This window comes from Sphingomonas sp. IC-11 (assembly GCF_021043365.1).
Classification (GTDB): Bacteria; Pseudomonadota; Alphaproteobacteria; order Sphingomonadales; family Sphingomonadaceae; genus Sphingomonas.
Genome location: NZ_JAJNDU010000005.1, coordinates 1 through 55,103, shown reverse-complemented (window position 1 = coordinate 55,103; position 55,103 = coordinate 1). Strand labels below are relative to the sequence as shown.

Here is a 55,103-nt window from a genome sequence, read left to right as displayed (position 1 = left end):
TGTGGTGCAATCGATAAAGTTCTCCTCCTTCCAGAGGGAGGGAGTCTACGCGCAGAACGCCCGTAGAGTTACCATCAGATCGGTGGCTGTCGAAGATATTAGAAGTAATGCCTGGAGCCAGGGAGCCGTTCATCTCACAGGTGTCAGCACCGATGCGCTAATCGAGAACAGCACGATCGATGGCGCCGACTATGCCGGCATCATCATTGATACGGATGCAACGTCGGACATAAGCGGCACCCGAATCTTGAACAATCGAGTGCAGCATAGCTGCCGTCGTATCCACGACTGCGGCGCGATCTACGTCAATGACCGAGGACGGGTTAGCCGTAACATTGTGATTGCCGGTAATGTCGTCACGGACTTTGGCCCGCTGTCGTCAGGGGGGCGTGGCATCTATCTTGATGATTGGGCATCGCATGTGGCTGTACGCAACAATTACATATCAGGGCCAGGACACTTTGCGTTCCAGATACACGGCGGTCGTGACAATCGCATCACACATAATATCGTCGACATGGCTCACATCTACACTGCTTTACTGTATCAGGCGGCCGCGGGCAGCACTCGCGCGGCTATGATGGGTAACGTCGTAGCGGATAACATTTTCACGCGTCACGCTGCTCCGGGCCCCGTCTTCAAGGTAACGGACTACACCGGCGCCGGCGGTGTTAGCCTCCGCCGAAATCGCCAGTGCATCGTTAAACAGTGCATCCCCACCTGTCGGGCTAAGCGTGCCCACAGGGGCGAACGGGAGGCGAGTTGCCTTGCCCCGGAAGGTGATTATACCGCGAGCCGCAACGGCGGGGACCCCGGTGACACTTTCCTCACTTTCGATCCTGGTCCTGATGGTTTGTCGCAACCGCCGGGAGACAACACTGGCGGCTATTGACCGCATCAAGCGGCAGCAAGGCAGTACAGCGGTCACGATCGCGGTGTTCGACGACGCGTCAAAGGACGGCACTCCCGAAGCGATCGCGCAACGCTACCCCGACGTTCGGCTGGTCCACGGGGACGGCAACGCGTTCTGGAACGGCGGATTGTACCAATTGTGGTCCGCTGTTCGCGATGCACCAGTCGATGCTTTTCTGTGGCTGAACGACGACACTTTCCTAGATCCCGATGCTTTCGTGCGATTGACAGCTGCGTGGCAGGAGACCGACAGCGCTGACGCGCGTTTGATCCTGGTGGGTGCGACGCGTGAGTCGGACGGCGCCATTTCCTATAGCGGCTATGATGTAGTGCCCACGCCTTTCGCGTTTCGGCTCCAGCGTGTGGCACCCGACGCAACCGAAATGACGCCAGTGGCGACGTTCAACGGCAATGTCGTGCTGGTCGGCCGCGGCGCCGTCGCCGCGCTCGGGCTTAACGATCCCGGCTTCTTTCACAATCTTGGTGACGTCGACTATGGCCTACGCGCGCGGCGCATGGGCGTACCTGTATTCCTGCTGCCTAGCACGTTGGGAGTTTGCGATAGCAACGCGGCCAAGCGCGATCGCGGCTATGGCTCACCGAAACTGGGCGTACACGATCAATGGCGCAAGGTGAATACTCATCACGGCTTGCCGTTTCGCAGTTGGTGGCGATTCACCCGGCGCCACTCGGGCAAATGGTGGCCGCTCCATTTTGCGCTGCCGTACCGCCATCTCCTCCGCTTCTGGAAGCTCCGCTCATCGGCATAGACACGGTGCCGCCCACTCTCAGCTTTTCGGGCGACACGAACGCCGAAGGGCGATACTCGATGGCAAAGCCGCGCCGCTCGCGTCGAGGAGATCATGACAACTCGCCTGGAACAGCTTCTCGATAAACGGATAGGCATTGCGCGGCGCATCGATACGCTGGTGATGCGCACTGTGGCGGCTCGCCTTGGCGTGACGGTGGGCGCGAGTACGACTTGCACCGGACGTGCGGTGCTGCGCCCGGGAGGAGGACGCATTATAATCGGCGAGCGCGTATCTCTCGTCAGCCGTTCCGACGCGACCGCACTGGGCGTGGCACGACCGATAATCCTCCGCTGCCTAACGAACGAGGCAGCCATCGAGATCGGCGACGACACGGGGCTGAGCGGCACCGTCATATGTGCTGCGACCCGGGTGACAATTGGGAAGCGGTGCCTGATCGGAGCAGACGTGACGATCTTCGACACCGATTTTCATCCACACGAGCCGGAAGGACGCCGCTATGCTGCGCCCGACTGGCCGCGGATAAGCGAACGGGTGACGATTGGGGACGATGTGTTCGTCGGAACGGGCGCGTTGGTCCAGAAAGGGGTGACAATTGGTAACGGCGCAATAATCGCGGCGAGATCGGTGGTAACCAAGGACGTTCCGCCCTACTCTGTGGTAGGGGGAAAATCCCGCCAAGATGATTAGGATGATCCGCTAACGGGCGCGCCGTCCGATACAATGCAATCCTTGTTGGTGATACTTCCTATGCTGATCGCAGCGCTGATCTTTCCGGTTCTTTTCCTCGCTGCCTATATTATTCTGTCTATTGCCCAGCCGGACGTCATATACCTTCCTGACACGCTAAACATAGTGACGGTGTTTCTCACTTTGTGGGCCAGCATCCTCATCCGAAACGGCTATGCGAGAGGAGTTTGTTTCTTTTGGTCGATCTGGTTCATGCTAGGGTCGGTTTCACTTTACGCACAGAATCAAGTCCAAGGTGGGCTGAACTATAAGATCGATCCGACAAGTGCCAACCAATATTACCTATATTGCGTTGCCGCTGCGGTAGCGATGATCCTCGTTTTGGAAAAGGTGATCGGCAGACGCGCGCCGGACGCGCCAGTCCGTTTGGTTCGCGGCTCCAACCAGTTGGTTTGGCTTTTGGTACTCGCTTTTCCGCTATTCTATGCTGCGTCTATTTATCTTGCCACTGGTGACATCCCGATATTCTCCGGGCGCAACGTATCGGCCGCCATGTATGAAGTGGATTATGGGCCGTTGCATGGCTTCGGCATCTTCGTGACAATCGCCGCCCTGATGGCGTGGGAGAAAGCGGGTGACCGCGCCAGCATCGCCGGGCGTAGTCCCCTGCGCCTAGCGACCTTGGCACTGGTCGGTTTTCTCTTGCTGGTTGCGGCGATGGATGGCCGGCGCGCTTTGGCGATCTTCGCCCTGTTCGGTATCATTCTGTTCGCAAGCGCAGAACCGGCTCGCCCCGTGGAACGCATCAAGGTTGTATTGATCGCAGCGCTTGCGCTGCTTGGCTATGTTACCGCGGCTACAGTACGTACCGGAAGCGAGGCATCGAAAGCGTTCGCCAGCATCTGGGAGCCGCTGTCGACGATCGGAACCGAATATCGCGACTACGTTTATGGCTTCGTACGGCTCTCACGCGACGACGTGCTCGGGGCGGGTTATGACTGGCTCGGCAGCACCTTGGCGGCGCTTACGCCTAGCGTGTTCCTAAATGCGTTAAGCATCGACAAGGCGGCCACCATACAGACAGACAGCGCGCGCATTCTGATGAACTTCTGGAACGTGAAACTCGGCATCCTCATCGGCTTGCCGGGTGAGCTATGGTTCGCCTACGAATGGGCCGGCGTCGCCGTTTTCGCGTTCTTCGGTGCTGCGGTATATGGCGTTTCCGCCCTTGCGGTCCGAACCAATCACTTCGTCTATCGTGCCATCCTGCTCAGTTTGTTGGGCGTCTGGGCAACCTCGGTTCAGGGCCAATCGACTGTCACGTTCGGCCTGCTGCTACCGCTACTCTATTTCTCGTTTTTCATCCTGTTGATCGAGTTCGTGTCCAACCGCCGCACGCACGTGCCGACAGCCGCGAATGCCGCGCGGCGGCCCCGCTGGTGACCAACGCTTGGCGCGGAGGCGCAACGCATATCCTGCGCAGCCGCGTACTGGCCAGCGCGCTTGACCCACTGGTCACGAGCGGAACCATGTTCCTGGTGCAGGGCGCAGTGCTGCTAACAGTCAGCAAGACGGCGTTCGCCAGCTACAGTCTTGCCTATTCCTATGTTGTGATGGGACAAGCTGTGTTGAGCGCGCTATTCGGCGGACCGCTCATCACACTGCTGAGCGGCTTGCCGGACGAACCGGCTCGGGTCCGAGCCGCGGCAGCAGCGTTGCGGCTGCAACTCGTCTTCGCCGTGATGATGGGGTCGGCTGGCGTTGGATTAGCAACAGCGATCGGCCTTCCTGCAGCGCCGGCTGTTCTGGCTGCACTTAGCATGATTGGGTTGTCATTCCGGGATGCAATGCGCAGCGTACTTGCGTCGCAGCTTCGATTTTCCGCCGCGCTGGCGATCGCCTTGTGGTTCGCTACCATAACTGCGTTGGCGCTTGGCGCCGTTTGGCTGCTCACCGGCCATGTCACGGCTGAAGGGGGGCTGTTGGCGCTTGCGATCGGCGCGCTGGGCACTGTTTCAAAGGCCATCGTCCGGACATTGGCGGAGCACGCACGCTTCCCACCAGCGGCGGGGCGCCAGTTGATGCGGATGGCCATATGGTCCTTACCCGGGGCCACGTTCAGCTGGCTACAGAACAGCTTCTATCTAACGTTGGTCGCGGTGAATCTGTCCTTGGATGCGGCAGGGGAAATCTCTGCGGCCAGGATGATTGCGGTTCCAGTTCTCATCACCGCCTCTGGCCTTCTGCGGCTCTCGCAGGTGCAAGCGACCCGAAAACTATCGAGCGAGGGCCTAAGCAGCGCACTCCGCAGCGCGCGAAGGTTTGCACTAGCTTGCCTTGCTGCAGGTGCTATCGCCGCGGGCGCTTGTTGGAAGGCAGATGCAGCGATCAGTCGAGATTGGCTGCCGCACGCCTATCCGCACCTTCTCCAACTAGCTGGCGCGTGGCTGGCCTTCGCAGCAGCAACCACCGCCCGGGGATTCTTCACGTCGCTGTTCCAAGCCATGGGGCGGTATCGCGAGTTATTTGTTTGCGGAGCGATCATCCTTCCATTCGTGCTTGGCGGTGTCCTGCTCGGTCCCTTGGCGTTCGGGCTAAGCGGCGCAGTGGTACCGATGGCGGCGGGCGAGCTGTTGCTGCTCTTGCTGCTCGCCGCTCGCGCGCGGCGTGGGGACGCTACAGGAACTAGTACTTCCAGGTCTGACTGACCTGATACGGCGCGGTACTCAGGTCGAAAGCGCCTTGAGCACTCCTTCGGCGAAGCAGTCAGCCATCGCCTCAATGGTCAGTCGTTCCGCCATTTGCGCGGCGGCGCCCCGCATCGCAGCGAGCCGAGCGGGATCCGCAAACAAATCGACAACCGCATCAGCATAGGCCTGTTGGTTTTTCCAATCCGGTACGATCACTCCGTTCACGCCATGCTCGACATAGGCTATTTCGGGGCTGTGGTAAGGGAACGACGTTGTGACCGTCGGAAGCGATGCGGCCCCGGCGTCTACGACCGCAAGGCCAACCAGTCCCGGCATCAGAAACAACTGTCCAAGCAGCATCAGTTCCACCTTGTCGGCGCCGAAGCGGGGACCAAGTACCTTGATCCAAGGACGGGTCGCTGCGAGGTCCTGCATCAACGACAACTGCTCGCCGCCGCCTGCGACGATCAACTCAAAATCGTGCACGCGCGCGCGGATTTGGTCGGCGGCGTCCACGAGGAAGGAGAGGCGCTTGTCTTCATAGAGCCCGCCGACAAACACGCCGACATGCTCGCCTTTGATCCCGAGTTCGTCTCGTCGTGCCGCAAGCCGTTCGGGCGTAACCGAGGCGATAAAAGTGCGCACCTCGCTCGTATCAACGGCGTTGTTAAACACTGTTATCCGTTCGGGCGGAAAGCCAAGTGATGCTACGTGGCGGTGTGTCTCATCGGTATAGGCAAACCACCAATTGACCTTGGTCGCCCAGAAGCGCTTCCACCGCTCGGCCCCGCTATTCGGGTCGCGTGACTGGAAGTTGCGGCCGTGACCGAAATACCCCACCTTTTTCGCACGCACCATGGACGCAAGATTTAGCAGGTAGTTGAGGGCGAGGCTGTTTTCCTGTTGCACAATAACGAGATCGCAACTCAGAGCCAGCCGTAGCGCTTGCTGATAAATTAGCCCCCCCGGCAGCACGCTCCGCGGTACCTTGGTGCCCCAAGGGATATCAACCGTGTCCCCCTTCCGAACGTTCTCCTCCGCAGGATCGCAGTAAATCACGGTGTAATCGACACCATGCGCGGAAAGTCGCATGCGCAGCCGCTCGTGAAAGGGCAGCCGGTAATGGTGCGAGGTCGGAAAGATATAGCAGACGCGCTTCACGACGCCGCTCCAGATGCTTGCCCCAGCGATGCCTCGTGAGCGATGATCTGCGCATCGGTGAAGCGTCGACCAACTACGCGTGCGGGATTGCCTGAGACGATGTCGTATGACGCGACATCTAGCGTGACCACGGCGCCGGCAGCCACGATGGCGCCGCGTCCTACGGTGATGCCGCTCAGGATCGTGGCGCCGTAGCCGACCCAAACATCGTCGCCTATCTCGATCGCGTTGCGGGGGTGGGCTGCGAGTGCGGATGTGTCGCCGATCCACGGTGCGCGGCGGACCGATACGCCGATCGCGCGCATGTCATGATCACGCCGGCCGACGATGCCGACATTGTTGGCGATCAGAACACCATTGCCAATTCGCCCGTTGACTTGGATCGAACAGAACTTGCCAACATAAACATCGTCGCCGATCGTCAGCCCGCCAGCGCTGCTGATGTAGCTTAGCATGCCAATGTGGAATCGCGCGCCGATCGCCACCTTGCCGCTGACGAACGCCTGCTGCTTAGCCCGCTTCCAAATTCGCCCGATCACCGGCCGTCCCTGATCACGCGCCTCGACCTAAGCCGCGCCGGCCGACCATCAGCACGAACTTGGGCGCAAGCACCAGATAGCGGCGCCACAGCCGGCGCGGTTCGCTGGCGAGACGATGGAGCCATTCGAGCCCTCGGTGGTGCATCCATTCGGGCGCTCGCTTCACGTCGCCAGCGTAAAAGTCGAAAGCCGCGCCCACGCCGATCAGCGTCGCGCCCGGAATACGATCAACATGGTCGCGCATCCAATATTCCTGCTTCGGTGTGGAAAGCCCCACCCACACGATGCCTGCCCCCGATGCCGTTATTTCGGCAGTATGGGCGGCGTCTTCTTCCGCGCTCATGGCGCCGAACGGGGGCGTGTTCGTTCCAACAACCTTGAGCCCCGGGAAGCGCGCCATCAGCGCCGCCGCCATGCGCTCGGCAACTCCGGGCTTGCCGCCATAGAAATAGTGGCCGATGCCATGCTCAATGCTTGCCGCGCACAGCTCCGCGACCAAGTCGGCACCGCATACGCGGCCGACATGGCCATGCCCACGCCAGCGCGCTAGCCATACGAGCGGCATGCCATCGGGCGTCACCAGCCCCGCGTGATCGTGAATCTCGAGAAGTTCCGTTTCGTCCTGCGCCCGCATGATCCCGTGAACGTCCCGCACACAGATGTAATGCGCCTTCCCAGCCCTGAGCCAAGACAGCACCACGGCGATCGCCTGCGGCATATTGACGGTGCTTACCGGCACACCGAGCACACGCGTCGCAGGCGTGCCTGAGGCCGTCACTGTCTGATTTGCATCAGGAGAGTGGATCACGTCGCACTTCCACCTTGCTTAGCTTCAGCATCATCATGGGAGCCAGTCTGAGGCAAACTTCCAGTCAGGTTCATGGAGAACGAAAGATATTTTATGACCACGTTCGTCACGACTTAACGTTGAGCTTGAACCACTCATAGGCATCTCTGATGCCTTCTTCCAACTTCACGGTGGGCGTCCATCCCATGGCGGTCAGTCGGCTGGAATCCATCAGCTTGCGCATGGTGCCGTCGGGTTTGGACGCGTCGAACACGATCTCGCCCGTGAAGCCGGTCACTTCCGCCACAAGCAGCGCCAGCTCGCGGATGGTCACGTCCTCGCCATAGCCGACGTTGATGTGGCTGAGCATTGGCTGGGTGTTCGCCTCATAGCGCTCCTTGCGCAGATCCAGCACGAACAGCGATGCCTCCGCCATGTCATCGACATGCAGGAACTCGCGCCGCGGCGTGCCGCTACCCCAGATCGCCACTTCCTTCGTCCCGCTCTGAACCGCCTCGTGAAAGCGCCGGATCAGCGCGGGCATGACGTGCGAGTTCTCGGGGTGGAAATTGTCACCCGGGCCATAGAGGTTGGTCGGCATCACGCTGCGATAGTCGGTGCCGTACTGCCGGTTGTAGCTTTCGCACAGCTTGATCCCGGCGATCTTTGCGATCGCATAAGGCTCGTTGGTTGGCTCGAGAATGCCCGTCAGCAGCGCATCCTCACGCATCGGCTGCGCCACGTCGCGCGGATAGATGCACGAGGAGCCCAGAAACAGCAGCTTCTGCACCCCGGCGGAGAACGCCTGATGGATGACGTTGCACTCGATCATCAGGTTTTCGTAGATGAACTCGGCCGGATAGGTGTTGTTGGCGTGGATGCCACCCACCTTGGCCGCTGCCAGCACCACGGCATCGACCCTTTCGGCCGCGAAGAAGGCCCGCACGGCTTCCTGGCTGGCGAGATCAAGCTCGGCGCGGGTGCGCGTCACCACTTCGGCGCCACGCTCGGTCAGCTTGCGGCTGATCGCCCCGCCAACCATGCCGCGATGGCCTGCGACAAAGACGCGCATATCCGGCACTCCTCACGATTCCAGCGAGACGGGGACATTATACCCGTGCTGTTTCAGCAGCGCGTGGCGCTTGGCGACCTTGAGGTCCTCGCCGACCATTTCCTCGCACATGGTCTGAACGGTGATCTCGGGTACCCAGCCCAGCCGCTCCTTGGCCTTGGACGGATCGCCCAGCAAGGTATCGACCTCGGCCGGGCGGAAGTAGCGTGGGTCGATGCGGACGATCACGTCGCCTGTCTTAACCGCCGGCGCATCATCGCCGGTAACGGCATCCACGATGCCGACTTCCTCGACGCCCTCGCCCTCGAACCGGAGCGTGATGCCAAGGTGCTGCGCCGACCAAGTGATGAACTCGCGCACTGAATATTGCGCGCCGGTAGCGATCACGAAGTCCTCGGGCTGATCCTGCTGCAGCATCATCCACTGCATGCGGACATAATCCTTGGCGTGGCCCCAGTCGCGCAGTGAATCGATGTTGCCCATGTAGAGGCAGGGCTCCAGCCCTTGCGCGATATTCGACAGACCACGGGTGATCTTGCGCGTCACGAACGTCTCGCCGCGGCGCGGGCTTTCATGGTTGAAGAGGACGCCATTGCAGGCATACATGCCATAGGCTTCGCGGTAATTGACCGTGATCCAATAGGCGTAAAGCTTAGCCACGGCATAAGGCGATCGCGGATAGAACGGCGTGGTCTCGCGCTGCGGCGTTTCCTGCACCAGACCATAAAGCTCGGACGTGGACGCCTGGTAGAAGCGCGTTTTCTTTTCGAGCCCCAAAAAGCGCACCGCCTCGAGCAGGCGCAACGTGCCGATAGCATCAACATCCGCGGTATATTCGGGCGCCTCGAAGCTGACGGCGACATGGCTCTGCGCGCCAAGATTATAGATTTCGTCGGGCTGTATCTCCTGAACGATGCGGGTCAGGTTGGATGTATCTGACAGATCGCCATAATGCAGCTTCAGGTCGGGCGACTGCGCGTGCGGATCCTGGTAGATGTGATCGATACGCTGCGTGTTAAACAGGGAGGCGCGGCGCTTAATCCCATGAACCTCGTAGCCTTTCTCGAGCAGGAACTCTGCTAAGTAGGAACCATCCTGACCGGTGACACCGGTGATGAGTGCTACTTTCTTTCCGTTCAACTTTCGCCTCCCTGATGAAACCACCGCTTCGGACCCGGGTTCAGCTCAGCCCGAACAGCGTACACGGCGGTGCGTGCGAGGTTTGCGAGTGCCGACCATGGTCTTCTAAGCTTACGTGAAGCCGACCTCAGCCACGCCCAGCACGGAGCAGGAATCGGAGCGCCCTACGACGCAAGATCGCAACCACATCTTCTTGCTGACCCGTGATCTTCCGTAAGTATGCTGCACTTGCACAGTGCCTATAGGGCCTCTACAGGCGGCCGACCAGAGCTTTATCTGTCTTGTCTTAGATCACCCCCTCCCCAAGCCGCTGTAGAGGCGCTTTGACAGCGGGGCCGTGATTGGAAGGATGGGTTGCTGAGGTGGGCCAACTCGCGCGCTTGCTCAACTTGGATAGGGTCACGGTGCGCTCGGTGCTGGACGACTTCAGGGCGAACGCAAGCGATGCCGCGCCTGAGCTCGCTCTCTGAAGCGGGGGGCGACGGTCGTCCTCCGATGCCAGCGTCACGATCAATCTCTGCGCTAGCGGCGCGGCCGGCGCGATCCTTGCCGCGCTTCCTCGACGGGCGGCGATAGCGCCAGAGGCAACTGCCAAGGTCACCGGAGACCGGCGGACGGGGCGTGCCGATCACCTTCTACAGCGATATCTCAAGCCGGTTCAATCGAGCCCCTCGCGATCGACGGACACGCCAAGGAAATTTTTGCAGGCCTCGTGATTGGCGCTGCGCGCCGATATCCCGGATGATGGCGAGGGAGCAACGATCGCGCTCGGGATCGCGGAGGGAATGGCGGTTGTGATCGATGAGGGCAAGGCGAATTGAACATGCGAGCGAAGGTTCCCGAGTTTGGGCCGATTGCCAGTTCGCACCTGTTCATGGCGCAAGGCGTCGCAGCCGCACGTGGGCCGGATGCGCATTATGCCGGACTGATTGACGCGCTGCGGTTCGCGCGCATGCGGGTCGATGAGCAACAAATAGACGAGGTGGCGCAAATGCTCGGGGCTACGCAGCTTGCCGAATGCCCGTCCTTGCCCAGCGCAATGCGTCAGCGCGCAGGAACGCCGCTGGGTCGCGATCTGATCCTTTCGCTAAGCCACATCGCGTTGTGCGGGTCCATTGCAGTTATCGGTCGAGAAGATTGATCGCCAGACGAAGCGTGAATTGCTGCTGAGAATGGCCGCTTCCGGGAAATCGGACCGGGCAGTTCAAGGACTGCCTCTGGGGCGCGTAGCTGCCGGCCGGCAACATCTGAACGAAAGGCTGTTTACGCCACCTCAGCACCCGAAAGCAGCCGGGCCGTAATCCACCAAGTTTGCCTCGGACGCAGACGTTCTCTCGACGACACAGGCGATTTGGTAAACGGCTTCTCAACGTCCGTCGAGCAGAGCGCCGGCGGTCACCCCAAGCGGCGCCGCAAGCTTCTCAACGACGGTGATGGTCGGGTTGCGCGCGCCGCGCTCGATGTCGCTGACGTAGGTGCGGTGGATGCCGGCTTCGTCGGCATACGCCTCCTGGCTCCACCCTTTCTCCAGCCTGAGCCGGCGAATGTTGCCACCAAGACGCGCGCGTATGTCCACGTCTCAGCAGAGACGCGTCTGTCGATCATCGATCTACAGACGATCAGTGACAATGCGGTTGACTGGTGGAGGACGTAGAGTGACAGCCGTGTCACTGATAGTCGACACGAGGGGCAGGGATGAGCCGGTACAAGTCGCAGGTGCGCGAAGTCATCAACCGCAATGCGCTGGTGACGCTTGCACTCGAGAATGGCTTCAACGCCTTCATCCCGGTGTACGATGGCGGAGTCGACTTCATCCTCTATCGTGAGAGCGATGGCGTGACCTGCAAGGTCCAGCTGAAGGGACCCTGGTACATCGATCGCAAGTACGTCGGGCGCGACATCTGGATCGCCTTCCATGTCGATGGCGCGTGGTATGTCGCGCCGCACGATGATCTTGTCCGCTTCGCCGAAACTTATGGGTTCACCAAGACGAAGTCGTGGCTCGAGGGCGGTGCCTATAGCTGCCCTCGTCCATCCAAATCGATGACGCTGGATCTCGCTGCATATCGTTTTGGCGACGTCGAAGCGGAGGTCGCCGCGGGCTAGCGCTTTGTATCTCTGCGGCCGAACATGGGCATGCAAACGACGGACGGGCCCCTCATGCGCTGCCGTTCAGCATATCCCAAGAACTGCGTCACGCTGTCGATCTGGTCGTCGTATTTGCCATCAGGGAATTGTATCAGCTCAAGCCTGAAATCGTCTAACCAGGGGGCAGTGAGTGGAATGAACACGCGTCCTTGCTCCAGCACCGGCGCGACCGTGTGCGCGCGAGTCCGCTTATCCTTTTCCGGCTTGATCCGCTTTGGCAACGGCATGCAAGTCGGCCTATCGAACACCAGTTGCTGAATTAGCTGGATGCCCGCTGCCGCGTCCTCGATCAGAACCTCCGTTGGGCGCCAGCGCACCGCCAACTCCTTCGAGACCTGAATGAGTTCGGGAAAGATCAGCTTTTTTCGGAACAGGTCGACCAGATAGTAGCTACCGTCATGCACGAGCCACGTCGTGCATACGCTGTAGTCGCTGAACTCAGTGTTCTTGGACGCACAATCCCAACTCTGGATGATGCGCGGGCGTTCCAATTCCGGAAGCTCCGTGAACGTCCTGAACCAGCGCCAGTCCAGCACGCCGCCATCGAGCGCTAACGGGTTCTGCTGGTATTGCGCTTCGAAGTTGCGCGACCCCATCGAGAGTTTAAGCTCGTGAAGAACGGCAAGCGGTTCGCGCGCCGGATCGAGTACCTCGCCAGCGCGCCGACGATGGACCTTTGCTCCGAGCGGGATCTCTTCATCTTGGGTCGCAATGGCGGGGATACTGAGCACATCCCACCCGCCCTGTGCCCGGACATGTCCGGCAAGATCGCTGGGGTGCAGGCGCTGCATGACCAGCAGGATGCCGTCCTTGGCCTTGTTGTTGAGGCGCGTGATCAGTGTTCGGTCGAACCAGTCGTTCACGCTGTCGCGCTGGCTCTCCGACATCATCTCGTCGGGCTTTGCCGGGTCGTCGATGATGATGAGATCCGCGCCGTTGCCGGTGAGGGTACCACCAACCGATGTGGAGTCACGAAAGCCGCCGAACGTTGTACGGAAGTAGCTTTCTCGATCCTTTTCAGGACTGATCCGCGTTCCCGGGAACATCCGCTGGTACCAGTCACTCTTCATCACCTGCCGCGTCAGCAGCGAGAAGCGCGAGGCGAGTTCCTGCGAGTAGCTCACGCAGATGATCTTGCGGGTCGGATCGCGGCCGAGCAGCCAGGCAACGAGCGCAACCGAGGCGCAGATCGACTTGAGCGACCGCGGCGGCACTTCGATGACCTGCCGCCGGCGAGCGCCCGAGCCGACCTCGGTCAGCACATGCGTAATGGCGCGCAGATGCCAGTTGGGGATGAACTCGGTCCCGGGCACGACCTCGCGAAAGACGCGGTGAACAAATAAGAACAGATCCTGCCGCATGGCAGCGTCAAGCATGCAAATATCAGTCATGCTGATCTCCCATCAAATCTCGCTTAAGCTGTTCAAAGACGGCCAGGTCGTCGGCTGTCGGCTCTGGCGCATCAGCCGGCCGCCCGGCATCAGCCAGCTGGGCTAAGCCAAGCAGGCGATCGAGTGCTCGTGGATCGCCATCGTTCACCGCTTTCTGCGCCAGGCGCTTCAACGCTGCGACAACGACACTCACTTTGCGCTTACGACCAGCGACGTTGACCGTGACGAGCTCGCTGAGCATTTCTTCCACCAGCGTCTTGAACCCGCGTGCTCCCTTCGGGCGCCCGCGCGGATTGCCCGACTGGCCGCGCTTGAACCGGTGCTGCGTCGGCGGTTTGCCGTAGCCGACCTCATAGCTACGGTCAGCCATGCGACACCGCCCGGTCGGCTGCGACCTCCGCAAAGCTGTGGCCTGAACCGGCCAGCGTCGCGACAACGCCCAGCGCCTGCTCGGCGCGGCGGACGATGACGTCGCGGTACAACGGGTCGAGTTCGATCAGCCGGGCGCGGCGATTTACTGCATCGGCGGCAAGCAACGTCGTGCCCGATCCGCCGAACGGATCGAGCACAAGATCCTCGCGGTTGCTGGCATCGAGGATCGCGTCGCGGATCATGATCAGCGGTTTAACCGTGGGATGCAGCGCGAGGTTCACGTCGCGCTCCTTTCCAAAGCTGTTCATGCCAGCGTATGCCCAGACGTTGGTGCGGTTGCGGCCGTGCTTGCCCAGTTCAATATTGTTGATGTGCGGTGCCGTCCCGTGCTTGAATACCGCTACCAGCTCATGCTGCGAGCGATACAGCGAGCCCATGCCGCCCTGGCTCTTCGTCCAGACGCACAGGTTTTTATACTCGTCATAAGCCACCGATCCTGCCGAGAGCAGCTGCGGCAGGTGTAGCCAATCCATGCAGACGTAGTGCAGCGCCCCGGCTTTGCTGAAGGCGGCACACTGGGCCATGAAAGCGAGCAGGAATTGCCGGAACTCGGCATCGCTCATCTCGCCGGAAGCCACGACGAACTCGCGGTGCTTGTTCTTTCCCTTGCCGCTGACGTGACCGTTGATCTTCACGTTATAAGGCGGATCGCCGATCATCATCGCGACACGCTCGCGGCCGAGCAGGGCAGTGTACGTCTCGCGCAGCGTCGCATCACCGCAGATCAGGCGATGGTCGCCGATCTGCCAGATGTCGCCGAGTTTCGTTACTGCTGACGCCTGAACCTCAGGGACGGGTGGGTCGGCCTGCTCCTTCTTGCTGTCGACCGCGTCGAAGCGGATGTCGAGCTCGGCTGCCTCGAAGCCGGTCAGGCTGATGTCGAAACCGGCGTCTAGCTCCATGATGGTGTCGACTTCCAGCCGCAGCAGCTCGACCGACCAGCGTGTGCCGACCTCGGCCAGGCGGTTGTCGGCAATGCGATAGGCGCGTTTCGCCGCCTCGCTTAGATGGTCCAGAACGATGACCGGGACCTGCTTTAACCCCAGTCGCAGCGCCGCCTCGTAGCGCGCATGCCCGGCGATGATCTCACCGTCTGCGTCGGCCAGGATGGGGTTCACGAGCCGTTGGACTGGATGCTGCGCGCCAAGGAGCGCAGCTGTACATCACTGTGTAGTTTCGCGTTCGTGGGCGAGGGACGAAGATGTTTGAGGAGCCGCTGCTCGATCTTTAGGGGCAACACCGCACTTTGCTTTGATGTCGCTTTCTGCTGTACCTTAGGCATAACACAATCCTTACGATGCCGGACTGGATTTCCCACGTCGGCATCGGACCGCAGGAAACTTAAGACCTTCCGCTAAAAGCGGATGGATCAAACTTTCCTTCAGCAGAACTAGAGTGTTGGATGCGCCTGACACGCTGGTCAAGCGCGAAATTCAAGACCGGCCCGTACAGCGCTGTAGGAGGCGATCTTTTACCAGGATGGCTCGCAAGACGCCTTCAGCGGCTTAAGTCCGAGCCCGAATCAACAGGTATGTGCTTAGGTGATGCGCTCGCCTACGAGCCGCTGGATTGAGCGAAGCGGCGGGTAATGATGGCAGCCGCGCGCGCCAGCACCGCGGTGTCTTCGCCTGCGGCGAGCACCACCGCGACGCGAACGTCGGTTCTGATATCGCCAATGCGGATCACGGCTGCCTCGGCCGTGTCCTCCATGATCATGCCGGCTGCCGTCAGCAGGCGTATGACCAAATCCTCGGCTTCACTCATGACCACCTCCGAGCCGTATCAGGGCTCACGGGGCATTGAAGTCCAGACGCAGCTTTTCAGTCGCAGCGACGCGCACGGTGGAGGGCAGCTATGTTCTCAGATCAGCCGCTCGCGTTCGTTGCTGTCGCTGCAAAGTTCCCTGTTCCGCTGTCTAGGGTAGCGCGCTCACCGACCGCACAATTCCGCGGTTTTCTGATCGCCGACGGCGGCCGAGCGTAAAGGATTTACCCGATAATCCCTGTAAATACCCTGCTAGCAGCGAAAACCGCATTCGGCGTGAGCAACGTTGAACCGTACTGCGCGCGGAGAGAGCGGAGATTGATGGAGCCGGCAGCCGCCTGTTCTCGGCCGGAGAAATTCTCCCTGTACGGAAGCGACCAGAAAGCGCGCGGAAGCGCGCTGCTTTCTGCGGGAAAACACAACTTCCTCAATGTCTTGGGACTGGGTGGCGGAGACGGAGGCCGCCAAGCCACGTTGTTTTCACTGCGAAAAAGGCTTCCTTTGCAACACCGTCATATTGGTGGCCATAAGTTCATGCCTGGTCCGGGGCGGCTCATCGCGGACGAGATTGGACGAACGAAGTAAGCCTCTGCCCTACGCTTGCTTATCGTAATGACATTCACTGCGGCTTGCGTGTTCCCCGGACGGGTCACTGAGCTAGGTGCCCTTAGACGGCTGGAACTGGGCCGCTAGCCGCCAGTCCGCTTTGGGGCTACCACCCCGCGATAGCTGCCGTTAGCGCCAGACTCCTCGAACGGCAGGAAGCGGACCATCCTACACGTTGCTCCAGCATGATAATGGCACCACGATTCCGTCCATGAAGGGTGTCTTCGAGATCAGCGGTGCGTCGCGCTACGATGATCTGATCGCTGAGCGCTACCATTTCCCGCGTATCTACCTGCGCGCCGCCGAGGCTTGCGTCGGCGACTGGATCGTCTACCGTGAAGCTGGCTCGGCTGGTGGCCGGAAGGGCTATGTGGCCGCCGGCCTCGTGCACAGCATCGACCCTGATCCCACCGACCGGACGCTCTTTTACGCCCGCATCAGCGATTTCATCGAGTTCGATCGCGCAGTGCTGCATCGCGATCCGGACGGCCGCTTTCTCGAGCGTATGCTCCGGGAACTGGATAATCCTTCCATCGCCGGTCGAGCGCTGCGCGGCCGATCTATTCGCGCCATCGACGATGCCGACTTTGCCGCCATCGTAAACCGCGGCCTTATCGATACGCTGTCACCCGAACATGCGATCCGGCTTGAGCTCGATCCACAGCACGTCGATGCTCCCACTGCCGCCTTGCTGGCCTCACCGCCTGACGAGCGGCGCGTCGTGCAGCTACTAGTTAACCGGAAGGTGCGCAGCGCCGCCTTCCGAGGCCATGTGCTCGAGGCCTATTACAACCGCTGCGCGGTGACAGGGCTGCGCATGGTGAATGGTGGCGGCAAGGAAGAAGCTCAGGCCGCGCACATCTGGAGCGTCGCCGATGGCGGACCGGATGTCGTACAGAATGGAATTGCCCTGTCCGCGACAGCGCATTGGTTGTTCGACCGCCACCTTATCAGCCTCGACGCCGAATGCCGGCTGCTCGTGTCGCACAACAAGGTGCCGTCCGAACTGATCCGCCTGTTCCCGCAACCAGGCGAGCGCGTCCACCTGCCCGCCGATCCACGGCTGCACCCGCGCCACGACTATGTCGCCCGGCATCGTGCCCGCTTCGCAGGCCTGGACGCTTGAGCAGCTACCTGGATGTCATCGCTGCCTATGATGGTGAAGCCGACGTGCTGGCTCAGCGGTACGAGGCGGTATCGTCCGAGCGGATGCTGGCGGAAGTGCTGCCGGTCATCGACCCGGCCTCGATCGCGGAAAGCAGATGATGCACACGGCCGTTCTTGCCGCATGGTAACGACGGCTCGCCTTCGTGAACCTGTCCAGGAAGGGTTGCGCAGTCGCTCCCCCCTGCCACGTCCGGCGGTATGCTGATCCGAAGCAGCGTGGCTTGGCCCGAGCCGCTGCGCGCGCGCGTCGATGCCCATCGCCGACAGACGGGTATGGACGTGGACGACGTTCTGGCGCAGTTTGATGCGTGGCGGCCCGAGCGCGACCAGCGGCAGCGTGAGCGAACGTCGCTGATCGGGTGATCGCGACCGCGGCGAGGGCAGGTAAGTGCCCGCAGCGGAACAGAAATCCGCCAGTCTGATAATATGTATTATGTAAAGTCGAGGGAATTTTCCTGAGGCTTTCTTTGTTCCCGATCCCTCTGAATGAGGATGCGTTACCTCACACTCCGCTATATCCTGGCTCTGTCTGCATCGCGGACAAGAACGGATGCATCGGCGCGCGTTCACGCTTTAACTATGATTTGGTTCCGGCGCTTCCCTCAAGTTTTGGGTTCGCCTAAACTGGAAGCAGGCCGTGCAGTGGTTAGCCCGTTGAGATCACCGGACGAGCCATCCCGAATGAACGCCTCTCTCGCCATCAGCATGCCCGAGTTGAACATGGCCGAGCGCACCCGGGCGTTCGCATGGGACCGCACGCCCCTGGGTCCGCGCAGCACTTGGCCGGCGGCCCTTCGCATCTCGGTCGATGCCATGCTTGCCTCGCTCCATCCCATGTGCCTGATCTGGGGGTCGGAGCGCATCCTGCTCTACAACGACGGTTATGCCCCCATCCTGGGCAGCCGGCACCCCGACGCGCTTGGTTACCCGACCGCGGAGGTATGGCCCGAACTATGGCCTGACCTGGAGCCGCTGATCGAGGGGGTGTTCCGGGGCGAAAGCGTCGCCTTCCGGGATCAGCCGCTCACCATGACCCGCAACGGGTTCACGGAGGAGACGTGGTACGACTTCGCCTACTCGCCCGTCTGGGACGACGAAGGCGAGGTCGCGGGCCTGATGAACATCACCTCCGACAGCACCGCGCGCGTGAAGGCGAAGCGCGAGCGCGACGCCGCGACCGCCGAGGCGCAGGAAGCGGCGGTGTTCATGCGCAGCGTGCTGGCCGCCTCGACCGACTGCATCAAGGTCGTGGAGCTGGACGGCACGCTCTCCTTCATGAGCGAAGGCGGCATGAAGACGATGGAGGTCAGCGACTTCAACGCCGTCGCCGGATGCCCCTGACCGAACTTCCTCAAGGAAGGCGGACCCGCCTACGCGAAGGAGGCGATCGAGGCAGCCAAGCGGGGCGAAACCACGCACTTCGAGGCGCCGGCCGATACCTACCTCGGCACCGCCAAGCATTGGTCCATCTCGGTATCGCCCATTCCCGGGCTGGATGGGGAGACCGCCCGCATCCTGTCGGTGTCGCGCGACCACACCGCCCTGGAGCAGGTGCGCCAGCAGCAGCAGCTCCTCAATGGCGAGCTGGCGCACCGCATCAAGAACATCCTGACAATGGTGCAGTCGATCGCCAGCCAGACGATGCGCGACGCGCCCTCGCCGGAGGAGGCATCGGCCGACTTCGCTCCCGCCTCGCCTCCTTGGGGCGTGCGACCGACGTGCTGACCGCATCGTCATGGCAGGAGGCTGGGCTGCACGAGGTGCTGGATGCCGGCCTGACGGCGGTCGCCGGGCAACGCGACCGGATAAAGATGGAAGGCCCGCGCATCCGGTTGAACTCCCAAGCCGCTCTGGCGTTGACCTTGGCCCTGCATGAATTGGCGACCAACGCCACCAAGTATGGAGCGTTGAGCAACGAGACGGGCACGGTGATGATCCAGTGGCAAGTGAGGGATGAGGAAGGTGGCCCCCACTTCTCCTTCCTCTGGCAGGAGCAGGGCGGTCCGCCGGTGTCGGCGCCGACCCGCCGGGGGTTCGGCTCCCGCATGATCGAACGCTCGCTACGTGGCTATTTCCGGGGCGATACCACGTTGAGCTACCCGGTATCTAGCGCCGAGTTCCGGATCGAAGCGCCGCTGGCAGGTGCCGGCGAGGCGATCGGCGCATGACCATCGAGCAAGCCGAGCGGGCGCGAGCCATCCTGATCATGGAGGACGAGGCGTTCATCCGCTACGACCTTGTGGACTTCTTCGAGGATCGCGGCTTCGAGGCCGAGAATGCCGACCAGGCGATTGCGCTGCTGGAAGCGAACGCCACGATCTGGATCGTGCTAACCGACGTTGCCATGCCCGGATCGATGGATGGCATGAAGCTCGGCCACTATGTCCGCGACCGCTATCCCCCGACATTGCTGGTGGTGGTGTCCGGCATCGTGAAGGTGCACCCGTCCGAGCTGCCGACGCGGGCGGCGTTCATTCCCAAGCCTTTCGATTTACGATCGATCCTACGCACGATCGACCGTTTAGCGGCGTAATGGAAAGTGAAGGGGCTTGCTGCTGCCTCCATGGCGACAGCGTCCGTGGATATTCCTGGCGCATCCATTCGGTTATGACACCAACCAAGCGGCGGTGGTTCTCCGAGAATGATGCGTTTCTGCGGCTCGTTTCCGGCGAGCAGCTTCACAGGCGTATTTTGGTAGTTTGGAGGAAATGGCGCTTGCACACCAAGCTGAACCCGCAGGTGCCTTCCTGCGCTATCGGGTCATCCCTGCTCGTTGAAAGATGCTCTCGATGCTGCGGGTCAAGGCGCCTGGCCACTGTTTGCTCGATATTGCCAACTCCACGACGATCTCCGGCCAATGTGCCAAGATTGGGGTACGCATTGGGATCGAGCGAGCCGACCGCTTCAGGCTGCCAGACAGCGATCGGCCGCGCGCTTCGTCCGCCAGCTTTGCAGCAGTTCGATCTGTCTCGTGTGCACCTCGTCGATAGATGGCGGCTCGGCCTGACAGATCGCATCGTCCGCAATGATCTGAGGTTCTGATCCGGAAGCCTCATCGCGGCTCGCGTGATCCATGAGTGCGCGCAGCATCTGCCGCCCCCTTACCACGCGGCTCTTGATTGTGCCGACAGGAACCTGCTCGATCGTGGCCGCTTCTTCGTAGCTCAAGCCCTCGATTCCAACGAATTGAATGCACCGCTGCTGCTCGGGCGTCAGGCGTGGCCACAGGCGGCGAACATCGCTCAACGTCACGACCGACTCCTGGTTTGACGCCACCGGAACGTCGTTGAGTTCGGCAGTCTCGCCCACTTGTACCGTGCGTCGACGACGTACATGCGACAGAAACGAATTGCGAAGAATACGGAAGGTCCACGCCTTCATGTTCGTACCGGCTTCAAATGATGCGCGGCTGCGCCACGCCTTCAGCACGGTTTCCTGAACAAGATCCTGTGCAGCATCAGGATTTCTGGCTAGCGATCGTGCATAGCTTGCCAGCATGGGCATCAGGTTGCTCAATGCAGCGCCGAAATCAGCCCAGTCCTCGGCAAGTGGATGTTGTTCGTAGTCCGGCTGTTCCACACGCAAGGCCCTCGTTCGATCTAACCAGGGTGCGGTTTATACACCAGCCGGTTTACTTATAGAGAACACCCCCTCCCCCTGGATTGTTCCGTCGTTCACAGATGAAGCTCGAGGGGCGGTCTCAGCGCGCGCTAGACGGAAGGCAGAAACCGTGAATCCGTCACATCGGGCGATGGCAGGTCAGCGCCTCCGCCTGCTCGCGAACCAGGCCCAGCTTGCGGGCAATACCGCTGACGCCATCAATATCGTGCCGACAACATCATGGTCACGCTGAAGGATCGCGCCGGCGACCAGCATTCCGGCAGACAGGACGTTGGGATCGGCGCGCCGGAGCGAGGCCGGGGGTGAGACTGCGCGTTTGTGCAACTCGATCGGCAGCGCGCCCGACCGTGCGACACGCTCCGCGAAGGTCACCAAATCGGGGGATACCGCGGCCAGCCGGCCAAGGCTTGTCGCCAGCCGCCGTCCGCCCCGCTTGAGTCCGGCCGGGCCGATCCGCTCGCGCAGAAGTTCGCGCGCGATCGGCGCGGCGCGCGCGGCGATGTCGAAGCCGGGATCGAGCCGTCGCACGAACCCTTCGGCGATCAACAGGGTGCGCAGCAGCAGGGCGAGATCGGGCGGCAGCGCCAGCCGGTAGGTTCGCAGCAGCGCGAATACACGGCCGAAGATGTCGGCTAGCTCGATCTGCTGGAGTACCGCCCCGCGGAATCGCCCAGTGAGCGCGTCGAGGTCGCGGGCCAGCGCCTGACGATCGACATCGGTTTCGCCGGACCATTGCAGCAGCACGTCCGTGACCGACCGCGTATCCTCGCTTGCGCTCGCAAGGATGAGCGTGACGACCTCGTTCCTCCGGGCGGGGCTGAGCACGCCGACCGCGCCGAAGTCGATGAACGCGAGCGAGCGATCGGCAAGGACAAAGACGTTGCCGGGATGGGGGTCCGCGTGGAACCGGCCGTTGAAGATGATCATCCGCAGCACGGCATCCGCGTAGCGGCCGGCGACCTCCACGCCCCCCTCCTGCGCCCCGTCGATAATCTCGCGGACTGGCACGCCGTTGAGCCGCTCCTGCACGTTGATCCGGCGCCCGACCTGATCCCAGTAGAAGGCGGGCGTGCGGACGCCGAGCGGCTGCAGGAAGGCCCCGATGCTCTCGCAGGCTGCCGCTTCGGCACTGAGGTCCATTTCCTGCGACAGACTCTCCGCGAAAAACCGGAGCAGGTCGTCAGGTTTGAGGCGCCGTATCTCCGGCGAGTGCCTCGCGGCAAGCCGCGCGATGCGGCGGAGCAGCCGAAGGTCGGCATCGACTCGTTCCGCGATCCCCGGCCGGCGTATCTTGACTACGACTTCGGTTCCGTCGCGAAGGGTGGCGGCATGAACCTGCGCGATCGACGCCGCGGCGATCGGGTCGCGGCCGAAGCTCGCAAACACGTCCTCGATCGGGGAGCCGAGCGCGGCCAGGATCGTCGGCTCCAGCGCCTCGAACGGCAGCGGTGTCACGCGATCCTGCAGCGTTGCCAGCGCACGCACCCATTCCGGCCCTAGCAGGTCTTCACGGGTCGCGAGCACCTGCCCCAGCTTCACCGCGACAGGTCCAAGGTCCCGCAGCAGCGCGACGACCCGCTCGGGCGTACAGACGTCTGCCGGCTGCTCCGAGCGACCTGGCAGCAGACCCAGGCGAGCGGCCAAGCCGTTCAGCCCGTGGCGGCCCATGATCTGGATGAGTTCGGCAAGGCGCGCGCGCTCACCGAGTTGAGGCTCGTCGTCGTTGACGAGCATCACATGGTCCCTTTGTCGACGTGCCGCGGACGGCAGCCGTCGAGAAACAGATCAATCACGCGCAAGATACGTTCGCGAGCTGCATCGTCGTACGCGGGAGGAGACAGCCCGAGCGCCGCGCGGCGCATGGGCGCGACGACGACGAGCGTGACGAACTGCTCGGCAGCGAACACCGGGTCCGCCAGCGACAGCTCGCCCTTGGCATCGGCATGGGCGAGGATGGAGGCCACCCATTGGACAGCCCGCTGATAGCCGAAGTCGTGGATGTTCGCCGCGAGCGCAGGAAAACGCACCGCTTGGGCAATGACGACGCGTTCCATCGAGGCGATCCGAGGCGTCAGGAGCCACTCGAGCAGGCGATCGGCGATGACGCGAAGGCGCGATGCAATGTCGGGTTCGTCGCTGCCGGAGGGTTCGAGCGCGCGCAGCTGCGTATCGATCTCGTCCAGGATGACAGCCTCGAACACGCGAGCCTTGCTGCCGAACCGCGCGTACAGGGTTCGCTTGGAGATGCGCGCCTGTTCGGCGATCATGTCGGCACTGGCGCCGTCGAAACCGTGCTGGAAAAACAGCTCGCGGGCGCTCTTGAGGATATGCGAAGTCAGTCGGAGCGCGTCCTCGGTCGTCGGTCTGCCCATCTTCCCTGGGCGCCGGCTCTTCTTCTCGTCATCGCTCAATCTCGTTCTCCTGGAGCGAGGGTAGCGCGATCCGGACCCGTTGACGAGGATCACGCCGGGACGGTCGGTTCCTCGCCTGCCAGCCCGCTCTCCGACCAGAGTTGTCCTATCGTGTCGCGGTCGATCACTGCCGCGACCCCGGCTTGTAGGTCGGGAGGGACGGTGCACCCACACCCAGCCCTTCCTGATCGAGGCGAACGGCCGTATCTCTGACAGCGCCTGCCTTCTTCCTTGCTGAACGAACGGTTTCACGCAGTTGGGCCTCTTTCACGGTCGCGCTGCGGATCGTGGGTCGAACAGCCTCGACGCGAGCCGTGAGACGCACGGCTCCGCCACGGGCATTCAGCAACGCACGGTTCGCCCTGGCGAGGACGGTTGCGCGGCTTTCTACCACAGCGCTCCCCAACCGTTCGGCGCTTTCGCCGGATCGCTGCAAGGCGTCCCCCAGGGCCACGACACGCCCGCGGGCGCCGGTAAGCGCGTCAGATGCCGCTCCAGCCTTGTCTGCCCAGCCTGCGGAACTCTCCGCGAGCGCCGCCAGCCGATCGCTGGCCCGCTGCTGTTGGGCGGCATCGAGGTTGCGCGACACGGAGTCGACTGTCCGGCTGATCTTGTCCACGAGCGCGACTGGATCCCCTCCCCCGCCAAGAAGCCCACCCTCCTTGGCGGGGATGATGGGAAGCTCACCGACCCTCGTCGCGACGATCGGGGATGCACCGGACTTTGCGCCGTCGAGACTGATGTTGGCCGTCCCTGCCAGTGCGGATCGCGCGATCGTTGCCTTGACACCTGTGACGATGGGGGTTCCCGGTTCGAGGCTGATGGTGACGAGAACCGCTGAGGGATCAGCTCCGTCAAACCGTATGGACGTGACATGGCCCGCCGGGACGCCCGAGAACGTCACTGGTGATCCCTTTTCCAGGCCGGCGACGCTCCCGGTGAAACGGATGAGATACGGGTTTCCGTCTCCACTTCGCGCATCGAAAAGCCAAAGGGTGAAGACGAGAAGCGTGCTCAGCAGAAGGCCGGTGACCGCGAGCACAAGGAATTTGTTGGATCGCGTTTCCATCGCAGGATGCAGACGTTAAGGCGAAGAAGTTTGTAAGTAAACCGTACCGTTTTCCTGTGCTTGGCTTGTGGACGCGGCGGGGAACAGGAATCGTCTGGGCAGGGAGGGGTTTTATGGTTGGAGACTTGAGCTTGCGACCGGGCGACATACCGTGGGGCAATCGGCTGGGCCTTGAGCTCGTTTCGATCGGCGACGGGCTCAGTTCGCTCCGGGTCGATTGGCACGCGGAGCTGGCGGACGAGGAGGAGGCGCTCGCGACCGGTGTGTTGACGAGCCTCATCGATCAGGCCTGCGGCGTTGCCGTGATGTCTCGATTGGGCAGACGGCTGGCGATCTCCACCCTTAACCTGAAGGTGGACCATGTGCGATCCGCCGAGGCGAGATGCCCCGCGACGGCGTGGGCTCACTGCTACGACGCGACCGAGCACCGTGCGTTCGTACGCGCCGAAGTCTGGGATACAGATCCGTCTCACCTGATCGCGACTGCCCAAGGCGTCTTTTCGATCAATCGGGCTGTCGCCCCATGAACGAAGGCGCGATCGGGGCCAGTACCGGGCGGAACGGCTTTGCGAAGCTACTCGGTACCATGATGACGCAAAGCGGTGAAACGTTCACGCTGATCCCCACGGAGGAGCTTGTCGGGAATCCCATTCTGCCCGCCTTGCATGGAGGCGCGATCGCGTCCTTTCTTGAGCTGGCCGCACAGCTTGCTCTCTCCCGCACACTCTCGCCAGGGCAGTCCTGCCGGCTGATCAGCATGAACCTTCAATTTCTCGCCCCGGTCAGACTGGGCGCAGTCAGCACGACGCCGACGCTGGTGCGCGTAGGGCGTCGTGTCGCAGTGGTGCATGCCGAAGGCGTCGAGCGAAACGGAACCGGAAAACTGTGCCTTGCGCAGCTGGAATTCGCCGTCGGACAATCCTCCGGAGACGAGGATCACACCCGACATTCCTGATTGGTTCAGCGGGCCGATCTCCAGAGAGCAAGGATGCTTCTGAGCGCCGTCGCGAAGGCGAGCGGCTCATCCAGCATCAGGTGATGGCGCGCGTTGGGCACCGCGACGATCGGGATCGCGCCGGCTCCCAGTTCGCGCAGATATGCCGCGGAATCCCTGCCGAAGAGCGCGCTGTGCTCGCCGTAGATGATTGCCAGCCGACCGGGCGCCGCGGCGACACGGCGACCCATCGTCATCCATTCGTCCGCCGAGTTGCCGCGCGCGAACACCGCGGGCGAGAACTTCCACGTCCACGCGTCCCCGTCCCGCCGGAGCGAATGATAGGCCATGTAGTCCATCAGGAACGGCTCACCCGCGGGCTGTGGCGGCGCGAGCACGTAGCGCGCGCGTGCGGTCGGGTAATCGGGATACCGGCTGGCGGGCTTGTTCGGGTCGCCCGAGCCGGGGCTGCCGCGTCCGCCACGCCAGTAGGCGGCAAGCGCCTCCGGCCGCATGATCATCAGGTCGCAGATGATCGCGCCCGCGAACCGTTCGGCCGCGATCGTCATCGCGGTCACCGCGACCCCCGCGCCGAAGCTGTGGCCGATGATCACGGGCGGCGCAGCACCGTCGAACAGCCCGGTCGCCTCCGCCACCGCGATCATCTCGCGCCCGCGGCCGTCACCATCGATCCCCACGCGCGCGTCGCTGTCGCCCATGCCCGCAAGATCATAGGCGACCACATGGTAGTCCGCGGCGAGCAACGGCGCGATAAACGCCCAGCAGCGCGCATGGGCAAGAAAGCCGTGCGCCATGAGCACGCCCGGCTTTGCGCGGTCGCCCCAGCGCAGGTAGTGGATCTGCGCGCCCTCTACGGTGACGAAGCCTTCTTCCCGCGGAACGGCCAGCGCATCGACGAACCAGTCCGGCAGGTGCGACCCGTCCTCGGCCCATATCGGGTCGATGTCCGACGATCCGGTAGCCTCGGCGGCGCTCATGCCGACAGCCGGAAACCGCTATAGCCCGCCTCGGCGACCGCATCGCAGATCTCGGCATAGCCGACCACAGACGGATAGTTGAGTAGCTGACGCGGTTTGCCTGGGATGTTCGCTCCCATGTACCAGGAATCGGCCCTGGGAAAGAGCGTCATGGCGGCGATCTCGTCGATGTGGCGCGCCCATGCCGCGTGCGCGTCCGGCTCGGCCTCGAAGCGGGACCACCCGCCCGTGCGCAGATGCTCGAGGAACCGGACGACCCAGTCACCCTGCACCTCCGCGGCAGTCGGACCATTGGAGAAGCCGGACGGGCTCTGCGGGCCGTAGAGGAACACCATGTTAGGGAAGCCCGAAACCGCGTAGCCGAGATGCGTGCGTGCGCCTTCGCCCCACGCGTGCGCCAGCGTCGCCCCGCCGCGCCCGCGAATGTCCATCTGCATCAGCCCTCCCGTCACTGCGTCGAAACCGGTCGCGAGCACCAGGACGTCGTGTCGGCGCTCACCGACGCTCGTGGCTATGCCGTCGGGCAGGATCCGTTCGATCGGCTCTTCCCGCAGGTCGACGAGTTCGACGTTCGGCTGGTTGAAGATGTCGTAATAAGTCTGCTCGAGCGACGGCCGCTTGACCCCGAACGGATGCGGCGGGTCGCTGGGTGCGAGCTTCTCCTGCAACGCTGGGTCGGTGATCCGCTCGCGCACCTTGTCTCGCCAGAAATCGTAGGCCAGCCGGTTGGCGCGCTCGTCCACCAGGATGTCGGCGTAGTTGCCGACCCAATAGTGGAAGCCGCCCGCCGCCCACAGCCGCTCGAACGCCGCGGTGCGCTCCTCGCTTGACACCTCGAGCGCGGACTGGTCGAGCCGCAGGATCTCGAACCCGCCGCTGCTCAGTCGGCGTTGACGGAAGATCTCGGGGTAACCGGGCTTGGCCTGCTCCTGCTCAGCCGCGGTCAATGGGCGCTGGCGCATCGGCAGAGCCAGTATAGGTGTGCGCTGGTAGATCGTCAGCTGCGCAGCCTCGCGTGCCGCCTCCTGAGCGACCTGCACACCGCTCGCGCCGGTCCCGATGATCGCGACGCGCTTGCCGCCAAAGTCGATGCCCTCCTGCGGCCAGTGGGCGGTGTGGTGGGCCGGGCCGGCAAAGCTGTCGAGTCCCGAAAGTGACGGGATGTACGCCTTGGCCGCAAAGCCGGTACACGGTAGCAGATAGCGGGTGGTCAGCCGCTCTCCATCGGCGAGTTCCACTCGCCAGAAGCCGGCATGTTCGTCGAACACGGCGGAGCGCATCCTGACGCCGAGCGTCATTGCAGGCCAGAGGTCGAGAACGTCGCAGGCATGTCGGAAATAGCGACGCAACTCGCGCCAGCCTGGGAAGCGTTCCGACCAGGTCCAGTCGCGCCACACCCGCTCGTCCGAGAACTCGTAGATCGGAACATGCGAATCGACTCGCGCGCCAGGGTAGCAGTTCCAGTACCAGATGCCGCCCGGCTCCGCCGCCGCATCCACCAGCCGAACGTTGAAGCCGTTCTCGCGCAACTTCCCGAGCAGGTAGATCCCGCTGAAGCCCGCGCCGATCACCAGCGCGTCGATGTCGGGCACGCCCGTCATCGCGCAGCGACTGCCGCGACGGCGATGTCGGTCGCCGCCTTGTAATCCGCCTTGCCGTTCGGCGCGCGCAGCGGTCGGTCCGTGACGACGATCGCTTTGGGCGTCTTGTAGCCGGCGAGCGCGGCGCGCACGTGAGCGCGCACCGCCGCCTCGTCTACTGTCGCCCCCGGTGCGGCATGGACCACCGCCGTCACCGCCTGGCCCCATTTCTCGTCGGGCACGCCGACCACAAGCGCGTCCGCGACCGCTGGATGCGTCTTCAGCACCTCCTCCACCTCTTCCGGATAGACCTTCTCACCCGCCGTGTTGATGCACACGCTGCCGCGCCCGAGCAGCGTCAGCGTCCCGTCCGCGGCGACGGTGCACCAGTCGCCAGGCATCGAGTAACGGACGCCGTTGATGGTGCGGAACGTCTTCGCGCTTTTCTCCGGATCCTTGTAGTAGCCGATCGGGATCGCGCCCTTACGCGCGATGAAACCGGGCGTGCCGCTGCCCGGCACGACCGGCCGGTCATGCTCGTCGAACACGTCGCACAGCCCGCCGATGGTGAAGCGTGCGGTCGCCGTCTCGCCCGCCGCGCTGGTGACCGACAGGCCGAACCCCAGCCCTTCCGACGCGCCGAAGCTGTCCATCAGCACGACTTGCGGGATGTGCCGGATCAACCCAGCCTTCACCTCGCGGCTCCACATCACCCCGGATGAAACGATCGTGACGAGGCTGGACGTGTCGTAGCGCCCGGGCGCGGCATCCAGCGCGGCCAGCATCGGCTTGGCGAAGGCGTCGCCGACGATCGCGATCGATTCGACGCGGTCGCGATCGACCGACCGCCACAGCTCGTCGGCATCGAACGATTCACCGCCGAGCGTCACGATGCAGCCGCCGCTCATCAGCGTGCCGATGGACGTGATGAAGCCGGTGCCGTGCATCATCGGGCAGGCGGGCATCGTACGCCGGCCCGGTCCGTCGCGCGCGGTCAGCGCCGCGGTTTCTGCAAGGTCGGCGGGCGTCGGCCCCATCAGCCGCTGCGCGTCGAGTTGCGCCTCGCGCATGTCGGTGTGCCGCCACATCACGCCCTTCGGCATCCCCGTCGTGCCGCCGGTGTAGATGAACAACTCGTCGTCGGGCGAGCGCGCGATGCCGAGCGGCGCGCCGTCGCCCTCCCGCGCGAGCGCCTCGTAGGGCAGCGCGAACGAGGCGCGCTCCGCCTCAGGACCGATCTCCACGAAGGTATGCACCTTGCCGAGCCGGCCGTGCAGCTCCTCGATGCAGGCGCGGAACTCGGCGCTGTAGACCACGACCTCGCTGTCGCTGTCGTCGAAGATGTAGAACACCTCGTCGGGCCGATAGCGGTAGTTGATGTTGACGTGGGTCAGGCGTCCCTTGAAGCACGCCGCCATCAGCTCGCCGTATTCGGGCCGGTTGCGCATATAGAAGGCGACCTTGGCGCCCGGTCCCGCGCCCCGCGCACGCAGCGCCCGCGCGATGTTGTTTGAACGGCGCGCCATCTCGGGCCAGGTGATGACCCGGTCGCCGTGGATCAGCGCGGGGGCGTCGTGGGGCATTACGGGCTCGATCGCGTCGAGGATGTCGCCCAGGTTCCACTGCGTCATGCCTGCTGCTCCTCGTCTCAGGCGGCGCGTTTGCCCCAGCCCTGCAGCGCGGCCGCCTCCGCGCGCACGATCTCCGGCCCGCCGAGCAACTGCCGGTCGAAGCCGATGCGCTTGAACCAGTAATGGAGGCCGAGCAGGTCGGTGAACCCCATCCCGCCGTGGACCTCCGTGCCGGTACGCGCGACGAATCGGCCCACCTCCCCGGTGTGAGACTTGGCATGACATGCCATCAGCAAAGCCTCATCCGGGACCGCGTCGAACGCATGCGCCGCGTACCAGACGAGCGATCGGCACGGCTCCAGCCGCGCCGCCATCTCGGCGCACATGTGCTTGACCGCCTGGAAGCTGCCGATGACGCGCCCGAACTGCTCGCGCTCCCCGGCATAATCGACCGCCCGCGCGATCATCACGTCGCCCGCGCCCACGCTGTCCGCCGCGAGCAGCACGCGGCCCGCGGCGACAAGCCGGTTGGCGGTCCCGCCGTCGTCCTCGCCGAGCGGCTCGGCCGCGACGCCGTCGAGCCGCAACTCTCCCACCGACCGCGTGAGGTCGATCGTGGACAGCGGAAGGCGTTCGAGCCCGTCCGCCTCGCCGGCGACCAGATGCAATTGGCCGCCCTGGTCGGCGATGACAAAGGCATCGGCGTCGGCGCTGTCGAGCACGAACAGCGCGGAGCCGCTGAGCGTGCCGTCCGCGGCCGTGACGCCGCCGCCGTCGCGACGGTTGACGACCTCGGTCAGCCCGACGCCGAAGCGCGCGCTGCCGTCGGCAATGCGCGGCAGCCAGCGCGCCTGCTGCGCCGGCGTGCCGGCAAGCCGCAGCGCAAGCGGGGCGAGGACGCAGCGCGCCACGAACGGCACCGGCGCCACCGCTGCGCCGAGCGCCTCCGCCACTACTAAGGCATCGAGCAGGCCCAGGCCGAGGCCGCCGTGCTCCTCGGGCACCATGATGCCGGAAAGGCCAAGCTCGGACAGCGCCGCCACCACCGCCGCACTGACGGCATGGCCGCCCTCCGCGACCTCGCGGACGTGATCGAGCGGGCAATGTTCGCGCAGCAGCCGATCGACCGCGTCGCGCAGCATCCGCTGCTCGGGGGAAAGACCGAAATCCATCTATGCCGCCCCCGCCTTGGGTGCGCGCGCGTGCTCCAGCTTCGGCTCGCGCGGCATGCCGAGCCCCCGCTCGGCGATGATGTTCTTCTGGATCTGCGCGGTGCCGCCGCCGATGATGAGGCCGAGCTGGAACATGTAGTTCCACTGCCAGCTTCCGCCCGCCCGCTCGCGCCGGCTGCCGCCGTACAGCAGGCCGAGCTCCCCCATGGCGTCGATCGCCAGCGCCGAGATCTGGTGCGCCAGTTCGCACGACTGGAGCTTGACGATCAGCTTGGCGAGGCCGCCGGGTTCGCCCTTCAGCGAATTGGACAGCAGCCGCAGGCCGTTGAACTTCATCGCCGCGACTTCGGCCTGCAGCGCCACCAGCCGGTCGCACAATGCCGCGTTGTCGATCGCGCGCACGCCGTCGATCCGTTCATCGTGCATCAGCTGCACGAGCGCGGCGAGGCGATTCTCCAGCGCCGCCGGGTCGCCCAGCATGCCACGCTCGTAACCGAGCGTGGCGTTGGCCACCATCCAGCCCTGCCCGCGCTGGCCGACGATCTGGTCCACGGGCACGCGCACGTCGGTGAAGAAGGTTTCGTTGAACTCGGCGTGGCCCGTCATCGTGCGCAGCGGGCGCACCTCGATCCCGGGTGTTTTCATGGAGAAGATGAGGTAGCTGATCCCCGCATGCTTGGGCGCGTCCGCTTCCGTCCGCACGAGGCAGAAGATCATGTCCGCCTGATGCGCGGTGCTGGTCCAGATCTTCTGCCCGTTGATGACGAACTCGCCGTTCTCCTCGCGCGCGCTGGTGCGCAGCGCCGCCAGATCAGAGCCCGCGCCCGGTTCCGAATACCCCTGGCACCAGACGATCTCGCCGCGCAGCGTCGGCGCGATCCAGCGGCGCTTCTGCTCCTCCGTGCCGAGCTCGAGCAGCGTCGGAACGAGCATCGAGATGCCCTGGTTCGACAGCCCGCCCGGCACGCCCGCCGCGGCGAACTCCTCGGCGATGATGCGCGAGGTGAGGATGTCGGGTTCGGCGCCGAAGCCGCCATATTCGCGCGGAATGGTGCGCGCGGTGTAGCCGTGTTCGAGCAGCAGCTGCTGCCACGCGACCGCGTCCGCCCCGGCGCGCTGCGCCGCGCCGGGCGCGGCCGGGGCACGGTGGCGGTTCTCGGCGATGAACGCGCGCAGCTCATCGCGGAACGCCTCGTATTCCGGGCCGTAACTCAGGTCCATCGGTTCACGCTCCTGCAGCTGGTGTGAAGACGGGCAGCCGAAACCCGTCGCCGATCGTTTCGAAGGCCAGCGCCACCGGCATGTCGAGCGCGAGCGTGGCAGGGTCGGCGCCGGTCAGCCGGGTCGCCATGCGGACGCCCTCGTCCAGCTCGACCACCGCCGCTACATACGGCACGTCGGCCGCGAAGGCGGGGTGAAGCGCCTGGTGCGTCACCGTCCAGGAAAACAGCCGCCCGCGCCCGCTGCTCGGCTCCCAGGCGAACGACGGCGAGCCGCAGCGCGCGCACATGTAGCGGGGCAGGTGGCGCCACGTCCGGCACTCGCCGCACCGTTGGAAATGGAGCGTGCCGCCCTGGCAGCGCTGCCAGAACTCCTGCTCTACCGGATCCTGCGGGTGCGGCAACGGCTTGGGCGGCGAGACGGCGGGTGCCCGCAGCTTGGGCGCAATGTCGTCGTCGTTCATGCGAACCTCCGCAGGATGGCGATGCTGCCGTCGCCCAGGTCGCCCCAGCCGGTGACGAGCCCCGTCTGTGCTCCCGGCACCTGGCGCTCGCCGCAGTCGTGCCGCAGCTGGCGCACGGCCTCGACGACGTGGTTGAGCCCCCACACGTGCGCCTCGCTCAGCAGCCCGCCATGGGTGTTGAGCGGAAAGCGCCCGCCGAGCTCGATCTGCCCGTCACGCACGAAGTCGAGCGCGCCGCCCGGCTCGCAATAGCCCATCGCCTCCAGCTGGAGCAGCACGACGTAGGTGAAGCAGTCGTAGACCTGGAGGAAATCCATCTCCTCGCGGCGCACACCGGCCATTTCGAAGGCCTTGGGCGCGGCGTAGCTCAGCCCGATCTTGAACGGATCCGGGCGCGAGGGGATATCGTCCGCGGGATAGGGATGCCCCTCGGCGGCGCCTGCGATTGTGACGGGCACATGCGGCATGTCGCGCGCGCGGTCGGTGCGCGAGACGACGACCGCGCACGCGCCGTCGGTCTCGAGGCAGCAGTCGTAGAGCCGGAACGGCTCCGACACCATCCGGGCGTCGTGGTAGGTTTCCCAGTCGAGCGGCCGGCCGTAGGTGAACGCCTTCGGATTGAGTTGCGCATGCCGTCGGCACGCCATCGCCACCGCCCCCATGGCTTCCGGACCGACGCCGTGGAGCTGCGAATGCCGGGTCGCCAGCCAGGCATACATCTGCACCGGCAGGAACACGCCATAGGGCATGTAATACCCGCGGATCGTGTTGGTCAGCGTGTTCATGTTCATCGGCCGCGTGGGCGGAGCGCCCGGCTTGGGCCGCAGCGCGGAGAAGCCGTTCCAGCCGAGCGTGACGAGCACGTGGTCGCACAGCCCCGCCGCGATCGCGATCGCCGCATGCTGGAGCGCGGTCGTCGGACTCGCGCCGCCCATGTGGACGGTCGCGGCGTAGCGCAGCACGTCGTTGCCGAGGTTCGCCGCCAGTTCCTCCGACGTGGTGTAGATGGGCGGCGGCACCATGCCGTCGATGTCGGACGGGCGCAGCCCCGCGTCCGCGATCGCGCGCCGCGACGCCTCCAGCATCATGTCCACCGCGGTGCGCTCGGTGCCCTTGACGTAATCGGTTTCCCCGACGCCGGTGATCGCCGCCTTGTCCGAGAAGGTCATATCTGTCCCTCCTGTACCAGCCGCGACCCTCAGCGGAGGCCCGCCGCGCGGCCGAGCGCGCGCTCGGCATCGGCGACGAGGTCGCGCATCACCTCGGCGGCGGGGCGCACGGCGTGGATCAGCCCCATGCCCTGCCCGGCGAAGCCCGGGATGATGTCCTTGCGCTTCGCACGGATGCCCGACGCCATCACCGGACCGGCGATCATCGACTGGTATGGCATCGGCAGCGGCTCCTTGCCCGCCGCCACCCAGGCGTCGGCCCACTTGCTGCGGATCATGCGGGCAGGCTTGCCCGTGATCGAGCGGCTTACCACGGTATCGGCATCGCCGCTGTCGACGATCGCTTCCTTCTGGAAGTCCTCGATCCCTGCCTCCTCCGTCGCAAGGAACGCGGTGCCGACCCAGGCGCCCTCGGCGCCCAGCATGAAGGCCGCGGCCACACCGCGCCCGTCGGAGATGCCGCCAGCGCCGAGCACCGGCACCCGGTCCCCCACGGCATCGACGACCTGCGGGATGAGCGAGATGGTGCCGATCGGCGAATTATGCCCGCCGCCGTCGTGCCCCTGCGCCACGATCACGTCGATGCCCGACTCCACCACCTGCAGCGCGTGCTTCACCTTGCCGACGACCGCCATGACGACCGTGCCGTTGGCGTGGAGTCGATCCATCCACGGCCCCGGATTGCCGAGCCCCGCCGCGTAGACGGGCACCTTCTCCTCGACGACGACCTCCATCTGGGCCTCGAAGAACTCCTTGGAGAACAGCGCCGCGCCGCCGTTTGCCGCACCCTCCGTGACGGCGCGGCCGGAATCACGCGCGACGATCTCCAGCCCCTCGCGCTCCATGAAGTCGCGCGTGAACGCCTGATAGTCGGCGAGCACCGCGCGCGGGTCCGCCGGCGCGGCCCCGGTTTGCGGCGCCGAGCCGCGCCGCACCGAGGCGGGCAGGAGCGTGTCGACGCCGAACGGCTTGTCGGTCAGCGCGCGCGTTTCGCGGATCCACGCGCGGAGCTGCTCGGGTGAGCACGCTGCCGCGCCGAGCACGCCCAGCCCGCCCGCGTTGGACACCGCCGCCGCCAGTCGCGGGACGCTTGCCCCGCCCATGCCGGCCAGGACGATCGGATAGTCGATGCCGAGCATCCCGCAGATTCGGCTGTTCAGGGCCATTGTCCGTCTCTCCCACATCGTTCTCGTTGCTGATCTACTCCGGCGGCTACGCCTCGAACGCCTGGGTCCAGCGCACCTTCTGATCCATCAGGTCGGGGCTGCGCCGCCCGAGATACTCCGCCGATCCCTCGACGAGCCGTTCCATCTCGCGCCGCGCCGTGACCGCGTCGCGCAGCCGCACCGCATGGACGACGCGCGCGAGGCGACGAACCTGGTTCTCGCGCTCGTGCTCGGAATAGCCGAGCTGGCGCGAAAGGTCGCGGGTCAGCAGATGCAGCGCGGACGTGAGCAACCCGAACAGCGGATTGCCGCTCGCCCATGCCAGAAGGTCGTGGAAGCGCCGGTTGGTTTCCTCGAACAGCATCGATTCCACCTGCTGCTCGAGATCGGCGAAGCAGCTTGCCAGCGCCATCAGATCCGCCGCCGTTGCGCGCCGGGCAGCGTGAGAGGCCGCCCGCGGGGCCAGCGCCTCGCGCAGCTCGATCAGCGCGCGCAGGTCGGTGCCGACGAAGTGCAGTACGAGCGCAAGCGAACTCGTGAAATCGCCAATCTGCGGCCGCGCGACCACCGGCCCGCCGCCTCGACCGGGCTGCAGGTGGAGCACGCCCTGCAGTTCCAGAAAACGCAGCGCCTCACGCAATGTGGCGCGGGCGACTTCGTACCGCGCGAGCATGTCGTGCTCCGGAGGCAGCCGGTCGCCGACCTGGCGTGCGTCGGCCTCGATGTCGTGCACGATCGCCTGCGCCACGCGAAGCGCGCGCTTGCCCCTTGCGAACGAGAGCGCCTCGCCCTGCTCATCCACGTCCGGCATCAATGAATCCTTATCATGGTTTTATGTTGCTCCACTGCTTTATCTTTGTCCAGCGGCAAATTGCTGCCGTCGCCGGCTTGCAAGGCTATTAAAAGGGTATAATGTTAAAGCGCGGGAGGGGAATTGATGACCGACAACGCAGCCTGGATGGAAACCGATGGATATATCGCCATCATCCATCTCAACCGACCCGCGGCGCGCAACGCGCTTGATCCGCAGATGCTGGTGGAACTGGCCGACTGCTGGAGCAGGGTGCGCGACGCCGCCGAGATCCGCGTCGCGGTCGTGACCGGCACCGGCGACGCCTTCTGCTCGGGTGCCGACCTCGGCCGCCTTATCCCGCTCGTCAGCGGCGGGCGACCGCCGGAGGACGAGTGGGATCGCCGCGTGCTCGCTGACCGCGATATTCTCGGCACCGCGCTGCTGCGCACATTTGACGTCGTCAAGCCGGTGATCGCCGCCATCAACGGGCATGCGATCGCAGGCGGCATGGAACTGGTCCAGGGTACAGATCTCAGGATCGCATCGAGCGCCGCGCGCTTCGGCGTGCAGGAGGTCAAATGGGCGATCTTCCCGGGCGGGGGATCGACGGTGCGACTGCCGCGCCAGCTTCCCTTTGCGCGCGCGATGGAATTGCTGCTCACCGGCGATCTGATCGATGCCGGAACCGCGCTCGACTATGGCTTCCTCAACCGCGTCGTTGCGCCGGAGGAGGTGCTGCCTGCGGCGCTCGACTTCGCGCGACGGATCGCCGCCAACGGCCCGATCGCGGTGCAGGCGATCCGCGCGTCGGCGCGCGCCTGTATCGGGCGGCCGGAGAGCGAAGGCATGAACCTCGAGTCGGGCTTCGCCGCGCCGGTGTTCCGAACTGAAGACGCGCGCGAAGGTCCGCGCGCCTTCATGGAAAAGCGTACACCCGTTTTCAAGGGACGTTGAGATGGTTGACGAGGCATCCTCGGGTATCGCGAACGGGCTGGCGGGCGCCGCATTGCAAGGCGCGCTCTCGATCGCGCCGTTCCACGCCTGGCTCGGGCTTCGCGTCGAGGACGTGACAGACGGTGTCCTTCACCTCAGCATGCCGTGGCGCGACGAGATCGTATCGAATCCGCGGATCCCGTCCGTGCATGGCGGCGTGCTCGCCAGCCTGATCGATCTCGCCGGCATGTATGTCCTGCTGACGAGGACGCGTGCGGTCAGCGCCACCGCGTCGCTCCACGTCGATTATCACCGTCCGGCAAGCGGCGGCCCGCTTCACATCCACGCGCGCGTCGTGAAGATAGGACGGACGCTGTCGGTCGCGGACAGCGAGGTGCGCTCGCCCGACGACGTGCTGCTCGCCAGCGGTCGCGGTTCGTATCTCATGCGGGACGGCGGCATCGCGACATGACCGTGCAGAGAATAGGAGAGATCATGAGCATCGAGACCGCGTCGGCGGACGCCAGGCGCACTCCGGCCGAGCCGCGACCGGCCGGCACCATCCTGCTGCTGCGGGATGTGCCCGAATATCAGGTGCTCATGGTGCGACGACACCACCAGATCGATTTCGCCTCGGGAGCGCTGGTGTTCCCGGGAGGCAAGATGCACCCCGGTGACGACGATCCGCGCTGGCGCGATCACGTAACCGGGTGGGACGAAATCGACGCGACCCAGCGCGCGCTGCGCATCGGCGCCATCCGCGAGGCGTTCGAGGAAGCGGGGATCCTGCTGGCCAACTATCCCGACGGCCGCGGCTTCTCCAGTGTATGCGACGCCGAGGCCCGCCGGAAGGTCGATACCGGGGAACTCGCCTTCCTCGATGTCGTCGCCGGATTGGGGGTGAAGCTCTCGCTGACCGCCCTGACCGTTTTCGCCCGCTGGATCACTCCAGAAATGATGCCGAAGCGGTTCGACACCTGGTTCTACGCTGCCCCCGCTCCGGCCGACCAGGTCGCGATCTGCGACGGACATGAAACGGTCGATGCCGAGTGGATCGCGCCAGAGTCGGTCCTGGACCTCGCCCGAAGCGGCGCCCGAACCGTGATCTTCCCCACCTTGATGAACGTGAAGCTGCTGGCCGAGGCCGAGAGCGCAGCGGATTGCCTCGCCCGAGCGGAGGCACGTCCGCTGGTCACCGTGCTCCCGCAGATCGAGACACGGGACGGAGAGCGCGTTCTGACCATTCCGCTCGATGCTGGCTATGGTGAAGTCACACAGAGTTTGACTGAGCTCAGGGCCTGACATCCCAGGTTCCGACTATTGCAGAACCTCCCCATGCCGCTCTGGCAAAACAGAGCGGCCTTTTCTTGGGACTTTGGCCTGACACCTGGAAGTTGCCGAAGGCCGACGTTTCGCGTCGGCTGGCGCCCGGCCAGATCGAGATCAGGATCTGCACATACCGACCGTCACATCTTGGGTGGCGGCGAGACACAATTCGAACGTGGTTTGGCCAGCGTCGGATTAGCTTCCCGACGCGACTCATTCGGGCGTCATATGTGCGACGCCCGGAATGTCTGTAGCGTTACTCTCGAGCTCCGACTATGCTACGGTTCGGTTTACATTTGACGGGACGGCAGGGTGGCTGACGATCGGGCTGAGAACCACGAAAACAAAGTGAGACATGACGACCCGGACGCGAATTTTCACCCAGAATCCAGGTCGGAGGACGGTTCCGAGGAGATGAATGGCGAAAAGAAGCCGTCGCTTCTCGAGCGCTACCCCATCATTCGCTACGTCCTCATCGCCGCGCTTGTCGCCGGCATCATCGCGGCTATCGTTTGGTACATGAATTACCGCGCGAGCGGCCAGTTCCTGCAGTCGACCAACAACGCCTATGTGCGCGCGGACTTCGTGACCGTCTCGCCGAAGGTGGGCGGCTATGTCGAGCGTGTTCTCGTCGCCGACAACCAGCCTGTCCGTCGCGGTCAGCTGCTCGCCGTGCTCGATCCTCGCGACTACCGCGCCAATGTCGAAGAGGCGCAAGCCCAGATCGCCGCAGCCGGCGCCAACATCACCACTGCGCGCCGGACACTTGATGAGCAACAGGCCACGGTCGCCCAGGCGGCCGCCCAGGTCGCGAGCGCCGAGGCTGCCGCCGCAGCGGCAGAGAACGAGGTAAGACGCTACGAACCGCTCACCCGGACAGGGGCGGAATCGCGTGAGCGGCTGGCAAGCCTGGTGCTTCAGCGTGACCGGGCTGCCGCGGAGCTGCGCGCGCAGCGAGCGGCCTACCTCGCCGCCCGTCGCAGTGTTGCAACCCAAGCGGCTCGCATCGGTCAGGCGGAGGCGCAGCGTGGCACCGCGCAGGCGCAGCTTGCGCGCGCCTCGACGGACCTCGGGGCCGTCGAGATCCGCAGCAGCATCGACGGCGTTGTCGCCGACAAGGCCGTCCGGGCTGGGCAATATGTCCAGCCGGCGACCCGGCTGATGTCGGTGGTGCCAGTCGATCAACTCTACATCGAGGCGAACTTCAAGGAAACTCAGGTCGCGCTGATGCGCGTCGGGCAGCCCGTGACCATCAAGGTGGATGCACTGGACGGTGCCGAACTGCGAGGCCGGGTCGCCAGTTTTTCTCCGGGGACGGGCGCGCAGTTTTCACTCATCCCGCCCGAGAACGCGACCGGGAACTTCACCAAGATTGTCCAGCGCGTGCCCGTGCGGATCAGCATCGAGGCGGGTCCGGAGGCGCGGCGGGTGCTGCGTCCCGGACTGTCGGTGGAGGTGACGGTCGACACGATCGGCGCCAAGGGAAGCCGGGAACGAATCAAGCAGGAAACCGAGCGGCTGAAGCGCGGCGAGACGCAGGGCGCGCGCTGATGGCGGCGGAACGCGCCGGCCTGCGCGACTGGCTTGCCGTCGCTGCAGGCACGATCGGGTCGTTCATGGCGCTTCTCGACATCTCGATCGTCAATGCGGCCCTGCCCACAATCCAGGGCGAAATCGGCGCGAGCGGCACCGAGGGCACCTGGGTCGCGACCTCCTATCTCGTGGCGGAGATCGTCATGATCCCGCTAAGCCCCTTCCTGGTGCGCCTGTTCGGTCTGCGCAACTTCCTGCTGGGCGCGGCGATCAGCTTCACCGGCTTTTCCGTCGTGTGCGGCATCTCGACGACGCTGCCGATGATGATCGCTGGCCGTGTGGGCCAGGGCTTTACCGGTGGTGCGCTGATTCCGACTGCCATGACCATCATCGCGACGCGGCTGCCCCCGTCACAGCAGCCGATCGGCACCGCCGCGTTCGGCGGCACCGCGATCCTCGGCCCGGTGCTCGGGCCGATCATCGGTGGTTGGCTCACCGACAATTACAGCTGGCATTATGCCTTCTTCCTCAACGTGCCGGTCTGTGCCGGGCTCGTCCTGCTCCTGCTGTTCGGGCTCAAGCACGAGAAGCTGCGGCTCGACCAGCTGCGCCATGCCGACTGGTTCGGGATCGCGGGGCTCGCGATCGGCTTGGGAGCGCTCACCGTCATGCTGGAGGAGGGACAGCGCGAGATGTGGTTCGAGTCCGCGATGATCGTGAAGCTCGCGATCGCAACGGTGTTCGGCTTTGCGCTCATCACGATCGGACAGGTCCGCTCCGCGCATCCGGTTCTCAAGCTGTCGCTGATCTTCAGCCGGTCGTTCGGCAGCGTCTTCGTCCTCAGCCTTGTCATCGGCGTCGTGCTCTACGGCGTGACCTTCCTGATCCCGCAATTCCTCTCGTCGATGGCGGATTACAGCGCCCTGCAATCGGGCAAGGTGGTCTTCGTCTCCGGCATCCCTGCCCTGATGCTGATGCCGTTCCTGCCGCTCGCGTTCAAATATCTCGATGTCCGGCTGGCTGTCTTCGTCGGGATGACGCTGATCGGCGTCAGTTGCGCCATGGATTGGCACCTCACCGCACAATCGGCGGGGGGCGATCTGAGGGATTCCCAGCTCGTCCGCGGCTTCGGGCAGATCTTCGCCATGATGTTCCTTAACCAGGCCGCGATCAGCGCCGTGGCGCCCGAGGATGCCGGCGACGCGTCCGCGCTGTTCAACGCGGGACGGAACCTTGGCGGATCGATCGGCCTCGCCCTGATGGCGACCCTCCAGGACCGGCAGACTTTCCTGCATTTCAATCGGCTAGGGGAGACGGTGTCGGCCAACGCGGCGACCACGCAGGAGTGGTTCGCGAAGGCCATGTCCATGCCGTCCGGCGAAGCGGGCGCCTATAGGCAGCTTGCCGGGCAGCTCCTCGAGCAAGCTACCGTCATGGCCTATAACGATCTGTTTTTCGCGCTCGGCGTCGCGATTGCGATCACTACCCCGCTGGCGCTGTTCCTCCGCCCGATCTCCTCCGACACGCAGATGGCGATGCACTGATGAAGCGACTTAGCTGGGCCATTCTGCCCGCCCTCCTGACCGGCTGCGTCGTCGGACCCAATTATGGAGGCCCGCCGGGCGTCGCGAGCGGCGAGCGTCCCGGAACGACATTTCGCCGCGCAGATCAGGTAGTCACGTCACCGCAAGCCCCTGTTGCGCGCTGGTGGGAAGGCATGGGCGATCTGCAGCTCACGACGCTGATCAACCGCGCGCTTGCCTCAAATCCCGACGTGGCGATCGCGGAGGCGCGCATCCGCAAGGCGCGCGCCAGCTTGCGCGAACAGCGCGCGAACCAGCTGCCCACCGTCTCGGCGTCGGGCACTGCGATCGTCGCCGATCTTCCCGCAGGCTCGCTCGCGCTGCCGACGCAGGGCGAGCAATCCGATCGTATCAGGGCCGAATTCTACAATGCCGGCCTTGATGCGTCGTGGGAGATCGATCTCTTCGGCGGACGGCGCCGCGCGGCCGAAGGTGCCGAGGCCCAGGCTCAGGCGGCCGAAGCCAATAGAGCTGATGCGCAAGTTCGTCTCTCGGCGGAGGTGGCCCAGAACTATGTGACCTTGCGCGAACTCCAGCAGCGCCTGATCCTGGCGCGCCGCTCCGCGCAGCTTCAGCAGCGATCACTCGCCCTGCTGCAACAGCGCGAGCAGCGCGGCGCCTCATCGCGCGACGAGGTGGTGCGTCTGAAGACCGAGCTGACTCGCACGGAGGCGGGACTGTTGCCGCTTGAGGGACAGATCGCGACCACGCTGGACCAGCTTGCCCTGCTCACCGGCGACGAGCCCGGTGCGCACGACGCGGCGCTCTCCGCGCCCGCTCCGATTCCGATGATCCCCGGGACTGTCGCGATCGGCGATCCCGCCGCCATGCTTCGGCGCCGCCCAGACATTCGCGCGGCCGAGCGGCAGCTGGCGGCATCGAACGCAAAGATTGGCGTCAACATTGCCCGGCAGTTCCCTTCGGTCAGTATCATGGGCATCATCGGCCTGGGTGGTCCAAATATTGCCGATGCGGTCGATCCTGACAGCGTAGCGGGTCTGCTGCTGCCGCGGATCAGCTGGAGCTTCCTTGACTTCGGCCGCAATCGTGCCCGGGTCGAACAGGCGCGGGCCGACCGTGACGAGGCTGAAGCACAATATCGGAAGGCTGTTCTCGGCGCGCTGTCCGATGCGGAAACCAGCCTGACCCGCTTCGGCAATCAGCGACGTAACCTGTTTTCGAGCATCGCGAGCCGGGATGGTTCCAGGCAGTCGGCGACCTACGCCAAGCAGCGATACGAGCAGGGGGCGATCCCGCTGACCACATCCATCGAGGCCGAACGCGCGGCGCTGGCTGCTGATCAGTCGGTCCTGGAAGCGACGGGTGAACTTGATCGTGCATTCATCGCCTTGCAGAAGGCGATAGGACTGGGATGGAGCCAGCAGTGACGGTCTTGCAGCCATGCCAGGGAGGGGCCTGACCGCGTGACGGCGCCGCTTCTGCCGCCACCTGCCCAGTATCTGCGTGATGACGCGATCAGGGGAGGGATGGACCTGATGTTCTTTGCTCACCGATCCCATCTGGCTCATGTCGATACCGAGCTGGCTAAGCAGAACCTCGGGCGGGCACACCACCGCGTTCTTTATTTCTTGGGGAGGCATCCCGAAATTTCCGTCAGCGAACTCCTGGACGTTCTAAGCGTCACCAAGCAATCGCTTGGCAGGGTCATGAGGGACCTCATGGATCGCGGGCTCGTCTCCGGACGGGTCGGGGAGCGCGATCGTCGTCAGAAGCTGCTTTCTTTGACCGATAAGGGACGAGCGCTAGAAAACGCGCTTTTCGAGCATCTCAGGAGCAACATGGCGAACGCTTACCAAGCGGCAGGAGAAACAGCCGTCACGGGCTACTGGATTGTTATGCAGCAGCTCATGCGCGCCGAAGCACGGGAGCAATTCCGCCGGCTGCACTCCAGACAGTGATCGCCGCAAACAGATGCCGGACCAGGTCGAAGGGGGGCTTCATCGACCTGGCCCGGCCGGTTTCACCTATCCTGCAAGCCCGGAGGGGGTAAGGGACTTGCCAGTGGTGAGCTCGTTCTCCAGCACCGGGACCGCAGTGCCGGCGACCTGCTGCAGCGCCGGATCGGTTCCATCCTGCGCGTAACCCTTGTGCACGGCCCATGCGGCCTGCTGGACCTGCGCGGACTGGGTCAGATACAGATTGTCGAACGCGCTTTTGGGCGCCTTCTGGAGCAGCTTGAGCAGGGCGGCTCGGTCGGCGGACAGGCTCGAGGGCGGCGCCTTTATCGTGCGCTGATCGTTCTTCAGCGCCGCAAGTAGCGCCTGGTGGCTGCTCTGCGTTTCCGCCAGCACGCGCTTGGCATAGGCCTTGACGTCATCCCGCTGCGCGCGTGTCGCGGCGAGCTGCGCGGCCTTGATCTGGTAAAGGTTGGCGTCGGCCGCCGCGAGCACGTAATTGGGTCCGCTCTGGCTCGCGATCGGCGAAACGCCGACGTCGGCGCTGGTCATCGTTCCCGAAGTGGCGGGCGAAACGGCCTGCGCCAACACTGGTATCGGCGCCAGGGTGAGCAACGCAGCCACTATCGCAGTCTTCATTGAGATCCTCCATTGGTGTTGTGAGGCGTTGACCGAAATCAACGAGCTGAACGATAAGGAAACGGAACGGTTCCCTTTCTCTAAACTCGTTTGGTGAACCCACTGGATGGATGGCCGCTCGGACGGCTGGAGGTGCGCGGCGATGAAGAACACGACGGCCAGGGGGACCGTTCCCGCGCCGGCAGCGTCAAAAGCTGAAGCGCCAGGCCGGACTGCCGGGTCCTTCTTGCGCAGGAGCGAAGTCTCGAGTGCCTCGATCGCATCCGTCCTGCTCTGCGTCGCCTGCCTCGCTGGCTGCGACCGAACGCCTCGCCAGGCGCCGCCGCGAGCGACGGACACGATCAACGTGCCACCGCAGACGTCCACCGTCGATGTGCCGATCGTCGCGGACCTGGACAAGCTGGCCCGAAGCCTCGAACAGGCGATTCCACGTCGCCTCTGGTCGATCGACAAGCCGGGGCAGACCTGCCTTCCGCCGAAGAAGGTCAAGATCCTCTTCGCGAAGATAAAGACGCCCGCCATCCAGTGCCGCATCACCGGCACCGTCGTCCGAGGGCCGCTGGTGCTGGAGGGCTCGGGAAAAACGATCATTGTCACCATGCCGCTTCACGCCGCGATCAGCGCGCGCGACGTGGGAGGCGTACTCAGCCGGGAAACGGCCGAGGCGGACGCCCGCGTCCGGGCTGTGATCAGGCTCGACATCGCCCGCGACTGGTCGCCGCGCGGCACGGTGTCGATCGCCTACGACTGGACCGACGAGCCCCACGTCGACTTCCTTGGCCAGCGCATCGAGTTCACCAGCAAGGCTGACGCCAAGCTCGCCGGCGTCGTCGCGCGCCTGGAGCGTTCGCTGCCGCAGGAACTCGGCAGATTGCAGCTGCGCGAGCAGGTCGCGCAGGTCTGGGGGTCGGCGTTCACCTCCGTCCAACTGAACCGGGCGAACCCGCCGGTGTGGATGCGGATCACGCCCCGGCAGTTGAGCTACGGAGGCTACACCATCTCGCGCAACCGGGTGAACCTGGCTCTAGGGCTGACGGCAGTTACGGAGACGTTCGTCGGCGACCGGCCACCTGATCCGCAGCGCCGGCCGCTCCCCGACATGACGCGCACGCAGCCCGGACCCGGCCGCATCCTGTTCGCCATACCCGTCATCGCCGACTATCGTCAGCTGGAGCCGGTCCTCGCCAAGGCATTGGTGAAGCGGTCGCGCCGCCCCTTCGAAGTGCCCGGTGTCGGGGCCGTGCGCGCGCAGTTCCACCAAGTGACCATCTACGGCACGACGGGCGGCAAGATCGCAGTCGGGCTTCGCTTCAGCGCGGCAGCCGAAGGCGGGGAGCCTTCGCGGGGCACGATCTGGCTTACCGCCACGCCGCGCAACGCCGTCAACGATCGCCGTGTCGCGTTCGACGATCTCACCGTCGCCAGTGTGACCGACTCGGTCCGGACAAGCCTGCTGCTGAAGCTTGCCAACACTCCCGGCATATCTGGCACTGTGTCAGCCGCGCTGACCCAGAATTTCGAAAAGGATTTCGACAAGCTGTTCGGCAAGATCACCCGTGCGATCGACGAGAAGCGTATCGGCGACCTGATCGTGCGCGCCCGCATCACGGACGTGCGGACGGGCCAGCTGAAGGCGGCGGGGCAAGGCGTCTACCTGCCGGTATGGGGGCGCGGCACGGCCACGATCGGCCTTGCGCCACGGCGGGCCGGAAATTGAGATCTCTGCTGCAGCCTTGACGCCTGCTTGATCGTCCCAGCGGCAACGCTGCAGCCTCTTTCGATCTTGGCAGAACTATTCAAAGGTCAAATCAAATCATCCGGCTCTGTCTCACGGTATCGTCGGACGCGCATCGCTCTGCTTGGTCGCCCGGTGGAGGGCTGTGACGCGCTTGACTTGTGCGATGCTGCAACCCGCCAGCGCCGCCGTTTTCGCTATGCTCATCCCAGCCTCACGAAGTGAGACGATGCGGCGATGATGGGCCAAGTCTGGTTTTCGACCGGTGTAGCGTCCCTCCCGCTTGGCGATCGCTATGCCTTCCCGCTGCCGCTCGCGGCGCAGTTCGTAATCATCGCGAGCGGTCTGAAGCGCAACCCTCAGTAACATGTCTTGAATTGCCTCTAGGACGATGCGCGTCACCCCGCCATTGTCCTCGGCAAGATCGGTAAGATCCACGATTCCTGGTACGGCTAGCCTCGCTCCCTTGTCGCGGATAGCGGTGACGAGCCTCTCCGCCTCAGCCAGCGGCAGGCGACTGATCCGATCGATCTTTTCGGCGATAACCACTTCGCCCATTTGCAGGTCGGCTATCATGCGAAGCAACTCGGGCCTGTCAGGACGCGCGCCGGAAGCCTTCTCGCGATAAACAGCTGCGACATAATACCCCGCGGCACGCGAGGACACGACCATCGCCTCTTGTCGTTCAAGATCCTGCTCGTCGGTGCTGACGCGCAGGTACACGCGAGCAGCGCGGACTGTCGTACTCATGTTGGCTCCGTTGGGTACACCCATGTGAGCCAGTGCTGCGGCAACCGGCTCGGAATAGCAAGCGCCGATCCTGTCGAGCCTAGCTCAACAAACCAGGCCTAAGTAGCTACTGGGCACGGACATGAACGAGCACTGATCACCAAGAGCGTAGGAGTGCCCTCCTTCGTGCTATGCATCAGCGACGTCATGCGGTACATTTTGGTGATCGGGTCAGCCAAGCGAGTTCAGTGCAGATGGAAGCACAGAGGGTCAAGATCGTGGATGGTGGTAAGCTCGTTATCCCGGCGGCTATGCGCCGGGAGCTCGGGATCGCCACGGGTGACACCGTTCTCGTCGATGTGGACGATGGCGAGTTGCGGGTACGATCAGTACCTAGAGCGCTTGAACGTGCTCGCGCGATCCTGCGCAGGTATGTGCCCGAAGGCGTCGGCTTGGCTGACGAGCTGATTGCGGAGCGCCGGCGCGAGGCGGAGCGTGAGTAGCAAGGTCGTCCTCGACGCCCCCGCCCTGCTCTGCCTGCTGAATGACGAGCCCGGGGCGGATCGGGTAGCGGACGTCCTGACCCGTAGCATCATCGGAACGACCAACCTCGCCGAGGTCGTCTCCAAGCTTCGAGACCGAGGATTGCCGCTCGACGAGGTGCGTGAGGCGCTTGGCGGGCTTCACCTCGACGTCCGGCCGCTCTCTCCTGCCCAGGCACTGATAGTAGGCGACCTCCGGCCGTCGACGAAGGCGCTTGGCCTCTCGCTTGGTGACCGAGCGTGCCTTGCCTTGGCGATCGACCTGCAGGCGGAGATGTTCACGACCGATGGCCCGCTGGCGAGCGCGGACGTTGGCATCACCATCACCAATGTGCGGCCGCTTGCGGAGTAGTTGCACATTCGTGCTTCTGGGTACGGTCCGGTCGATGGCGATGCAGAAGGGGCGTATGTGATCGAACAGCACGCGCTAATGCGCCTCAACCGACACGAAGTTGGTGTGGTTCACGATTCAGATGAGATAGCACGGTTGCCAAGGCTGCATCGGCTCCGCCCATCCTTCCTGTTCTCTGTCCGTTCTCGATATAGTACACCAGCTGCGACGCGCGTAGGACCGGTGGAGCATGGCTGAAACCGAGATTGAATGGACTGACGCGACTTGGAACCCGGTCGCCGGCTGCTCGATCGTGAGCGCCGGCTGCAGTCATTGCTATGCGATGGACATGGCACGGCGTCTTGAAGCGATGGGCGTCGGTAAATACGCCGGACTCACACGGCGCAGCGGCCGGCGAACTATATGGCAGGGTGTCGTGCGCGAAGATCAGGCCGCCCTGGCGATCCCATACCGTTGGAGAAAACCGCGTAAGATCTTCGTCAATTCAATGAGCGACCTGTTCCATGAAGAGGTCAGCGACGCCTTTATCCAGGCGGTATGGCACGTCATGCGCGAGACGCCCCGCCATCACTATCAGATTCTCACCAAGCGCCCTGAGCGCATGGCAGCGGTGGTCAGCCGACTGATCGGTGAGGTGCTGCCCAATGTCTGGCTGGGCACCAGTATCGAGGATGCCGAGGTTGTGGAGCGCGTCGACCACCTTCGCGCGGTGCCGGCAGCCATCCGCTTCATCTCGTTCGAGCCGCTGATCGGGCCGGTCGGCGCGATCGATCTGACAGGGATCGATTGGGCGATCGTGGGCGGTGAAAGTGGCCGTTCAGCGCGACCGATCCGCGAGGCTTGGGTGGATGAGATCCATGATCAGTGCATCGCCTACGAGACAGCCTTCTTCTTCAAACAATGGGGTACTTGGGGCAAGGACAACAAGAAGCGGTCAAAGAAGGCGAACGGGCGCGAGTACCGTGGTCAGACTTGGGATGAAATGCCCAGCGGTTTCATAACCGCTTTATGATCAGCCCGAAAGCGACAGGATTGCATGGCCGAGAAACCTATAGTTGGGCGAGCGGGGCAGCGCTCGAGGAACACTCCCGACGCAAGCATAAGATCCTCCGCGAGTATTTCGCGCAGTATCTTGGCGTTCGCTGTCAGCTCCCTCAGCAGACCCAATTCCGGCTGGCGATCGTCGATGGTTTCGCGGGCGGTGGCCGGTACACCTGCGGCACGCCAGGTTCGCCGCTCATCTTCATTGAGGAGTCGCAGCGTGCAATCGACACCATCAACACGATGCGCGCGGCACAGGGCTTCGGCCTTGTGTCAATGGAGTGCTTGCTCGTGCTCAACGACCAGAGCCCGGCAGCGATCGACAGCCTGCGCGCCAACGTTGCGCCGCTTCAGGCCGAGATCGCAGACAACGTGCCCCGGCTTCATCTCCGCGTCGAATATCTGACCGAGAGCTTCGAGACGGCATACCCCACGATCAAGAAGCTGCTCGCACAGGGACGCTATCGCAACCTTATCTTCAACCTCGACCAATGCGGCCATAGCCACGTCGAGCGTACCACCCTTCTCGACATCATGCGGTCGAATCCTTCTGTCGAGATCTTCTACACGTTCGCTATCGAAGCGCTGCTCTCCTTCCTGCAGAAATCGGACCCGGTGCAGCTTGCCGCCCAACTTCGTCCGTTCGGGATCGAAGCTACCGATCTCGAGCAGCTCGAAGGGGCGATGAGCAAGAACCTGTGGCTTGGCGCCGCGGAGCGGCTTGTGTTTGAGACGTTCCGGACCTGCGCGCCGTTCGTAAGTCCATTCTCCATCAATAATCCGGGTGGATGGCGCTATTGGCTGATCCACTTCGCGAACATCTACCGCGCCCGAAAAGTATATAACAATGTGCTCCATCAGAACAGCACCACCCAAGCGCACTTCGGTCGGTCTGGGCTCAACATGCTGTCCTACGATCCGAGCCACGATGGTGGCGCGCTGTACCTCTTCGATCTCTCCGGTCGCGAAGAGGCCCGCAACCAGCTGCTCGTCGATATTCCGCGCCTGATCTCAGAGTCCGGCGATGTCATCGAAGTGGGGGATTTCTACGAGGGCATATACAACGCGACGCCAGCCCACACCGATGATGTGCATCAGGCGATAATCGAGAACCCTGATGTCCAGGTCATTACGCCTGGGGGCGGCGAGCGCCGCAGCGCGAACGCTATCGGTGTCGGAGACGTGCTGAAGCTCAAACGCCAGAAAAGCTTCTTTCCGATGTTTCTCAACGCGGGGGGAAACTAGGATCGGCCTAACCGGGAAGCTGATCGTCCACTGTTTCAGGCAAACGTCTACTGCTTTAGGGCGCGCCATGCACAGGCAGTTCCGTCCACCGTTTCAGGAAAACCTACAATTCGGCATGTCGCCGGACATGACCGATTGTCGGCGTCGACCGGAGGCTGTATTATCGTGTCCAATCTGTATCAACGTAGAGCAATCAGCAGATGAACGCACACAATGGTAGACTGGTCAGCGGCGGGCGTTTGCAGCTGCCATCCGACATTCGCCGGGAACTTGGGCTGGCGGACGGCGATCAGGTGGTCATGCGCGTGGTCGACGGTGAGCTGCACGTCCGTCCGCGGCGTGACGTGCTGAAGCGCATCCAGGCCATGCTACAGCCCTATGCACTGCCGAACGGGTCGGTTGCCGATGAACTGATTGCTGATCGTCGCGCCGAGGCTGCGCGTGACTGACAAGCCCTATGTGCTCGACGCCTCGGCGCTGCTCGCGGCGTTCTTCAACGAGCCCGGCGCGGATCACGTTGCCGAACGGATGAGTGGCGCGCTGCTGAGCGCAGCCAACCATGCCGAGGTCGTCGCCAAGCTGGTCGACCGCGGCACCCCGCGCGAACAGATCCTCGAAATCATGGGGCAGCTCGATGTCGAGGTCGTGCCGGTCGATCAAGCACAGGCGACCACGGCCGGGCTCCTGCGTGACAGCACCCGTAGCGCCGGGCTTTCGCTCGGCGATCGCTTGTGCCTCGCGCTGGCGATCAGTCGCGATGCCGTTGCGCTCACCACCGATCGCGTCTGGGCGGACCTCGAACTCGGGGCCACGGTCGAGGTCGCGCGGTGAATGGCCTGCGATCGGTCGATCTCAGCCTGATTGATGAGATTTTTCGGGGCGGTGAGCGCGGCTATGTGCTCGACTTCTCCAATCGCACCTTTACCGACTTCTTCGCGCGCGAGCTCGAGGTCGACATCGACGCACCGCAATATGCGGTCGATGGCGTCTCGAAAGGCAAGCGCCTGCGCTGCTTCCTCGGGCAAGTCGATGATGGTACCGCCGCGCGGACCTTGCGGGTGCTGTGGGAGCATCGAGAGGCGCTCCGCTCCTCGGGTACACCCGATCCGATGCCGCGCGCCGCTGGCCAGGTCGCCGCACTCATCGCCAAGCTGGAGGGCACCGCTCCGCCGACCCCGGTCAATGTGGTGCCGGCGCCGCTGCTTGACACGATCGACTTTGAGCGGCTGCTCAACCGATTGCTTGCGATCCGGGACATGGAGCCGCATCAGCGCGGGTACGAGTTCGAGCGGTTCCTGACCGACCTGTTCGATGCGTTTCGCCTCCGCCCGCGCGAACCGTTCCGGCTCCACGGCGAACAGATCGACGGGAGCTTCGAGCTCGCCGGCGAGACCTACCTTCTTGAGGCCAAGTGGCTCAACCGAAGGGTTGGCGCGGCCGAACTGCACACCTTTCAGGGCAAGCTCGACCAGAAGGCGTCTTGGGCGCGCGGCGTGTTCATCAGCTTTCAAGGGTTCACCGAGGAAGGGCTGCATGCCTTCGGGCGCGGCAAGCGGGTGATCGGGGTCGAGGGGAAGGATCTCTACGACGCGCTGACCCGGCGGATCGGGGCCGATCGGCTGATTGCGGCGAAGGTTCGCCACGCGGCGGAAACCGGCGCTGTATTTGCGTCGGTCGACGCGCTCTTCTGAAGCGACCTTCCCGAGCGGCCGTCAGATCCAGGTCTTGAGGACGGCGAGACTGTCCTCCATCGCCCGGACCATCTCGTCATAGGTCATCACCAGCGCCGGATGACCCTCAACCTTGAGCGACGAGCGGCGATGGGCGAAGCGCTTGCGCTCGACATCGTCGCGGAGGCTGCTGTCGCGCCCACAGATCACCGCGTAAGAGCTGGTCGTGATCGGTCCACCGAACCCGTTGACCAACACCGTATCGCTCGGATGATCCTGGCGAACCCACGCCCAGTCGATCACCTGACTGAAGCCATGTTCGATACGGGGGGCCCAGAAGCGGTACTGAATTGTCCCCTTTTTGAAAATGCTGTTCTCCAGCGCGTCCTCGAACTCGATCAGCCCGAACTTGCGCGACCCATGGTTGCCCAGCACGAGATCGGTCCTGAACATGCCTTTGAGCGCCAGCTCGAACTTGATCATATCAGGCGCTTCGAGCCCCAGCGTCGAGGCGAGCAGGCAGGCCATGTGCGGCCGCGCCTTGATCTCGGCGACGATCTCAGTTTCACCCACATACCCCTTTCCCGTCAGCCAGCCCTTGAAGCTGGTCAGTTGGGTGTCGGCGTCCGTGAGGTTGAAGCTGATGCTGTCGAACGCGCTCATCAGGCTCGGGCGAAGGACTGATCGACGATCGAGAGGATCTCCGGCTTCTGACGCGCTGCGCGCCGCCACAGGACGCGCTTGCTGCCGACCTTCGATACGAAGCGACCGTCACTGGTGGCACGGGTCAGCTCGGGCTGGTGCATGTCGCTGCTGGAGAACAGCCTGGTCAGCTCGGCCTTCTCCGCTGCCGGCAGCAACGCCAGCTGCGCCAGTGCGGAATAGGAAACCTTGTAAGTGCCGGCGCTCATCGAACCATCCTTCGGACCAAAGATAGCGGGTCGGGTGTCCAAACGCCAGTAGCCGCTATCCAGCACGCGACGGCGACCTCGGCGGCGTAGCTTCCAGGCCGACCATCTTGCATTATGACGTTTGCGGGCCGTGCCGCAGGAGTGACGATGGACATCGATTTCGACAAGCTGCTCGGGGGCGACGACGAGGCACCGACCAACCCGCGCGACATCTTCCTGACCCTCGACAAGGCTCCCGGCTTCTCGTTCCTTCGTGACGTTCAGTCCGACGTCCTTGACGCCTGGTTCGACGATCGCGATCGACGCGATTCGGTCATCAAGCTCAATGTCGGGTCAGGCAAGACGCTCGTCGGGCTGCTTATCCTGCAGAGCTGCCTCAACGAAGGGCACGGACCCGCGGTCTATGGGATCGACCTGCCGCGCGATGCCTGCCGGATCCTCGCCATCGTCGGCTTGCATCAGACGCTTCTGGTAGATGTCGTAGTCCTGGCACACGATCAGCCCGACCTCTCCCGCCTCCAGCGCAAGCCCGGTCTCCCGCGAGGGCTCGTCCGACGCCCGCATCTTCGCCTGATAGTGATCCCGCATTGCGCCATCGCACTGCTCGACGAGAAGACCGTAGCTGCGCTGGTTCACGCGCATGACGCCTTCGCGCCAGAGAGGAAGCGCCACCCACGCCAGCATCGCGCCCAGCCCCAGAGCGGCGGCGTGGGTGACGGCGCTAAGCCGCGCGGATCCGAAGCGCATCGAGGACCTCAGGAGTGATCGTTCCGGTGACGGAGAAGCCGCGGTCGGTCTGGAACTTCACCAGCGCCGCCCTGGTCTCCTTGCCGACCACGCCGTCGAGCGCACCATGGTAGTAGCCCTGCGCCTGCAAACCGATCTGCACCCGACGAACGACCGACGTGATGGCGGTCGTGGTCGGCGGCGAATACGCCGAGAACGGGTTGGTCGTGATTGCCGGCGAGGACGGCAGCACCGAAGAATCGGGCGTGCTGCGCTGGTTCCGCGAGCTGGAGCTGGAGCTGGAGCTGGAGCTGGAGCTGGAGCTGGAGCTCGAACGCGAACGTGAGGACGATGGTGCCGGATACGTGCGCGGTCTGCTCCCCTCCTTGGAACTCGATCTTAACGGCCGGCGCCGTCAGATCCTGCACAAGCGTCCGTACAGCCGCCAATGTCTCGTCGGACCAGTCGAAACCCCTTGCGTTCAGATGGGCTCGCGAGACCTGACAATAGCTGCAGGCCAGATTGCAGCGGAGGGTCGGGACCAGGATGAGGTAGTCGAGCCGCTCAGCGACGCACCGCCGACGAGCGCGGGCCAGCTGAAATGCACGCTCCTCCAGACTGTTCGAGGGCATGTGCCCGATCGATCGAAGGAAACCGACGTCCTCGGCACCAAGCACTCCATCGACCAAACGCGACTGGAAGTCATCGCCGGCAACGAAGAAGCGACCTGCCTCGTCGACGTGCAAGGTCCCTGCCCGCAGTCTTCTACGTCGGGTCGAGAGCCGGCCCGACGGACCGGTCCCCAATCGACCTTCCATGCTCGCCGCCCCCGCAGCGATTCCCCCTGACATGATCCCCCTTGCGGCCGGAGCGGTTGTTCCGCCTGTCAGCCGGAAGGCTGCCTAAACCGTAAGGCACGGACGTAAAAGGGGTTTACGGCCTGATCCAACGCAAATTTCGGCACGAAATGAAACAAAATGCGGGCCGGGTCCAATTCGGCGCTCCATCACGCGAACGGATTCGGCACCTCGTCGACGCGGTTCGCCAATTCGACCTCTTCGGGCAGTCCGGCATCCGACTCAAGAGTTGAGATTACAGCATCCACAAGCCGCTTGAGTTCCCGCGCACGGTTCAGACCGATCCTGTCCCTGGTGACCTTCAGACTGCCCGAGAGGACGACCACTTCCTTTCCGTTCTCTACTGAAAGATCGTCTATGGACGAGGACTGCTCATCGTCGGAGAACGGCTTGATCATTTCTGCCTCCCTGGGCTCGACCCTTCGCCAACGCCGAAGACCGGAAATGCGGGAACCCGGCCTCTGATTGCTATCGGCAGATCGGGAAAGGGATCTACGCCGGTGCGTTCGGAAAGCGTCTCGATCGAGACCACGTCCCAGCGTGAGGCGTCTTCGTTCGTCGCGATCCAGGCGCCTGCTCCCTGCCCCGGCACGAAGACCGCTTTCCATACATGGCTCGGCACCAGCACGCGGCGATTCAGGACCCGCAGGCTGGCCCCCTTGTACGCGGGACCGGTGACGACATGAACCGTTCCGAAGGTGACCGCCAGCGACCGGACATAGCTCTCGAGAGCAGCCCACCCGCTTCTGTTGAGGCCGCCCGCCTGCGGGACCATGTTGGCGAGGCTGAAGCTGTCGTAGTCGTCCTCGAGGCGGGTCATGTCCCCCGAAGGCGCCATGTGTCCTCGATCGAACCCCGATCCCGCGTAGTCGGTGAGATCGGCCCGGTCCTGAGGGCGGAGCCTTGGTTCGGGGTGGAAGCGGTTATCGCGAGAATCGAAGGCCATAGCTCGCCTTGCCGACTCTCTCGTAAGCAGCTCCGCCGAGTAGAGGGGCGACTTCGTGACTGAGGAGTGCAGCACGCCAAAGGCGGAGAAGCACAGTTGCCGCGTCCCCTTCTGGAGCCTGTCATCGCGGAGTACCGGACGCCCACCAGACGAGAACGGTGGGCAGGGCGGATCAACCGTCGGAGCTGCGCCGGCACCAAGCACCAACCAGGTGACGATCAAACTCATCATCCGCGACGGCCTGGAAGGCGTCACGCGCCCTTTCGAAAACTCCGGAATGATGCCCCCCCATTGATGGCTAGCCGAACTGACTTACTGCTTTGCTCCGGCCCCGACGTCTGTGATAGAACGGGTAATCCATGGACGTCCACCGAAGGTCTTCACCCCGTCGGCCATCTCATATGACTGACCGGCCGACACTGCGCCCATCGGTGAAAAGACCGCACAGGGTTCGTCGGGAAGAAACGACGATCCGGATTGACGTGAAGGTCCGCCGACCTGCCCTCGCATGATGGTCAGGAGCGGGCGACCGACCTGTTCCGCGGCAGCACCAACTTCGCCGATTGATACGTCCTCTGGCTGCGGTCGCTTGGACTGGTCGGCGTTGACCGTGCACCGCGTCGATTAAGCCGACCCGGTTCGGCATGTGCGTGCTCCAGATGCTGGCAGCGGCTGCGGCGTCAATCGCTGGAGCAGGTGTCGGCTGCATGACGATTGGTCGCAACTGCACCTACAACACAGCCTCGTTTGTGGTGCCGTTGTCCCCAGCTTGCCACCATCATCCAAGTCAGATCACAGGCGCGATGCGCGTCCACAAGACGCGCTTTAAGATCGTACTTTAATGATGGCAGCTCTTGGGCCGTCAGCGGTCTGTCAGCTTGTGGGACGAAGGCGCGAAGAGCGGACGCAATTCGATCCGGGTTGGTGCGACATGTTGCCAAGCCCCTAGCGGACTAGCTGCTTCCGCTCGTCTTCCCTTAGC

General features: G+C 64.0%; 60 protein-coding genes and 3 pseudogenes (1 of these 63 running past the window's edge). 32 read left to right on the top strand and 31 right to left on the bottom strand.

Annotated elements, in window-relative coordinates:
- The 6 genes and pseudogenes from LQ954_RS14135 to LQ954_RS14115 all read left to right on the top strand — a co-directional run.
- Nucleotides 1-892, top strand: the 3' portion of a protein-coding gene (locus LQ954_RS14135; RefSeq protein WP_231023688.1) for a right-handed parallel beta-helix repeat-containing protein. The gene continues 341 nt to the left of window position 1, outside the view; only the last 892 of its 1,233 coding nucleotides appear in the window; the start codon falls outside the window, past its left edge; it ends in the stop codon at nt 890-892.
- Nucleotides 849-1,682, top strand: coding sequence for a glycosyltransferase family 2 protein (locus LQ954_RS14130; RefSeq protein ID WP_231023687.1), 834 nt, complete (start codon nt 849-851; stop codon nt 1,680-1,682). Before LQ954_RS14135 ends, LQ954_RS14130 begins: the two co-directional genes overlap by 44 nt.
- Nucleotides 1,683-1,775: 93 nt before the next feature.
- Nucleotides 1,776-2,138 (top strand): annotated as a pseudogene (locus LQ954_RS16340) (hypothetical protein); the annotation flags it as partial.
- An 84-nt stretch (nt 2,139-2,222) separates the two neighbouring features.
- Nucleotides 2,223-2,373, top strand: a pseudogene (locus tag LQ954_RS16335) (DapH/DapD/GlmU-related protein); the annotation flags it as partial.
- Between the two features lie 59 nt (nt 2,374-2,432).
- Nucleotides 2,433-3,815 (top strand): hypothetical protein, encoded by a 1,383-nt coding sequence (locus LQ954_RS14120; RefSeq protein WP_231023684.1) that lies wholly within the window; start codon nt 2,433-2,435, stop codon nt 3,813-3,815.
- Nucleotides 3,812-5,080: a hypothetical protein gene (locus LQ954_RS14115; protein ID WP_231023683.1), complete on the top strand. Its 1,269-nt coding sequence runs from the start codon at nt 3,812-3,814 to the stop codon at nt 5,078-5,080. Before LQ954_RS14120 ends, LQ954_RS14115 begins: the two co-directional genes overlap by 4 nt.
- 18 nt (nt 5,081-5,098) lie before the next feature.
- Here LQ954_RS14115 and LQ954_RS14110 read toward each other — a convergent pair whose 3' ends face one another.
- The 5 genes from LQ954_RS14110 to gmd all read right to left on the bottom strand — a co-directional run bounded on the left by LQ954_RS14110 (nt 5,099) and on the right by gmd (nt 9,761).
- Complete coding sequence (locus LQ954_RS14110) at nt 5,099-6,223, bottom strand: glycosyltransferase family 4 protein (protein WP_231023682.1); 1,125 nt, start codon at nt 6,221-6,223, stop codon at nt 5,099-5,101.
- Nucleotides 6,220-6,762, bottom strand: a complete 543-nt coding sequence (locus LQ954_RS16285; protein ID WP_231023681.1) for a DapH/DapD/GlmU-related protein — start codon at nt 6,760-6,762, stop codon at nt 6,220-6,222. Before LQ954_RS16285 ends, LQ954_RS14110 begins: the two co-directional genes overlap by 4 nt.
- Before the next feature lie 13 nt (nt 6,763-6,775).
- Complete coding sequence (locus LQ954_RS14100; protein WP_231023679.1) at nt 6,776-7,570, bottom strand: WecB/TagA/CpsF family glycosyltransferase; 795 nt, start codon at nt 7,568-7,570, stop codon at nt 6,776-6,778.
- 106 nt (nt 7,571-7,676) lie between these two features.
- Nucleotides 7,677-8,621 (bottom strand): GDP-L-fucose synthase, encoded by a 945-nt coding sequence (gene fcl, locus LQ954_RS14095; RefSeq protein WP_269142332.1) that lies wholly within the window; start codon nt 8,619-8,621, stop codon nt 7,677-7,679.
- 12 nt (nt 8,622-8,633) lie between these two features.
- A complete protein-coding gene (gene gmd / locus LQ954_RS14090) occupies nt 8,634-9,761 on the bottom strand; it encodes a GDP-mannose 4,6-dehydratase (protein WP_231023677.1) in 1,128 nt (375 codons plus the stop codon).
- Between the two features lie 823 nt (nt 9,762-10,584).
- Between gmd and LQ954_RS14085 the strand changes: the two genes are divergently transcribed.
- A complete protein-coding gene (locus tag LQ954_RS14085) occupies nt 10,585-10,902 on the top strand; it encodes a hypothetical protein (RefSeq protein WP_231023676.1) in 318 nt (105 codons plus the stop codon).
- Between the two features lie 225 nt (nt 10,903-11,127).
- Here the strand turns inward: LQ954_RS14085 and LQ954_RS14080 are convergent, their stop codons facing one another.
- Nucleotides 11,128-11,337, bottom strand: coding sequence for a helix-turn-helix domain-containing protein (locus LQ954_RS14080; RefSeq protein WP_231023674.1), 210 nt, complete (start codon nt 11,335-11,337; stop codon nt 11,128-11,130).
- Between the two features lie 119 nt (nt 11,338-11,456).
- Here LQ954_RS14080 and LQ954_RS14075 point away from each other — a divergent pair, with 119 nt between their 5' ends.
- Entirely contained in the window at nt 11,457-11,867 is a 411-nt protein-coding gene (locus LQ954_RS14075; protein ID WP_231023673.1) for a hypothetical protein, read from the top strand.
- Here LQ954_RS14075 and terL read toward each other — a convergent pair.
- From terL to LQ954_RS14055, 4 genes are all read right to left on the bottom strand, one after another.
- Complete coding sequence (gene terL / locus LQ954_RS14070; protein ID WP_231023672.1) at nt 11,864-13,285, bottom strand: phage terminase large subunit; 1,422 nt, start codon at nt 13,283-13,285, stop codon at nt 11,864-11,866. The genes LQ954_RS14075 and terL overlap by 4 nt on opposite strands.
- Nucleotides 13,286-13,292: 7 nt before the next feature.
- On the bottom strand, nt 13,293-13,670 hold the full coding sequence (locus LQ954_RS14065) for a DUF5681 domain-containing protein (protein ID WP_231023671.1): 378 nt from the start codon (nt 13,668-13,670) through the stop codon (nt 13,293-13,295).
- Complete coding sequence (locus LQ954_RS14060) at nt 13,663-14,850, bottom strand: site-specific DNA-methyltransferase (protein WP_231023670.1); 1,188 nt, start codon at nt 14,848-14,850, stop codon at nt 13,663-13,665. The genes LQ954_RS14065 and LQ954_RS14060 overlap by 8 nt, the downstream gene beginning before the upstream one ends.
- 436 nt (nt 14,851-15,286) lie before the next feature.
- The gene (locus tag LQ954_RS14055) at nt 15,287-15,496 is read right to left on the bottom strand and encodes a hypothetical protein (RefSeq protein WP_231023669.1); all 210 of its coding nucleotides are present in this window, start codon (nt 15,494-15,496) and stop codon (nt 15,287-15,289) included.
- Between the two features lie 817 nt (nt 15,497-16,313).
- Here LQ954_RS14055 and LQ954_RS14050 point away from each other — a divergent pair.
- From LQ954_RS14050 to LQ954_RS14020, 6 genes and pseudogenes are all read left to right on the top strand, one after another.
- Entirely contained in the window at nt 16,314-17,228 is a 915-nt protein-coding gene (locus tag LQ954_RS14050) for an HNH endonuclease (protein ID WP_231023668.1), read from the top strand.
- Entirely contained in the window at nt 17,225-17,368 is a 144-nt protein-coding gene (locus LQ954_RS14045) for a hypothetical protein (RefSeq protein ID WP_231023667.1), read from the top strand. Before LQ954_RS14050 ends, LQ954_RS14045 begins: the two co-directional genes overlap by 4 nt.
- Before the next feature lie 117 nt (nt 17,369-17,485).
- Nucleotides 17,486-17,632, top strand: coding sequence for a hypothetical protein (locus tag LQ954_RS14040; RefSeq protein ID WP_231023666.1), 147 nt, complete (start codon nt 17,486-17,488; stop codon nt 17,630-17,632).
- Between the two features lie 318 nt (nt 17,633-17,950).
- Nucleotides 17,951-18,610 carry a PAS domain-containing protein gene (locus LQ954_RS14035; protein ID WP_066780665.1) on the top strand — a complete coding sequence of 220 codons (660 nt, stop codon included), beginning with the start codon at nt 17,951-17,953 and terminating at the stop codon, nt 18,608-18,610.
- Between the two features lie 273 nt (nt 18,611-18,883).
- A pseudogene (locus tag LQ954_RS14025) lies at nt 18,884-19,437 on the top strand (HWE histidine kinase domain-containing protein).
- Nucleotides 19,434-19,802 (top strand): response regulator, encoded by a 369-nt coding sequence (locus LQ954_RS14020; RefSeq protein WP_066780660.1) that lies wholly within the window; start codon nt 19,434-19,436, stop codon nt 19,800-19,802. The pseudogene LQ954_RS14025 and the gene LQ954_RS14020 overlap by 4 nt, the downstream one beginning before the upstream one ends.
- A gap of 371 nt (nt 19,803-20,173) precedes the next feature.
- Here LQ954_RS14020 and LQ954_RS14015 read toward each other — a convergent pair whose 3' ends face one another.
- From LQ954_RS14015 to LQ954_RS14000, 4 genes are all read right to left on the bottom strand, one after another.
- Nucleotides 20,174-20,848 (bottom strand): sigma-70 family RNA polymerase sigma factor, encoded by a 675-nt coding sequence (locus LQ954_RS14015; protein ID WP_231023664.1) that lies wholly within the window; start codon nt 20,846-20,848, stop codon nt 20,174-20,176.
- 180 nt (nt 20,849-21,028) lie between these two features.
- Entirely contained in the window at nt 21,029-22,624 is a 1,596-nt protein-coding gene (locus LQ954_RS14010) for an ABC1 kinase family protein (protein WP_231023663.1), read from the bottom strand.
- On the bottom strand, nt 22,624-23,301 hold the full coding sequence (locus LQ954_RS14005; protein WP_231023661.1) for a TetR/AcrR family transcriptional regulator: 678 nt from the start codon (nt 23,299-23,301) through the stop codon (nt 22,624-22,626). Before LQ954_RS14005 ends, LQ954_RS14010 begins: the two co-directional genes overlap by 1 nt.
- Nucleotides 23,302-23,425: 124 nt before the next feature.
- A complete protein-coding gene (locus LQ954_RS14000; RefSeq protein WP_046408735.1) occupies nt 23,426-24,370 on the bottom strand; it encodes an MlaD family protein in 945 nt (314 codons plus the stop codon).
- A 113-nt stretch (nt 24,371-24,483) separates the two neighbouring features.
- On the opposite strand from LQ954_RS14000, the gene LQ954_RS13995 reads away from it, so the two are divergent.
- Nucleotides 24,484-24,897 (top strand): PaaI family thioesterase, encoded by a 414-nt coding sequence (locus tag LQ954_RS13995; protein WP_046408736.1) that lies wholly within the window; start codon nt 24,484-24,486, stop codon nt 24,895-24,897.
- The gene (locus LQ954_RS13990; RefSeq protein WP_052742494.1) at nt 24,894-25,325 is read left to right on the top strand and encodes a PaaI family thioesterase; all 432 of its coding nucleotides are present in this window, start codon (nt 24,894-24,896) and stop codon (nt 25,323-25,325) included. The genes LQ954_RS13995 and LQ954_RS13990 overlap by 4 nt, the downstream gene beginning before the upstream one ends.
- A 5-nt stretch (nt 25,326-25,330) precedes the next feature.
- On the opposite strand, the gene LQ954_RS13985 is transcribed toward LQ954_RS13990, so the two are convergent.
- Genes LQ954_RS13985 through LQ954_RS13945 form a run of 9 tightly spaced genes read right to left on the bottom strand, consistent with a single transcriptional unit; the run spans nt 25,331 to nt 35,455 of the window.
- Complete coding sequence (locus tag LQ954_RS13985; RefSeq protein ID WP_046408737.1) at nt 25,331-26,302, bottom strand: alpha/beta fold hydrolase; 972 nt, start codon at nt 26,300-26,302, stop codon at nt 25,331-25,333.
- Nucleotides 26,299-27,894: a flavin-containing monooxygenase gene (locus LQ954_RS13980; RefSeq protein WP_231023660.1), complete on the bottom strand. Its 1,596-nt coding sequence runs from the start codon at nt 27,892-27,894 to the stop codon at nt 26,299-26,301. The genes LQ954_RS13985 and LQ954_RS13980 overlap by 4 nt, the downstream gene beginning before the upstream one ends.
- 5 nt (nt 27,895-27,899) lie before the next feature.
- Complete coding sequence (locus LQ954_RS13975; RefSeq protein WP_046408739.1) at nt 27,900-29,513, bottom strand: acyl-CoA synthetase; 1,614 nt, start codon at nt 29,511-29,513, stop codon at nt 27,900-27,902.
- 17 nt (nt 29,514-29,530) lie between these two features.
- Nucleotides 29,531-30,625 (bottom strand): acyl-CoA dehydrogenase family protein, encoded by a 1,095-nt coding sequence (locus LQ954_RS13970; protein WP_231023659.1) that lies wholly within the window; start codon nt 30,623-30,625, stop codon nt 29,531-29,533.
- A complete protein-coding gene (locus tag LQ954_RS13965; RefSeq protein ID WP_066781967.1) occupies nt 30,626-31,846 on the bottom strand; it encodes an acyl-CoA dehydrogenase family protein in 1,221 nt (406 codons plus the stop codon).
- Nucleotides 31,847-31,850: 4 nt separating this feature from the next.
- Nucleotides 31,851-32,309 carry a Zn-ribbon domain-containing OB-fold protein gene (locus tag LQ954_RS13960; RefSeq protein ID WP_046408743.1) on the bottom strand — a complete coding sequence of 153 codons (459 nt, stop codon included), beginning with the start codon at nt 32,307-32,309 and terminating at the stop codon, nt 31,851-31,853.
- Nucleotides 32,306-33,478 (bottom strand): thiolase C-terminal domain-containing protein, encoded by a 1,173-nt coding sequence (locus tag LQ954_RS13955; RefSeq protein WP_046408744.1) that lies wholly within the window; start codon nt 33,476-33,478, stop codon nt 32,306-32,308. The genes LQ954_RS13960 and LQ954_RS13955 overlap by 4 nt, the downstream gene beginning before the upstream one ends.
- A gap of 29 nt (nt 33,479-33,507) precedes the next feature.
- The gene (locus tag LQ954_RS13950) at nt 33,508-34,644 is read right to left on the bottom strand and encodes an NAD(P)H-dependent flavin oxidoreductase (RefSeq protein WP_046408745.1); all 1,137 of its coding nucleotides are present in this window, start codon (nt 34,642-34,644) and stop codon (nt 33,508-33,510) included.
- A 46-nt stretch (nt 34,645-34,690) separates the two neighbouring features.
- Entirely contained in the window at nt 34,691-35,455 is a 765-nt protein-coding gene (locus LQ954_RS13945) for a FadR/GntR family transcriptional regulator (RefSeq protein WP_046408746.1), read from the bottom strand.
- A gap of 126 nt (nt 35,456-35,581) precedes the next feature.
- Between LQ954_RS13945 and LQ954_RS13940 the strand changes: the two genes are divergently transcribed.
- The 7 genes from LQ954_RS13940 (at nt 35,582) to LQ954_RS13910 (ending at nt 42,731) form a co-directional block, all read left to right on the top strand.
- A complete protein-coding gene (locus LQ954_RS13940; protein ID WP_046408802.1) occupies nt 35,582-36,391 on the top strand; it encodes an enoyl-CoA hydratase-related protein in 810 nt (269 codons plus the stop codon).
- 1 nt (nt 36,392) lies between these two features.
- Nucleotides 36,393-36,842: a PaaI family thioesterase gene (locus LQ954_RS13935; RefSeq protein WP_046408747.1), complete on the top strand. Its 450-nt coding sequence runs from the start codon at nt 36,393-36,395 to the stop codon at nt 36,840-36,842.
- A gap of 23 nt (nt 36,843-36,865) precedes the next feature.
- A complete protein-coding gene (locus tag LQ954_RS13930) occupies nt 36,866-37,672 on the top strand; it encodes an NUDIX hydrolase (RefSeq protein ID WP_046408748.1) in 807 nt (268 codons plus the stop codon).
- A 438-nt stretch (nt 37,673-38,110) separates the two neighbouring features.
- Nucleotides 38,111-39,247 carry an HlyD family secretion protein gene (locus LQ954_RS13925; protein WP_046408749.1) on the top strand — a complete coding sequence of 379 codons (1,137 nt, stop codon included), beginning with the start codon at nt 38,111-38,113 and terminating at the stop codon, nt 39,245-39,247.
- Entirely contained in the window at nt 39,247-40,773 is a 1,527-nt protein-coding gene (locus LQ954_RS13920) for a DHA2 family efflux MFS transporter permease subunit (RefSeq protein WP_046408750.1), read from the top strand. Before LQ954_RS13925 ends, LQ954_RS13920 begins: the two co-directional genes overlap by 1 nt.
- Nucleotides 40,773-42,200, top strand: a complete 1,428-nt coding sequence (locus tag LQ954_RS13915; protein WP_046408751.1) for an efflux transporter outer membrane subunit — start codon at nt 40,773-40,775, stop codon at nt 42,198-42,200. Before LQ954_RS13920 ends, LQ954_RS13915 begins: the two co-directional genes overlap by 1 nt.
- Nucleotides 42,201-42,236: 36 nt before the next feature.
- On the top strand, nt 42,237-42,731 hold the full coding sequence (locus LQ954_RS13910) for a MarR family transcriptional regulator (RefSeq protein WP_046408752.1): 495 nt from the start codon (nt 42,237-42,239) through the stop codon (nt 42,729-42,731).
- Between the two features lie 66 nt (nt 42,732-42,797).
- Here LQ954_RS13910 and LQ954_RS13905 read toward each other — a convergent pair whose 3' ends face one another.
- Entirely contained in the window at nt 42,798-43,367 is a 570-nt protein-coding gene (locus LQ954_RS13905) for a DUF4142 domain-containing protein (RefSeq protein ID WP_046408753.1), read from the bottom strand.
- A 346-nt stretch (nt 43,368-43,713) separates the two neighbouring features.
- Between LQ954_RS13905 and LQ954_RS13900 the strand changes: the two genes are divergently transcribed.
- Nucleotides 43,714-45,084, top strand: a complete 1,371-nt coding sequence (locus LQ954_RS13900) for a DUF4403 family protein (protein ID WP_231023657.1) — start codon at nt 43,714-43,716, stop codon at nt 45,082-45,084.
- A 111-nt stretch (nt 45,085-45,195) separates the two neighbouring features.
- Here LQ954_RS13900 and LQ954_RS13895 read toward each other — a convergent pair whose 3' ends face one another.
- A complete protein-coding gene (locus LQ954_RS13895; RefSeq protein ID WP_046408804.1) occupies nt 45,196-45,852 on the bottom strand; it encodes a recombinase family protein in 657 nt (218 codons plus the stop codon).
- Between the two features lie 170 nt (nt 45,853-46,022).
- Here LQ954_RS13895 and LQ954_RS13890 point away from each other — a divergent pair, with 170 nt between their 5' ends.
- From LQ954_RS13890 to LQ954_RS13860, 7 genes are all read left to right on the top strand, one after another.
- Nucleotides 46,023-46,334 (top strand): AbrB/MazE/SpoVT family DNA-binding domain-containing protein, encoded by a 312-nt coding sequence (locus tag LQ954_RS13890; RefSeq protein WP_330999980.1) that lies wholly within the window; start codon nt 46,023-46,025, stop codon nt 46,332-46,334.
- Nucleotides 46,327-46,725 (top strand): type II toxin-antitoxin system VapC family toxin, encoded by a 399-nt coding sequence (locus LQ954_RS13885; RefSeq protein WP_144037345.1) that lies wholly within the window; start codon nt 46,327-46,329, stop codon nt 46,723-46,725. Before LQ954_RS13890 ends, LQ954_RS13885 begins: the two co-directional genes overlap by 8 nt.
- Nucleotides 46,726-46,954: 229 nt before the next feature.
- Nucleotides 46,955-47,737 carry a DUF5131 family protein gene (locus LQ954_RS13880; RefSeq protein ID WP_085811331.1) on the top strand — a complete coding sequence of 261 codons (783 nt, stop codon included), beginning with the start codon at nt 46,955-46,957 and terminating at the stop codon, nt 47,735-47,737.
- On the top strand, nt 47,734-49,011 hold the full coding sequence (locus LQ954_RS13875; RefSeq protein WP_085811330.1) for a three-Cys-motif partner protein TcmP: 1,278 nt from the start codon (nt 47,734-47,736) through the stop codon (nt 49,009-49,011). Before LQ954_RS13880 ends, LQ954_RS13875 begins: the two co-directional genes overlap by 4 nt.
- Nucleotides 49,012-49,211: 200 nt before the next feature.
- Nucleotides 49,212-49,460 carry an AbrB/MazE/SpoVT family DNA-binding domain-containing protein gene (locus tag LQ954_RS13870; RefSeq protein ID WP_231023655.1) on the top strand — a complete coding sequence of 83 codons (249 nt, stop codon included), beginning with the start codon at nt 49,212-49,214 and terminating at the stop codon, nt 49,458-49,460.
- Nucleotides 49,426-49,842 carry a type II toxin-antitoxin system VapC family toxin gene (locus tag LQ954_RS13865; protein ID WP_231023654.1) on the top strand — a complete coding sequence of 139 codons (417 nt, stop codon included), beginning with the start codon at nt 49,426-49,428 and terminating at the stop codon, nt 49,840-49,842. Before LQ954_RS13870 ends, LQ954_RS13865 begins: the two co-directional genes overlap by 35 nt.
- On the top strand, nt 49,839-50,702 hold the full coding sequence (locus LQ954_RS13860; RefSeq protein ID WP_231023653.1) for a restriction endonuclease: 864 nt from the start codon (nt 49,839-49,841) through the stop codon (nt 50,700-50,702). Before LQ954_RS13865 ends, LQ954_RS13860 begins: the two co-directional genes overlap by 4 nt.
- Nucleotides 50,703-50,723: 21 nt before the next feature.
- On the opposite strand, the gene LQ954_RS13855 is transcribed toward LQ954_RS13860, so the two are convergent.
- The 4 genes from LQ954_RS13855 to LQ954_RS13840 form a co-directional block, all read right to left on the bottom strand.
- Nucleotides 50,724-51,344, bottom strand: a complete 621-nt coding sequence (locus LQ954_RS13855; protein ID WP_231023652.1) for a Shedu anti-phage system protein SduA domain-containing protein — start codon at nt 51,342-51,344, stop codon at nt 50,724-50,726.
- Nucleotides 51,344-51,592, bottom strand: a complete 249-nt coding sequence (locus LQ954_RS13850; RefSeq protein ID WP_231023651.1) for a hypothetical protein — start codon at nt 51,590-51,592, stop codon at nt 51,344-51,346. The genes LQ954_RS13855 and LQ954_RS13850 overlap by 1 nt, the downstream gene beginning before the upstream one ends.
- 333 nt (nt 51,593-51,925) lie before the next feature.
- A complete protein-coding gene (locus tag LQ954_RS13845; protein ID WP_231023650.1) occupies nt 51,926-52,339 on the bottom strand; it encodes a hypothetical protein in 414 nt (137 codons plus the stop codon).
- A complete protein-coding gene (locus tag LQ954_RS13840) occupies nt 52,314-52,481 on the bottom strand; it encodes a peptidoglycan-binding domain-containing protein (RefSeq protein ID WP_231023649.1) in 168 nt (55 codons plus the stop codon). Before LQ954_RS13840 ends, LQ954_RS13845 begins: the two co-directional genes overlap by 26 nt.
- Nucleotides 52,482-52,500: 19 nt before the next feature.
- Here LQ954_RS13840 and LQ954_RS13835 point away from each other — a divergent pair, with 19 nt between their 5' ends.
- The gene (locus LQ954_RS13835; RefSeq protein WP_231023647.1) at nt 52,501-53,166 is read left to right on the top strand and encodes a hypothetical protein; all 666 of its coding nucleotides are present in this window, start codon (nt 52,501-52,503) and stop codon (nt 53,164-53,166) included.
- Nucleotides 53,167-53,324: 158 nt separating this feature from the next.
- Here LQ954_RS13835 and LQ954_RS13830 read toward each other — a convergent pair whose 3' ends face one another.
- Together LQ954_RS13830 and LQ954_RS13825 are read right to left on the bottom strand one after the other, a co-directional pair.
- Nucleotides 53,325-53,573, bottom strand: coding sequence for a hypothetical protein (locus LQ954_RS13830; RefSeq protein WP_231023646.1), 249 nt, complete (start codon nt 53,571-53,573; stop codon nt 53,325-53,327).
- Complete coding sequence (locus LQ954_RS13825; protein ID WP_231023809.1) at nt 53,570-54,349, bottom strand: DNA/RNA non-specific endonuclease; 780 nt, start codon at nt 54,347-54,349, stop codon at nt 53,570-53,572. The genes LQ954_RS13830 and LQ954_RS13825 overlap by 4 nt, the downstream gene beginning before the upstream one ends.
- Nucleotides 54,350-55,103 lie beyond the last annotated feature (754 nt).

Bases quoted from the DNA above. Each gene is read 5' to 3' on its own strand.
- LQ954_RS13895 (WP_046408804.1), bottom strand. From the start codon at position 45,852: ATGAGTACGACAGTCCGCGCTGCTCGCGTGTACCTGCGCGTCAGCACC.
- LQ954_RS13925 (WP_046408749.1), top strand. From the start codon at position 38,111: ATGAATGGCGAAAAGAAGCCGTCGCTTCTCGAGCGCTACCCCATCATT.
- LQ954_RS14075 (WP_231023673.1), top strand. From the start codon at position 11,457: ATGAGCCGGTACAAGTCGCAGGTGCGCGAAGTCATCAACCGCAATGCG.
- LQ954_RS13920 (WP_046408750.1), top strand. From the start codon at position 39,247: ATGGCGGCGGAACGCGCCGGCCTGCGCGACTGGCTTGCCGTCGCTGCA.
- LQ954_RS13985 (WP_046408737.1), bottom strand. From the start codon at position 26,302: ATGAGCGCCGCCGAGGCTACCGGATCGTCGGACATCGACCCGATATGG.
- LQ954_RS13930 (WP_046408748.1), top strand. From the start codon at position 36,866: ATGAGCATCGAGACCGCGTCGGCGGACGCCAGGCGCACTCCGGCCGAG.
- LQ954_RS13890 (WP_330999980.1), top strand. From the start codon at position 46,023: ATGCATCAGCGACGTCATGCGGTACATTTTGGTGATCGGGTCAGCCAA.
- fcl (WP_269142332.1), bottom strand. From the start codon at position 8,621: ATGCGCGTCTTTGTCGCAGGCCATCGCGGCATGGTTGGCGGGGCGATC.
- LQ954_RS14050 (WP_231023668.1), top strand. From the start codon at position 16,314: ATGAAGGGTGTCTTCGAGATCAGCGGTGCGTCGCGCTACGATGATCTG.
- LQ954_RS13870 (WP_231023655.1), top strand. From the start codon at position 49,212: ATGAACGCACACAATGGTAGACTGGTCAGCGGCGGGCGTTTGCAGCTG.
- LQ954_RS13835 (WP_231023647.1), top strand. From the start codon at position 52,501: ATGGCGGTCGTGGTCGGCGGCGAATACGCCGAGAACGGGTTGGTCGTG.
- LQ954_RS13880 (WP_085811331.1), top strand. From the start codon at position 46,955: ATGGCTGAAACCGAGATTGAATGGACTGACGCGACTTGGAACCCGGTC.
- LQ954_RS14130 (WP_231023687.1), top strand. From the start codon at position 849: ATGGTTTGTCGCAACCGCCGGGAGACAACACTGGCGGCTATTGACCGC.
- LQ954_RS13875 (WP_085811330.1), top strand. From the start codon at position 47,734: ATGATCAGCCCGAAAGCGACAGGATTGCATGGCCGAGAAACCTATAGT.
- LQ954_RS13990 (WP_052742494.1), top strand. From the start codon at position 24,894: ATGAACGAAGGCGCGATCGGGGCCAGTACCGGGCGGAACGGCTTTGCG.
- LQ954_RS13905 (WP_046408753.1), bottom strand. From the start codon at position 43,367: ATGAAGACTGCGATAGTGGCTGCGTTGCTCACCCTGGCGCCGATACCA.
- LQ954_RS13825 (WP_231023809.1), bottom strand. From the start codon at position 54,349: ATGAGTTTGATCGTCACCTGGTTGGTGCTTGGTGCCGGCGCAGCTCCG.
- LQ954_RS13915 (WP_046408751.1), top strand. From the start codon at position 40,773: ATGAAGCGACTTAGCTGGGCCATTCTGCCCGCCCTCCTGACCGGCTGC.
- LQ954_RS13935 (WP_046408747.1), top strand. From the start codon at position 36,393: ATGGTTGACGAGGCATCCTCGGGTATCGCGAACGGGCTGGCGGGCGCC.
- LQ954_RS14010 (WP_231023663.1), bottom strand. From the start codon at position 22,624: ATGCTCGTCAACGACGACGAGCCTCAACTCGGTGAGCGCGCGCGCCTT.
- LQ954_RS13955 (WP_046408744.1), bottom strand. From the start codon at position 33,478: ATGACCTTCTCGGACAAGGCGGCGATCACCGGCGTCGGGGAAACCGAT.
- LQ954_RS13975 (WP_046408739.1), bottom strand. From the start codon at position 29,513: ATGACGCAGTGGAACCTGGGCGACATCCTCGACGCGATCGAGCCCGTA.
- LQ954_RS13965 (WP_066781967.1), bottom strand. From the start codon at position 31,846: ATGGACCTGAGTTACGGCCCGGAATACGAGGCGTTCCGCGATGAGCTG.
- LQ954_RS14035 (WP_066780665.1), top strand. From the start codon at position 17,951: ATGAACGCCTCTCTCGCCATCAGCATGCCCGAGTTGAACATGGCCGAG.
- LQ954_RS13850 (WP_231023651.1), bottom strand. From the start codon at position 51,592: ATGAGCGCCGGCACTTACAAGGTTTCCTATTCCGCACTGGCGCAGCTG.
- LQ954_RS13845 (WP_231023650.1), bottom strand. From the start codon at position 52,339: ATGCGCTTCGGATCCGCGCGGCTTAGCGCCGTCACCCACGCCGCCGCT.
- LQ954_RS13960 (WP_046408743.1), bottom strand. From the start codon at position 32,309: ATGAACGACGACGACATTGCGCCCAAGCTGCGGGCACCCGCCGTCTCG.
- LQ954_RS13855 (WP_231023652.1), bottom strand. From the start codon at position 51,344: ATGAGCGCGTTCGACAGCATCAGCTTCAACCTCACGGACGCCGACACC.
- LQ954_RS13940 (WP_046408802.1), top strand. From the start codon at position 35,582: ATGACCGACAACGCAGCCTGGATGGAAACCGATGGATATATCGCCATC.
- LQ954_RS13950 (WP_046408745.1), bottom strand. From the start codon at position 34,644: ATGGCCCTGAACAGCCGAATCTGCGGGATGCTCGGCATCGACTATCCG.
- LQ954_RS14085 (WP_231023676.1), top strand. From the start codon at position 10,585: ATGCGAGCGAAGGTTCCCGAGTTTGGGCCGATTGCCAGTTCGCACCTG.
- LQ954_RS14000 (WP_046408735.1), bottom strand. From the start codon at position 24,370: ATGGAAACGCGATCCAACAAATTCCTTGTGCTCGCGGTCACCGGCCTT.
- LQ954_RS13970 (WP_231023659.1), bottom strand. From the start codon at position 30,625: ATGGATTTCGGTCTTTCCCCCGAGCAGCGGATGCTGCGCGACGCGGTC.
- LQ954_RS14120 (WP_231023684.1), top strand. From the start codon at position 2,433: ATGCTGATCGCAGCGCTGATCTTTCCGGTTCTTTTCCTCGCTGCCTAT.
- LQ954_RS13995 (WP_046408736.1), top strand. From the start codon at position 24,484: ATGGTTGGAGACTTGAGCTTGCGACCGGGCGACATACCGTGGGGCAAT.
- terL (WP_231023672.1), bottom strand. From the start codon at position 13,285: ATGCTTGACGCTGCCATGCGGCAGGATCTGTTCTTATTTGTTCACCGC.
- LQ954_RS14065 (WP_231023671.1), bottom strand. From the start codon at position 13,670: ATGGCTGACCGTAGCTATGAGGTCGGCTACGGCAAACCGCCGACGCAG.
- LQ954_RS14055 (WP_231023669.1), bottom strand. From the start codon at position 15,496: ATGAGTGAAGCCGAGGATTTGGTCATACGCCTGCTGACGGCAGCCGGC.
- LQ954_RS14020 (WP_066780660.1), top strand. From the start codon at position 19,434: ATGACCATCGAGCAAGCCGAGCGGGCGCGAGCCATCCTGATCATGGAG.
- LQ954_RS13945 (WP_046408746.1), bottom strand. From the start codon at position 35,455: ATGCCGGACGTGGATGAGCAGGGCGAGGCGCTCTCGTTCGCAAGGGGC.
- LQ954_RS13830 (WP_231023646.1), bottom strand. From the start codon at position 53,573: ATGATCAAGCCGTTCTCCGACGATGAGCAGTCCTCGTCCATAGACGAT.